This is a genomic window from Bacillus sp. LH1, from assembly GCF_057924895.1.
In genome coordinates, this window is record NZ_CM175007.1 from 3,339,847 (window position 1) to 3,397,517 (window position 57,671).

Annotated in this window: 59 protein-coding genes and 5 pseudogenes (2 of these 64 only partly in view); 16 read left to right on the plus strand and 48 right to left on the minus strand. The window is 34.3% G+C overall.

The features are described 5' to 3' along the window. On the minus strand, window positions 1-13 hold the 5' end (the start) of the coding sequence (locus ACX9TM_RS17285) for a class I adenylate-forming enzyme family protein (RefSeq protein ID WP_002195674.1). Its footprint begins 1,481 nt before the window's first position; the window shows 13 of its 1,494 coding nt (coding positions 1-13); its start codon is at window positions 11-13; the stop codon falls past the left edge of the window. 143 nt (window positions 14-156) lie between these two features. After that, window positions 157-690 (minus strand): NAD(P)H-dependent oxidoreductase, encoded by a 534-nt coding sequence (locus ACX9TM_RS17290; protein ID WP_063220861.1) that lies wholly within the window; start codon window positions 688-690, stop codon window positions 157-159. Window positions 691-814: 124 nt separating this feature from the next. On the opposite strand from ACX9TM_RS17290, the gene ACX9TM_RS17295 reads away from it, so the two are divergent. Next, window positions 815-1,138, plus strand: a complete 324-nt coding sequence (locus tag ACX9TM_RS17295; protein ID WP_001072981.1) for a winged helix-turn-helix transcriptional regulator — start codon at window positions 815-817, stop codon at window positions 1,136-1,138. Window positions 1,139-1,331: 193 nt separating this feature from the next. On the opposite strand, the gene ACX9TM_RS17300 is transcribed toward ACX9TM_RS17295, so the two are convergent. The 10 genes and pseudogenes from ACX9TM_RS17300 to ACX9TM_RS17345 form a co-directional block, all read right to left on the minus strand. After that, a complete protein-coding gene (locus tag ACX9TM_RS17300) occupies window positions 1,332-1,487 on the minus strand; it encodes a hypothetical protein (protein WP_001121202.1) in 156 nt (51 codons plus the stop codon). Window positions 1,488-1,581: 94 nt separating this feature from the next. Continuing rightward, entirely contained in the window at window positions 1,582-1,857 is a 276-nt protein-coding gene (locus ACX9TM_RS17305) for an ArsR/SmtB family transcription factor (protein ID WP_000660066.1), read from the minus strand. Window positions 1,858-2,107: 250 nt separating this feature from the next. Further along, a complete protein-coding gene (locus ACX9TM_RS17310) occupies window positions 2,108-5,455 on the minus strand; it encodes a trifunctional glycoside hydrolase family 18/polysaccharide deacetylase/glycosyltransferase family 2 protein (protein WP_065382116.1) in 3,348 nt (1,115 codons plus the stop codon). Window positions 5,456-5,659: 204 nt separating this feature from the next. Continuing rightward, a complete protein-coding gene (locus tag ACX9TM_RS17315) occupies window positions 5,660-6,997 on the minus strand; it encodes an anti-sigma factor domain-containing protein (RefSeq protein WP_072770222.1) in 1,338 nt (445 codons plus the stop codon). Continuing rightward, the gene (sigI, locus tag ACX9TM_RS17320) at window positions 6,987-7,709 is read right to left on the minus strand and encodes an RNA polymerase sigma factor SigI (RefSeq protein WP_002082432.1); all 723 of its coding nucleotides are present in this window, start codon (window positions 7,707-7,709) and stop codon (window positions 6,987-6,989) included. Before sigI ends, ACX9TM_RS17315 begins: the two co-directional genes overlap by 11 nt. Before the next feature lie 574 nt (window positions 7,710-8,283). Then, a complete protein-coding gene (locus ACX9TM_RS17325) occupies window positions 8,284-9,045 on the minus strand; it encodes a glycosyltransferase family 2 protein (RefSeq protein ID WP_065382377.1) in 762 nt (253 codons plus the stop codon). A gap of 179 nt (window positions 9,046-9,224) precedes the next feature. Beyond that, window positions 9,225-9,419 (minus strand): annotated as a pseudogene (locus ACX9TM_RS17330) (hypothetical protein); the annotation flags it as partial. A gap of 40 nt (window positions 9,420-9,459) precedes the next feature. After that, window positions 9,460-10,944 (minus strand): WD40/YVTN/BNR-like repeat-containing protein, encoded by a 1,485-nt coding sequence (locus ACX9TM_RS17335; RefSeq protein WP_072770221.1) that lies wholly within the window; start codon window positions 10,942-10,944, stop codon window positions 9,460-9,462. Between the two features lie 477 nt (window positions 10,945-11,421). Then, window positions 11,422-11,679 (minus strand): DUF3963 domain-containing protein, encoded by a 258-nt coding sequence (locus ACX9TM_RS17340; protein ID WP_001036214.1) that lies wholly within the window; start codon window positions 11,677-11,679, stop codon window positions 11,422-11,424. A gap of 146 nt (window positions 11,680-11,825) precedes the next feature. Beyond that, a complete protein-coding gene (locus ACX9TM_RS17345; protein ID WP_002195671.1) occupies window positions 11,826-12,305 on the minus strand; it encodes a GyrI-like domain-containing protein in 480 nt (159 codons plus the stop codon). Between the two features lie 109 nt (window positions 12,306-12,414). Between ACX9TM_RS17345 and ACX9TM_RS17350 the strand changes: the two genes are divergently transcribed. Next, window positions 12,415-13,377, plus strand: a complete 963-nt coding sequence (locus ACX9TM_RS17350) for a helix-turn-helix transcriptional regulator (RefSeq protein WP_065382378.1) — start codon at window positions 12,415-12,417, stop codon at window positions 13,375-13,377. 159 nt (window positions 13,378-13,536) lie between these two features. Here the strand turns inward: ACX9TM_RS17350 and ACX9TM_RS17355 are convergent, their stop codons facing one another. From ACX9TM_RS17355 to ACX9TM_RS17370, 4 genes are all read right to left on the minus strand, one after another. Next, window positions 13,537-14,286 (minus strand): ABC transporter permease, encoded by a 750-nt coding sequence (locus tag ACX9TM_RS17355; RefSeq protein ID WP_072770220.1) that lies wholly within the window; start codon window positions 14,284-14,286, stop codon window positions 13,537-13,539. Beyond that, the gene (locus ACX9TM_RS17360; protein WP_065212057.1) at window positions 14,287-15,048 is read right to left on the minus strand and encodes an ABC transporter ATP-binding protein; all 762 of its coding nucleotides are present in this window, start codon (window positions 15,046-15,048) and stop codon (window positions 14,287-14,289) included. Between the two features lie 170 nt (window positions 15,049-15,218). Beyond that, a complete protein-coding gene (locus tag ACX9TM_RS17365; protein ID WP_000891986.1) occupies window positions 15,219-15,560 on the minus strand; it encodes a DUF1048 domain-containing protein in 342 nt (113 codons plus the stop codon). Between the two features lie 75 nt (window positions 15,561-15,635). Beyond that, complete coding sequence (locus ACX9TM_RS17370; RefSeq protein ID WP_000429488.1) at window positions 15,636-15,956, minus strand: PadR family transcriptional regulator; 321 nt, start codon at window positions 15,954-15,956, stop codon at window positions 15,636-15,638. Between the two features lie 887 nt (window positions 15,957-16,843). Here ACX9TM_RS17370 and ACX9TM_RS17375 point away from each other — a divergent pair. Next, window positions 16,844-17,301, plus strand: a pseudogene (locus ACX9TM_RS17375) (transposase); the annotation flags it as partial. A gap of 118 nt (window positions 17,302-17,419) precedes the next feature. Here the strand turns inward: ACX9TM_RS17375 and ACX9TM_RS17380 are convergent. The 7 genes and pseudogenes from ACX9TM_RS17380 to ACX9TM_RS17410 all read right to left on the minus strand — a co-directional run bounded on the left by ACX9TM_RS17380 (window position 17,420) and on the right by ACX9TM_RS17410 (window position 24,234). After that, window positions 17,420-17,905 (minus strand): hypothetical protein, encoded by a 486-nt coding sequence (locus ACX9TM_RS17380; RefSeq protein WP_000548430.1) that lies wholly within the window; start codon window positions 17,903-17,905, stop codon window positions 17,420-17,422. 160 nt (window positions 17,906-18,065) lie between these two features. Continuing rightward, window positions 18,066-18,412, minus strand: a pseudogene (locus ACX9TM_RS17385) (RHS repeat-associated core domain-containing protein); the annotation flags it as partial. A gap of 202 nt (window positions 18,413-18,614) precedes the next feature. Continuing rightward, window positions 18,615-19,265, minus strand: a complete 651-nt coding sequence (locus ACX9TM_RS17390) for a hypothetical protein (RefSeq protein ID WP_072770360.1) — start codon at window positions 19,263-19,265, stop codon at window positions 18,615-18,617. Beyond that, window positions 19,249-21,039: pseudogene (locus ACX9TM_RS17395) on the minus strand (RHS repeat domain-containing protein); the annotation flags it as partial. The pseudogene ACX9TM_RS17395 and the gene ACX9TM_RS17390, both read right to left, overlap by 17 nt. Then, window positions 21,035-22,321, minus strand: a complete 1,287-nt coding sequence (hcp, locus tag ACX9TM_RS17400; RefSeq protein ID WP_002204729.1) for a hydroxylamine reductase — start codon at window positions 22,319-22,321, stop codon at window positions 21,035-21,037. The pseudogene ACX9TM_RS17395 and the gene hcp, both read right to left, overlap by 5 nt. Window positions 22,322-23,022: 701 nt before the next feature. Continuing rightward, complete coding sequence (gene bla2, locus ACX9TM_RS17405) at window positions 23,023-23,796, minus strand: BcII family subclass B1 metallo-beta-lactamase (RefSeq protein WP_000742476.1); 774 nt, start codon at window positions 23,794-23,796, stop codon at window positions 23,023-23,025. A gap of 156 nt (window positions 23,797-23,952) precedes the next feature. Then, window positions 23,953-24,234 carry a hypothetical protein gene (locus ACX9TM_RS17410; RefSeq protein ID WP_000397734.1) on the minus strand — a complete coding sequence of 94 codons (282 nt, stop codon included), beginning with the start codon at window positions 24,232-24,234 and terminating at the stop codon, window positions 23,953-23,955. Between the two features lie 135 nt (window positions 24,235-24,369). Between ACX9TM_RS17410 and ACX9TM_RS17415 the strand changes: the two genes are divergently transcribed. Continuing rightward, complete coding sequence (locus ACX9TM_RS17415; protein WP_000819660.1) at window positions 24,370-24,564, plus strand: hypothetical protein; 195 nt, start codon at window positions 24,370-24,372, stop codon at window positions 24,562-24,564. Between the two features lie 88 nt (window positions 24,565-24,652). On the opposite strand, the gene ACX9TM_RS17420 is transcribed toward ACX9TM_RS17415, so the two are convergent. From ACX9TM_RS17420 to yeiL, 4 genes are all read right to left on the minus strand, one after another. Then, complete coding sequence (locus ACX9TM_RS17420; protein WP_000666948.1) at window positions 24,653-24,901, minus strand: hypothetical protein; 249 nt, start codon at window positions 24,899-24,901, stop codon at window positions 24,653-24,655. Window positions 24,902-25,181: 280 nt separating this feature from the next. Next, entirely contained in the window at window positions 25,182-26,225 is a 1,044-nt protein-coding gene (locus tag ACX9TM_RS17425) for a flavin-containing monooxygenase (RefSeq protein WP_063220846.1), read from the minus strand. A 150-nt stretch (window positions 26,226-26,375) separates the two neighbouring features. After that, window positions 26,376-26,729: a glyoxalase superfamily protein gene (locus tag ACX9TM_RS17430; RefSeq protein WP_000632406.1), complete on the minus strand. Its 354-nt coding sequence runs from the start codon at window positions 26,727-26,729 to the stop codon at window positions 26,376-26,378. A 13-nt stretch (window positions 26,730-26,742) separates the two neighbouring features. Beyond that, window positions 26,743-27,435 (minus strand): transcriptional regulator YeiL, encoded by a 693-nt coding sequence (gene yeiL, locus ACX9TM_RS17435; protein WP_065382329.1) that lies wholly within the window; start codon window positions 27,433-27,435, stop codon window positions 26,743-26,745. A 108-nt stretch (window positions 27,436-27,543) separates the two neighbouring features. Between yeiL and ACX9TM_RS17440 the strand changes: the two genes are divergently transcribed. The 3 genes from ACX9TM_RS17440 (at window position 27,544) to ACX9TM_RS17450 (ending at window position 29,052) form a co-directional block, all read left to right on the plus strand. After that, window positions 27,544-27,990: a DMT family transporter gene (locus ACX9TM_RS17440; RefSeq protein WP_002039063.1), complete on the plus strand. Its 447-nt coding sequence runs from the start codon at window positions 27,544-27,546 to the stop codon at window positions 27,988-27,990. A gap of 13 nt (window positions 27,991-28,003) precedes the next feature. Then, window positions 28,004-28,468, plus strand: a complete 465-nt coding sequence (locus ACX9TM_RS17445; protein WP_000965811.1) for a DMT family transporter — start codon at window positions 28,004-28,006, stop codon at window positions 28,466-28,468. Between the two features lie 89 nt (window positions 28,469-28,557). Next, entirely contained in the window at window positions 28,558-29,052 is a 495-nt protein-coding gene (locus ACX9TM_RS17450) for a hypothetical protein (protein WP_000901700.1), read from the plus strand. 40 nt (window positions 29,053-29,092) lie between these two features. Here the strand turns inward: ACX9TM_RS17450 and aiiA are convergent, their stop codons facing one another. From aiiA to ACX9TM_RS17465, 3 genes are all read right to left on the minus strand, one after another. Then, window positions 29,093-29,845: a quorum-quenching N-acyl homoserine lactonase AiiA gene (aiiA, locus tag ACX9TM_RS17455; protein ID WP_000216574.1), complete on the minus strand. Its 753-nt coding sequence runs from the start codon at window positions 29,843-29,845 to the stop codon at window positions 29,093-29,095. A 401-nt stretch (window positions 29,846-30,246) separates the two neighbouring features. Then, a complete protein-coding gene (locus tag ACX9TM_RS17460; RefSeq protein ID WP_001284404.1) occupies window positions 30,247-31,638 on the minus strand; it encodes an amino acid permease in 1,392 nt (463 codons plus the stop codon). Between the two features lie 537 nt (window positions 31,639-32,175). Beyond that, a complete protein-coding gene (locus ACX9TM_RS17465; protein ID WP_063220844.1) occupies window positions 32,176-33,375 on the minus strand; it encodes a multidrug effflux MFS transporter in 1,200 nt (399 codons plus the stop codon). Between the two features lie 320 nt (window positions 33,376-33,695). Here ACX9TM_RS17465 and ACX9TM_RS17470 point away from each other — a divergent pair. Beyond that, window positions 33,696-33,851, plus strand: a pseudogene (locus ACX9TM_RS17470) (DUF5823 family protein); the annotation flags it as partial. A 43-nt stretch (window positions 33,852-33,894) separates the two neighbouring features. On the opposite strand, the gene ACX9TM_RS17475 reads toward ACX9TM_RS17470, so the two are convergent. After that, complete coding sequence (locus ACX9TM_RS17475) at window positions 33,895-34,119, minus strand: hemolysin XhlA family protein (RefSeq protein ID WP_000390461.1); 225 nt, start codon at window positions 34,117-34,119, stop codon at window positions 33,895-33,897. A 310-nt stretch (window positions 34,120-34,429) separates the two neighbouring features. Continuing rightward, window positions 34,430-34,708 carry a hypothetical protein gene (locus ACX9TM_RS17480; RefSeq protein WP_000865005.1) on the minus strand — a complete coding sequence of 93 codons (279 nt, stop codon included), beginning with the start codon at window positions 34,706-34,708 and terminating at the stop codon, window positions 34,430-34,432. Window positions 34,709-35,407: 699 nt separating this feature from the next. Between ACX9TM_RS17480 and ACX9TM_RS17485 the strand changes: the two genes are divergently transcribed. After that, window positions 35,408-36,151: an SDR family NAD(P)-dependent oxidoreductase gene (locus ACX9TM_RS17485; protein ID WP_000768018.1), complete on the plus strand. Its 744-nt coding sequence runs from the start codon at window positions 35,408-35,410 to the stop codon at window positions 36,149-36,151. 112 nt (window positions 36,152-36,263) lie between these two features. On the opposite strand, the gene bshB2 is transcribed toward ACX9TM_RS17485, so the two are convergent. Further along, window positions 36,264-36,926, minus strand: coding sequence for a bacillithiol biosynthesis deacetylase BshB2 (gene bshB2, locus ACX9TM_RS17490; RefSeq protein ID WP_000439483.1), 663 nt, complete (start codon window positions 36,924-36,926; stop codon window positions 36,264-36,266). A gap of 15 nt (window positions 36,927-36,941) precedes the next feature. Further along, window positions 36,942-37,292 (minus strand): YojF family protein, encoded by a 351-nt coding sequence (locus tag ACX9TM_RS17495; protein WP_000407045.1) that lies wholly within the window; start codon window positions 37,290-37,292, stop codon window positions 36,942-36,944. A 262-nt stretch (window positions 37,293-37,554) separates the two neighbouring features. On the opposite strand from ACX9TM_RS17495, the gene ACX9TM_RS17500 reads away from it, so the two are divergent. Further along, window positions 37,555-38,880 carry an ArsB/NhaD family transporter gene (locus ACX9TM_RS17500; protein WP_043936322.1) on the plus strand — a complete coding sequence of 442 codons (1,326 nt, stop codon included), beginning with the start codon at window positions 37,555-37,557 and terminating at the stop codon, window positions 38,878-38,880. A gap of 72 nt (window positions 38,881-38,952) precedes the next feature. Here ACX9TM_RS17500 and ACX9TM_RS17505 read toward each other — a convergent pair whose 3' ends face one another. The 5 genes from ACX9TM_RS17505 to ACX9TM_RS17525 form a co-directional block, all read right to left on the minus strand. Next, window positions 38,953-39,180 carry a coiled-coil domain-containing protein gene (locus ACX9TM_RS17505; protein ID WP_001047304.1) on the minus strand — a complete coding sequence of 76 codons (228 nt, stop codon included), beginning with the start codon at window positions 39,178-39,180 and terminating at the stop codon, window positions 38,953-38,955. A 99-nt stretch (window positions 39,181-39,279) separates the two neighbouring features. Then, window positions 39,280-39,831, minus strand: coding sequence for a GNAT family N-acetyltransferase (locus ACX9TM_RS17510; protein ID WP_000178509.1), 552 nt, complete (start codon window positions 39,829-39,831; stop codon window positions 39,280-39,282). A gap of 217 nt (window positions 39,832-40,048) precedes the next feature. Continuing rightward, entirely contained in the window at window positions 40,049-40,957 is a 909-nt protein-coding gene (locus ACX9TM_RS17515) for an iron-hydroxamate ABC transporter substrate-binding protein (RefSeq protein ID WP_000728218.1), read from the minus strand. 21 nt (window positions 40,958-40,978) lie between these two features. Then, window positions 40,979-41,995: a FecCD family ABC transporter permease gene (locus tag ACX9TM_RS17520; RefSeq protein ID WP_065382512.1), complete on the minus strand. Its 1,017-nt coding sequence runs from the start codon at window positions 41,993-41,995 to the stop codon at window positions 40,979-40,981. Continuing rightward, complete coding sequence (locus ACX9TM_RS17525) at window positions 41,996-43,030, minus strand: FecCD family ABC transporter permease (RefSeq protein WP_000902719.1); 1,035 nt, start codon at window positions 43,028-43,030, stop codon at window positions 41,996-41,998. 275 nt (window positions 43,031-43,305) lie between these two features. Between ACX9TM_RS17525 and ACX9TM_RS17530 the strand changes: the two genes are divergently transcribed. Then, entirely contained in the window at window positions 43,306-44,070 is a 765-nt protein-coding gene (locus ACX9TM_RS17530; RefSeq protein ID WP_000468400.1) for a DUF817 domain-containing protein, read from the plus strand. Window positions 44,071-44,198: 128 nt separating this feature from the next. Here ACX9TM_RS17530 and ACX9TM_RS17535 read toward each other — a convergent pair whose 3' ends face one another. Then, a complete protein-coding gene (locus ACX9TM_RS17535; RefSeq protein ID WP_002041575.1) occupies window positions 44,199-45,236 on the minus strand; it encodes a DUF4003 domain-containing protein in 1,038 nt (345 codons plus the stop codon). A gap of 158 nt (window positions 45,237-45,394) precedes the next feature. After that, complete coding sequence (locus ACX9TM_RS17540) at window positions 45,395-45,850, minus strand: DinB family protein (RefSeq protein WP_001081123.1); 456 nt, start codon at window positions 45,848-45,850, stop codon at window positions 45,395-45,397. Between the two features lie 192 nt (window positions 45,851-46,042). Here ACX9TM_RS17540 and ACX9TM_RS17545 point away from each other — a divergent pair, with 192 nt between their 5' ends. Beyond that, entirely contained in the window at window positions 46,043-46,531 is a 489-nt protein-coding gene (locus ACX9TM_RS17545; protein WP_000902408.1) for a DinB family protein, read from the plus strand. A 113-nt stretch (window positions 46,532-46,644) separates the two neighbouring features. On the opposite strand, the gene ACX9TM_RS17550 is transcribed toward ACX9TM_RS17545, so the two are convergent. The 3 genes from ACX9TM_RS17550 to ACX9TM_RS17560 all read right to left on the minus strand — a co-directional run bounded on the left by ACX9TM_RS17550 (window position 46,645) and on the right by ACX9TM_RS17560 (window position 48,836). Next, complete coding sequence (locus ACX9TM_RS17550) at window positions 46,645-47,121, minus strand: DUF2690 domain-containing protein (RefSeq protein WP_000771156.1); 477 nt, start codon at window positions 47,119-47,121, stop codon at window positions 46,645-46,647. A gap of 17 nt (window positions 47,122-47,138) precedes the next feature. Then, window positions 47,139-47,651, minus strand: a complete 513-nt coding sequence (locus ACX9TM_RS17555) for a YjfA family protein (protein WP_000473741.1) — start codon at window positions 47,649-47,651, stop codon at window positions 47,139-47,141. Window positions 47,652-47,942: 291 nt separating this feature from the next. Next, window positions 47,943-48,836: a LysR family transcriptional regulator gene (locus tag ACX9TM_RS17560; protein ID WP_065382277.1), complete on the minus strand. Its 894-nt coding sequence runs from the start codon at window positions 48,834-48,836 to the stop codon at window positions 47,943-47,945. Window positions 48,837-48,959: 123 nt separating this feature from the next. Between ACX9TM_RS17560 and ACX9TM_RS17565 the strand changes: the two genes are divergently transcribed. Next, window positions 48,960-49,925, plus strand: a complete 966-nt coding sequence (locus ACX9TM_RS17565) for a quinone oxidoreductase family protein (RefSeq protein ID WP_016124992.1) — start codon at window positions 48,960-48,962, stop codon at window positions 49,923-49,925. 65 nt (window positions 49,926-49,990) lie between these two features. On the opposite strand, the gene ACX9TM_RS17570 is transcribed toward ACX9TM_RS17565, so the two are convergent. From ACX9TM_RS17570 to ACX9TM_RS17580, 3 genes are all read right to left on the minus strand, one after another. Next, window positions 49,991-50,701: a histidine phosphatase family protein gene (locus ACX9TM_RS17570; protein WP_001042044.1), complete on the minus strand. Its 711-nt coding sequence runs from the start codon at window positions 50,699-50,701 to the stop codon at window positions 49,991-49,993. A 160-nt stretch (window positions 50,702-50,861) separates the two neighbouring features. Then, complete coding sequence (locus tag ACX9TM_RS17575; RefSeq protein ID WP_000256470.1) at window positions 50,862-51,386, minus strand: GNAT family N-acetyltransferase; 525 nt, start codon at window positions 51,384-51,386, stop codon at window positions 50,862-50,864. Window positions 51,387-51,392: 6 nt separating this feature from the next. Beyond that, window positions 51,393-53,294, minus strand: coding sequence for an endonuclease MutS2 (locus tag ACX9TM_RS17580; protein ID WP_001095187.1), 1,902 nt, complete (start codon window positions 53,292-53,294; stop codon window positions 51,393-51,395). 602 nt (window positions 53,295-53,896) lie between these two features. On the opposite strand from ACX9TM_RS17580, the gene ACX9TM_RS17585 reads away from it, so the two are divergent. After that, window positions 53,897-54,610, plus strand: coding sequence for an exosporium leader peptide-containing protein (locus ACX9TM_RS17585; RefSeq protein ID WP_065382278.1), 714 nt, complete (start codon window positions 53,897-53,899; stop codon window positions 54,608-54,610). A gap of 155 nt (window positions 54,611-54,765) precedes the next feature. On the opposite strand, the gene amyS is transcribed toward ACX9TM_RS17585, so the two are convergent. Beyond that, window positions 54,766-56,307, minus strand: coding sequence for an alpha-amylase (gene amyS, locus ACX9TM_RS17590; protein ID WP_065382279.1), 1,542 nt, complete (start codon window positions 56,305-56,307; stop codon window positions 54,766-54,768). Window positions 56,308-56,510: 203 nt separating this feature from the next. On the opposite strand from amyS, the gene ACX9TM_RS17595 reads away from it, so the two are divergent. Both ACX9TM_RS17595 and pepF read left to right on the plus strand, forming a co-directional pair. Continuing rightward, window positions 56,511-57,302, plus strand: a complete 792-nt coding sequence (locus tag ACX9TM_RS17595) for an arylamine N-acetyltransferase family protein (protein WP_000129192.1) — start codon at window positions 56,511-56,513, stop codon at window positions 57,300-57,302. A gap of 117 nt (window positions 57,303-57,419) precedes the next feature. After that, window positions 57,420-57,671: the beginning of an oligoendopeptidase F gene (gene pepF / locus ACX9TM_RS17600; protein ID WP_072770236.1), read on the plus strand. It continues 1,536 nt past the right edge of the window; only the first 252 of its 1,788 coding nucleotides appear in the window; the start codon lies at window positions 57,420-57,422; the stop codon falls past the right edge of the window.

Below are 57,671 nucleotides of genomic sequence, written 5' to 3' on the forward strand. Positions count from 1 at the left end.
ATAATTGTCGCATCGTTCTCAAGTAAAACTCCCCTTTATATATGTTAGGTTTTTTATTTTACCAGATTAATTATTAATTTACTAAAGATTACACTTAGTGAATATAAGAAGAATATAAAATAGCCATTTACTTCACAAGTAAATGGCTATTTTTCATTATATATTAGAATACTTCTTGTTCATTACATATTGCACATACTCAGGTGCACTTTTATCAATCTCTTCATCACTTAGTTTATATTCTGCACCATATAAATAAAAGGAAGGTATAAATTCCATACCTGTATATAGGCATGTAGCTTGGAATGGTTTCGTCAACTCATCCATTGTAATCCCACTATTTTCATAGTCTTTTTCTAATCCACCTATAGAAATAGCTACACCAAATTCTTTCCCCTTCACTTTATCTCCTTGTGATCCGTACGCAAATCCATATGTTAATACATCATCATACCATTTTTTTAATAATGGTGGTGTGCTGTACCAGTAAAGCGGAAATTGAAATATATATCTGTCATGTTCTACTAATAACTTTTGCTCTTGTTCAATATTAAACTCCCAATTTGGTGCCACCTTATATAATTCATGCACCGTAATTTCATCTGAATGTTTCTCAAGTTCTTCTATCCATCTTTTATTAATTTTTGATTTTTCAATATGAGGGTGTGCTACAATTACAAGTGTTCTCATCATTTTCCAGCCCCTTTATAAATTAATCAATCCTTTACGTATTAGTATGAATGAGTTACATATAATTGAAAAGTACGTACTTTCAGGTACTATAGGAACCTTGAAGTACCTTTGGAGGTGTTATATGAATCAAAATGATAATTGCCCAATTGCAACAACACTCGATGTAATCGGTGGAAAATGGAAAGTTCATATTTTATGTATTTTGTCGGATGGAAAAATGCGAACAAATGAAATTAAACGAGAAATCCCAAACATTACACAAAAGGTTCTTACACAACAACTTCGGCAACTTGAAGCTGATGGGATTATCTATCGTACCGTATATCAAGAAGTACCACCAAAGGTTGAGTACACACTAAGTGAATACGGAAAATCTTTAATGCAAATAATGGATAATCTGTTTGAATGGGGAAAAGATCATCAAATTAAAAGATTACATGACTAAAAAAGCACTATATGCTTTGTTTCATCCTCTACGTTCATATTTTTTGTTTTTATAAAGTTTATTTTCATTGTTTTTTAGCTAACTTGTTTTCTTAGATTGATGGACGTGACGCCACATCCATCAATCTAAAAAGATACAATTAGAAAAATGAGATTTCTATACAGTTTCGCATATAAACACTACTTCCGCCTCATTAAACGCTCGCTCTACTTTTTCTAATCTCAATTGTACGTAAGCTATAAAGAAGTACCCCTAAACCGAGAATTTTTTCATTATTAGACGCATTAGAACCTAAGGTAATAGTAGGTACATTTAAACCCATAAACCTTTCACTCCATTCTATAGGCATATAAAAAGATACTCCTTAAAAATAAAAAACGCTATTCTCTCTGTAAAATCATAGAAAAGAATAGCGTTTTTTATTTTGAAATAGAAGTCATTATTTAAACTAAACATGCTAATATTGATTTTGTGCGATTGTCAGTTACCTCATAATAAATTTCTAATCCTTTCCGAGTACCTGTAACCATTTTAGCAGCTTTTAGTTTAGATAAATGTTGACTAATTGTACTTTGAGGCATTTGTAAATCCCCATACATTGTTGTTACATTAGTAGGACCTTTTGCAAGCATTATTTTTACTAAAGATAGACGAACTGGATGCGCCAATACCTTTAACACCTCAGCGATTTCTTGAAACATTTCTTTTTTTTCTTTCATCTTATTTCTCCCCTTTTATATACATATTTATGTTATCCATATATATAATTCGAAGGTATATGCGTTTTTGTGTCCGTCATTTTAAAAAAATATAAAAAAACTTTAATCCGAAACTAAAGGATTAGCTTAACATACTGTCTCACTATTCATAATGAATAGGAATCTCGTTATAGAAGGAGCAGTTTTTATGCTACAACTCTACATTCAACTAACTAAAACTAATGAAAAAAAGAGCAGATAGTCCGCTCTTTTATGATGCCTCCTTATGTTCCGTGGAATGTTTAACACTCCCCAGTCTCTTTAGTTTATTCCACCCTACCGCTACTCCTCGAAGCGATGAGAATATAGATTTAATGACAACATAAGTCATAAATTGACGATAAATAAAACGTTGTAAAATTAACCATACTAATGGTTTCGGATTCTCTTCCTCTAATTTAAATGCAAATAGAGAAGCGAGAAGATCCATTAAAAAGAATACAAGATAAAATCCTAAAACTTTTAGCGGATTACTACTAAATAGTCCTATAATCATTAATATATCTGCAAAAGGAGCAATGAATTGCAGAACATATTGGAATAACCACATGTTAGGCAGTGCAATAAACCCTAATGTTTTATGTTTAGAATTACACAACGCTTTTCGATGTTTCCAAAGACATTGAAGTGTACCATATGACCAACGATATCGCTGTTTAATGAGACTTTTCACATCCTCAGGTGATTCCGTAAAAGCATGCGCTTTTTCTTCATATACAATTCTATGCCCTTGACGTAAAAATGTAATAGTAAGATCCGTATCTTCTGCTAATGTATCTTCGCTTAAATATCCAGATTCAACTACATTCTTCTTGCGCCACGCCCCAATAGCTCCTGGAACGACTGTAATACAATTTAACTCATCAAAAGCTCTACGTTCTAAATTAAACCCTGTAATATACTCAACATGTTGCCAAGTAGTTAACAAATTCCGTCTATTCCCCACTTTGACATTACCTGAAACTGCAGCTACATTCTGATCTTCAAAGTGTCTAATCATTAAAGAAATAGCGTCTTGCGCAATAATAGTATCCGCATCTAAAGTGACAATGATTTCTCCTCGCGATTGTTGAAACCCTAGGTTCATTGCCGATGATTTCCCGCCATTTTCTTTCTGAATGAAACGAACTTTAGGGTGTTTATAAAATGTTTCTTTCATTACTTTTGACGTACCATCTGTCGATCCGTCATCCACAACAATAACTTCAAATTCTCTATAATTACTATTCAAAATTGAGTGAATCGTCTTGGCTATCACCTTTTCTTCATTATATGCCGCTATGACAACACTAACAAAAGGTTGATAAGACGAATTAATATAGCGAGATAACGTTTTTCTTTTCTGCTTCCATGCAAAATAAATTAAGAATAAAAATCGAAAAATCCCTAATCCAATAGCAATATAAAAAATAGTAGTTAATATATGCTTAAAGTATCCCGCTCCTGAAAAGACAGCTTTATTGTAAAGTAAATATTGCTTCCCCTCAGAAGAAACAGGAGGCATAATTTCATCTCGTTCTTTATTCATTAAATCTGAAATTGTTACAAAACTATATCCATGCTTTTTTAGGTCTTTAATAATGATTGGGAGCGCCTCTACTGTATGTGTACGATTCCCTCCCGCATCATGGAGAAGAATAATATTTCCCTCTCCCTTATAAATGGGATTAAGAGCACGCTTTACTAATTCATTTGTTGATGGTGTTGCCCAGTCTTCGGGATCAACTTTTTCCGCTACCATTGTATAGTTCATATTTTGTGCACGTAAAATAGGCAATATTTCATTTGATGAATCCGGGTTAGCATCCGCTTCATATGGCGGTCTAAATAAAACCGTAGAATGTCCAGTTACTTCCTGAATTAAACGTTGCGTCGTATTAAGTTCTACTTTCGTTCGTAGTAAAGACGTATCAGCTATGTTAGGATGCTTGAAAGTATGATTGCCAATTTCATGCCCTTCATCGTATATTCTTTTTACAATACTAGTATTTAGTTGTGCGTTTTCACCAAGTACAAAAAAAGCAGCTTTTATTTGATTCTCTTTTAATATATCTAAAATTTCTGGCGTATATTTCGGGTCTGGTCCATCATCAAATGTTAATACTACTTGTTTCCCATTTGGTTTTCCATATCGTTGCACTTCATATGCAGATGGTAAGGATTGATATACTTCATCTGTAAGGTAACCATCTTTGCCTACTTTAAAATCTCTCAATCCATTTTTTCTTTCATTCTCAATCTGTAAAATTTCACCTTGTCCAGAATAATTTACTTCATCTAAACTATTGATTTTATGTAATACATTAGGATTTTTTTGTGCCTCAATCGGATTTTTTAAAACTTTCCATATTGTAGGGTCTTCTGCTCCTAGTCTCCATAACGCAAATCCCTTTGCATTATTGTCCATTGCGATTTTCACTTGATTATAAAGAGTTACACCGTCTAAGAACCAAGCAGTATGTTCTTTCCCTTCTGTTTTATACCTAAAATAAGGGTTTCCACTCATTTTATCCCATTGAATTTTCATATTTGAATCATGAGCCATTGCCATAACTTCTGAGAAAGTTAAAGACTTCGCAGCTTCTTTACTATTTACTTGCCAATCATATCCATAGTTACCGAAAGCAACTATAAGCTTATTAGACGGAATATTCAGTTCTTTTAATGTATGTTGGAACCATTTATTTGAAGCAATTGGTCCTGGTTCCCCGGCTCCATAGTGCTCATCGTACATCATTACAATCATTCGATCTATTATTTTTGCTAACGCACTATAATCAAAAGCCTTATCATTAGCTGGAACATCTTGTGTAACGAGCAAATCATGTTGATGAAATTCCGTAGTAAGTTCTTTCATAAAATTTGTTAAGTTTTCTCTGTCACTTTCAGGTACGGCCTCAAAGTCAATATTAATTCCTGAAAAATGATTCTTTTTAACTTGGCTTACTAAATCATTAATAAACTTTGTCTTTACATCATTTGAGGAATTCAGTAACTTATGAATTAGCCCACTATCAGGACCAGAAGCTTCCTCAGTATAGTTAGTAAGCAAAGGCATAATCTTCACTTGATTTTTTTCTGCCAACTTTACTATCTCAGGTTTGATCTCACTTCTAATCGTTAAATCTGCTTTTAAATGATACCACTCTGGTACTAACGTAGTTAAGGAATCGATATTTTCTTTTAAAGAAGCGGTACTATTTTCATCCCAATTTACATAAAAACCATACACTTCTTTAGGTTGTTTACTATCCTTCGGCGGATTCACCAAATTTTTATTATCCTTCGTTTCGGTATTTGGGTTAAATTCTTCCTTCTTTAGCTGCTGATCACTAAGTTTTTGATTAATTGGTACAAGTTTAGTATCTTGTTGTACAGCGGTATTCATATTTGGAATTTCTGGTGTTGAAAAAATACTTTGAAAGAAAAAATAAAATACAACACCTACACTAACTATTGAGATACATAGAAACGAAATAAAGGCTATGTTTCTCCTTCCTTTCGGATCATAAAAAACAGGTTTTTCTTTATCTTTCTCTTGTTGAATGTTTTTCTCCATTATATTTTTCACATACTCCTTCTTAATAGAACTATAAAATAATAAAGTGCAACTCTAATCTGCCCTCACCAATTGGGCATTTACAAGCAGCCCAACTCCCACCTAACTTCTTTGCTCCAGCCAAATTTTGAGATGGGAGTTTTACTGCCCACAATAGCGAGAGAAATCCTTTTAGCTTTGAAATGAATCTCTCACTTCCATATTCTATTGATTCTTCTTTTCATTCCCTTGCTGGTGGCCTCTATTTTCTTGTTGAGACCCCCTACCGTTGTTCCCTTGCTCGTTTCCGTCATTTTCTTTCTGGGATCCTCTTCCATTGTTCCCTTGCTGATTCCCATTATTTCCTTGTTGAGGATCTCTTCCATTGTTCCCTTGCTGATTCCCATTATTTTCTTGTTGAGACCCTCTTCCATTGTTCCCTTGTCCGTTTCCGTTATTTCCCTGTTGAGATCCTCTTCCGTTGTTCCCTTGACCATTTCCATTATTCCCTTGTTGTGATCCTCTTCCGTTGTTCCCTTGCCCATTTCCATTATTCCCTTGTTGTGATCCTCTTCCGTTGTTCCCTTGCCCATTTCCATTATTTCCTTGTTGTGATTCTCTTCCGTTGTTCCCTTGCTGATTCCCATTATTTCCTTGTTGAGATTCTCTACTGTTATTCTCCTGTTGATTCCCTCTATTTTCTTGCTGAGATCCTCTTCCATTGTTTTCTTTTATTTGCTTCGATGGCTGTCCCTCTGTTTTCTTTTGTTCTTTCTGCTCTTGCTTTTCATATTTTTTTTCTTTTACAGGAGATAAATCCATTGATGCATCAGGAGATGACTCCGGCTGTGATTGCACCTCTTCTTCATTTTCCACCGGATTAGGCGGCGTGGCAGGAGGAGTAAGCGATTTGTTTTTCTCATTCTCTTGCTTTATATAGACACCTGTGCCAATTCCAGCTTTTCTAGCATTCTCTCGTACTTGCATCGTGCTACTTTGATATTCAACTGTAATATGTTTTAACTCATATTCTTTCTTCAATTCTTTCATTGCCTTTTCTAACTGTGGTTCTAGCGCCTTGTCCTTTGCAACTGCTGTTAGCATAACTTGCTTATCATTCGTTAAATACTTATCCTCTTGACTTTGCTTTATAATAGTACGTATTACTTCTTGTAATTGTTTATTTTCCCATTGCTTCAATTCTTTTAAAATACGCCTTCCATCATCATTACAAGCCTGTAAATCTATAACACGAAAATCCTTCGTTACGCTCACCTCTAAACTTGGATTTATATCAACTGAGACGTAAGCAAATACTTTTTCTTCTGGTTGGTTGTAGAAAAACAGCACTGCAAATAGAAAACAAGCAACAAGTATTGATGCAGGTTTTAAAAAGGAAGGGATCGAAAAATGCGATGCTTTTTGTTCTTGCTCATCAAATGAGATTTCCTCCCCGATCATGCAAGAATCCCCTTTTCTTTTACACGTAATAAACTCTCCATTTGGTGTTAAAACAACTACGCTATGCTTTTTTATATCCATCACAATTCCTTTATTCATCATGCTTTTCCCCTCTTATGTAATCCAGAATATATGTATAGTTGTTTGCAAAAATAATACACATTGCAATAATGTATTTTCTATGTCGTTCCAACGTTTTACGACTTACCCTAACACGCGGTTCAATATGTTTAAGCGGTAACTTTTTCTTTCGGAACAGCTCTTCCATCATTTCCTCTTCTTTTATAATAATTTTTACAATTTCTATTAAGTGCTCACGCGTATCACGATGCTTAGGAGATTCTTTAGCAAGCTCTGAGAATGTGATTTTAAACTCAGCTAGCACACTTTGAAAATGAAGAATTTCCTCCTTACGGTTACTATTTTCCATCTCTTTCATATACTCCGTAAGCGACACTTGCATTTCTAACATTTCCTCTTGCTCATCTTCTTTTAAAAAGACAAAGTTATGTTTAGACTCCTTACGTATATAGTCAATTACATCTCTTTTTATAAGAAGATCAGCAAACGCTAAAAAGGATTTTCCTTTTGTATAGGAATACTGTTCAATTGCTTCGTTAAATGCAAACAATCCAATGCTATATTCATCATCCTGTTCTGTAATATATCGGCGGCAGACAGATGAGATTGATTTTCTAATAAAAGGCTGATACTGTACGATAAACGCTTCTTTATCTTCTTCGTTGTTTTGTATGTTACATACGATATCTTCTATTTTCGGTTTTCTTAAGATCTTCATTACTAAACTCAACACTTGTAATCTCCCAGCCTCCTTCAAATAGCAAAATGGCCACTACACAAGTGACCATTTAACCAGATTTTCTTGGTACTTTTCTTCGGTCTTGTTTTCTTGCTGTTAGTTATATTTTTAGAGTCTAACGTTTTCTTAATGATTTTTCCTTTTCTCTCGGCACTACAGTTAGGTTTGTATTTTTATCTACTTTCTTATTTTCTACCGTTCGTTTTGCTTATTCTTTTTCTATTTTATCTGCAATCCTTGAATAACTCTCCTCTATACCATTGGTAATTTCATCCTTTTATTTTGGATGCCCACCTAATCTAGTAATTTTATTAATGCTTCTATATTCTTTCATAGTCATTTTTCTTCTATTTATTTTCTTCACTATACATATTCGGAGGAATACATAGTTTTATGGGGGTCAAAAAATATTTTTATAAAAAAATACATATTTATTTCAAAAATAAAAACCACCAATTTGAAAAAGGATAATCAAATTGGTGGTTTTCTTATAATATCTATTAAATTAAGTTGGATTCTCATTATATCTAAAAAAGTACTAGCTATCCTCTTCTGATTTTCTCCATTTTTATCTTTCTTGGTTATCATAATATGTCTTATCTGCGTATTTTCTATCATTTCCTTTTAGATAAGCTAAAATTACTTTTGGATTTTTAAGTAAAGTCCAGTCTCCATATGTATCAAATCTTCTGCATGAAGTTATCATTCCATTTTTAATAGTACCGAATTTCTTATTATTTTTCTTTCCCCACTCTTTTAAACGTTTAGCGAAATCTGCATCTTCTGCCATAAGCATGTTTTCATTAAATCCGTTGATTGCCATAAAGTCTTTTCTATAGCACCAAAAAATCCCTACAGATATAGCTCCGTACTTAAAAAGTAAGGGGATTATGATTAACATTGCGGAGAGAAATATTCCTAAAGATATTCTTTCAAACTTCCCATTTACCCCACCACCAATGTATGTACCTGAAGCTAAATATTTATCTACATTAAACAACATAGACTCTGTCATCATGGTATCAGCGTCTATAGTAACGATTATTTCTCCACTGGCTATTTTAGCCCCTGCATTTCGAATTTTAGATAAGTTTTTATCGTTATTTTTCAATGTAACACAATTATAAGATTTTGCTATTCCCTCTGTTTTATCTGTACAACGATTTAAAACAACTATAACTTCCGTTTGCTCTTTATATGCCTCTGATGCCTTTGCAATTGAATCTAAACATTTTCTAATGTACTTTTCTTCATTATGCGCAGGAATTATAATAGAAAACTTCACATCTTTTTTCAAATTAACTCCTGAAGATTCGTTTGTCTCAGTCATAATATGCCCCCCCTTATTTTATAAGGTAAATATCTGTTATACATAACGTATATTAAAATTCAATAAATTATATGATAGGAACTGCAGGTAAACTATTACTTGAGTATTAAAAAATAAAAACGTTATTCTTTCTAAATAAGCAAAATTACTAGAAAGAATAACGTTTTTTATTAGTTACATTAATATTTTATTCGTTGCTTTATTTCTTCAAAACGAGCATGTATAATTTTTCTGATATCTGGATGATTCTTATATAAAGTAACAGTATACATGATGGAAGATGCAAGAATAGTAGACCATATTAACCAATCTCCAGCATGAGAAAGAACTTTAATTATTTCACTCGTAAATTCTTCCTGTCCGTCATGAAATGTATAGCTGAGTAGTTACCTTATTTTTTAAAAAACATTCTGATTATTTCTTTTTCACTTCTTCTACAAATTCCCATGTTTCTCCGTTATCTTTTGATTGATAAAGTGCACTACTATCGCCATTGTAGTCTCCATCTGCCCCTTGTCCAACTAACATATTAAAAACCCCATCTTTCTCATATGGCATACTAGGAGAATCAAAAGGACTTATTGTAGACTGTGTATGATCTAATTTCACTTCATGCGGCGGATATTCTACCTTTTTGAAAGATACTCCCCCATCATCTGTGCGATATAACTCTCCTTCATTACCAGAAGGCCTAATTGCTCCTAAAAACCCAAGTTTATCATTTATAAAAATGATTCCTGATACACTACCAATCCCCCCATTAAATGGGTCTGGATTGATAACCTCCCATGTTTTCCCTTCATCACTAGTCTTGCTTAATGAATAAAAGGCGCTCCCTAATGCTTTATCTGTCATATTTAGTTTATAACCAACTTCTTTCGATAGGAAAAACTGTTCTTTTTCATTCTTTAAATCTTGTTGTTCCTTCTCTTTAAGTATATCTTCTTTTGGAGGCGTCTTTGATTTACTCCAACTTGCGTCACTTATTAAATTATATCTAGCAGGGACTAGCTCTTTCTCTTTTCCAGGGACAAATATAGATACAGTATATCCAATGATATCAGAAGCTGCTTCTTTAACACTCTGCCTCTTACCATCCTCAGTAATATTAATAATTCCCTCTGTATTGGATCCCCAATTTCTTTTTCCATAATAAATCAACCCATACTTACTTTCATTCCATTTTTTGACCGTTTGCTTAACTGGGATCGCCTTAACCGTTTTAATTAAAGGTTCTACTAATTTATCATCATTATAATCAGGCTTTGCATATCCATCTCGTATTATAGTAATATCTTCTGATTTCTTCTTATTATAAGAGATTAAATAAGTTTCTTCTTTCCCATCAACATTTTTCCCATAAACAAATGTATCAAACGCTGTGATTGTTCCATCTGAATGAAATGTAAGATCAAAATCAGTTGCCATATACAATTTCTTTGGCAAAGGATATTTTTTATTTATATCTTCAAAAATACCTTCTACTCCAGATTTATATATATTATTATGTTTAAGTTTAACTGACCTTTCATGTTTTAACTTTTCTATAAACCATGCCAATTTGCCATTGTAATTTATTGCACTTTTATAAATCTGCATCCCATAAAATGATGTAATTGCAACAATAATGATAATAGAAATGGATCTCCATGCTATTGAATTTGTTAATTTTTTAGATTCATATTCTCTATTTTTTATCACCCGCATTGTAGTAAATGTAGTTATGGATATAAAAAGTACTATACATAATAACAAAATGTAAATATTATAATTCATTCTTCCGTACTTACAGTATAAGGCCAACTCATAACAAAAAATCCCGTATACAATTATTAGTATTGGATTTGTTACTAATGACAGAAGTATCCTTTTTGTATTTTCTCTAAATATAGAAACCACCCCTAATTACATGAATTACTGATATTAAGTATACTTTATTGTAAAGTAACAAAAAAGCTATTTAATCTTGCCGCAAAAAATACAATAGACATCTTTCTATTAAAGCCGTTTACAAATCTAGTTGTTTCATAGACAATGGATTTTTGAGTGAATACTAAAGTTGCTTCATTTATATGAATTACAAATCCAAGCATGATGCTCAATAAAAAAAATAAATCCTGCCATACGCCCCTACGTAATGGAATGAGAAATAAGATAAATCAAAATAGGCTCACCATACTAAGTGAAACAAGCGCAAAAGCTAGCAAAGTACTCAGGCTGACCGTAAACCTTCCTTCTTTATCTTACATAAAATTTCCTATTGTACATTTTATCATGATTGAGGAGAGAAAAGATTAATATAAACCGATGCAGCTAAGGAATATTATCGGATCAAATGTAGTGTAATCACATATTTCTCATTCTCTTAAGTAAGGACTAAAAATAACCTATCCATAGAGCTACTAAAACCACTACGAATAAAGCAAAGCAACATGTAATATTTCGAATCCACTTTTGTATATCACCAAAATACCTTTCTATAAATATAGCGTTGATAGTAAGCATAAGAAATAAAACAATGTAAGTAAAAGATCCCAATTTATCGTTAAATTTTTCATTAGTAAATGTACTTACATGAAGGAATAGAAAAACAAACGTTACTATGAATAGCTCAAATAATCTTTTTTTATTCAATCTGCCACCACCTTACAGGAATCCCCTTTTATTCCATTTTATCAGAACATACTGTGTAGCAGTATATGAATATTATATTCATTTCAAAAAGGCCAACAATACAAGATCGTTAGCCTCTACTTTCCATATTCGCACCTTTTATCACTTTACTTCCTAACAACCGGAATCCACATTTCACCAAATACTAAGCCATTTCTCTGTCCCATCTCAACCGTTGTATTCGGTCCACCAACATAGGCAAAATCCTTTGCTTCTGGTAAAGCTTGACCGAAGGCGATGCCAGTAAGCTTATTACTTAGCTCTTTAGCCGTTTTGTCTTCCCCTTTCACTACTAAGTATTCTCCCCTCGGAAACTGAATCACTCTAGATTCTTCTTCTATTTGTGCTTCTGTCATGACACCCGCATAATACATCATTTTGTTATTCACCGCTTCGCTCACGGAAAAAATGTATTCATTTGTAGCTAAAGCTTTTAAAGTGTCCAGCCTTCCATCTTCTTTAACAGCCGACCAAAAGTCTTCCTTTTCTTTATTTATTCCAGCAAAGTCTGTGTATTCACTCTTAATTTCAGTTCCAATACCTAACACAATAAAGCTATCTTTTTCTTCTATAGTATAATTTTTCATTTGCAAAACCTGCCTCTTGTTTTATTAATCAAACGATTTATCTTTTCATCTGATACGTTTATAATACCTTTAAACCATGTCAAAAAATGATACTGTTTAGGAGACTAAAATGAAAAAAGTTGAACGGATTAATACAATTATGCGGTATATCAACAACCGCTCCCACTTTACAATTTCTGAAATCATACAAGAATTTAACATATCACGGTCGACAGCTATTAGAGACATTAGAGAAATCGAAGCTATGGGAATGCCACTTGTCGCTGAAGTTGGGAGGACCGGGGGATATTTTGTTATGCACAACTCTATCCTGCCCGTTGTTCGCTTTACTGATAATGAAGTGAAAGCTCTTTTTATTGCCTTTATGGCTACAAGGAATCAACAACTTCCCTACCTAAAGAGTCGTCAATCTTTAGCCGAAAAACTACTAGGACTCATCTCAGAAACCCAGCAAGATGATCTCGTTCTTTTAAATCAACTCTTGCTTTTCCAAGGGACTAACCCTCATAATCCCGATCTACTTGAGCTTTCTGATCTCCCCCATCCTATGTTAGAAAAACTCATTCAAATCCTTCTTTTGGATAACCATTTATTGATTACTATGAAAGAAGATGAAGAAATCAAGTCTTATCCAATTTATCTATTGCACCTTTATCAAGAAAAAAGCCATTGGATCATTGAAGGGTTTGACTTAAAAAAAGAAAAGAAGATGATGTTTCCTGTCGATGATCTCATTAATATTGAACCATACACGACGAACAAAAGGCTAAATAAGAAAAAGATTTTAGAAAAACTAAGTAAGAAGGACGAAGCAATTAACCTTGTATTTGAACTTGGTCCGACAGCAATTGCCCAGTTCAAAAAATACCATCCTTTAAAAATTTCAATATCTTATACTAATCCTTACCAATCCACAGCCATTTTAAAAACTTTTATCAATGTTAACAATCCCGATGAAATGACGGAAATAATAAATTGGCTGCTTTTTCTAGGGAAGGATATTAAAATCAAAGAAATTCCCGATGAAGTATTAGCAGATTTACAAAAACGAGTGCGCTTATACATTCCATAAGCAGTGAGCCTCAAATATTAAGCTTTATGGACAATTATTCTATTTTTAAATACCATTTCATTTACTACAATGAGAGCATGATAAATAATAAAAGCACGGAAAATCTCCCGTGCTTTTCTAAATATATATTATTCCTGAAGGTTTCGTTTATCTCGTTTCTTACCCTAACTGACGTTTAAATGCTTTACTGGCGAAAAAGTAAGAAATAATCATTATACCTACGCACCAAGCGAGCGCAATCCAAATATCGTTACCAACAGTTCCTTCATATAAAAGAGCACGAATCGCATTCACGATTGAAGTTACAGGCTGATTCTCCGCAAACACACGAACAATTTTTGGCATCGTTTCGGTAGGTACAAAGGCCGAACTAATAAATGGAAGAAAAACTAGCGGGTACGAGTAAGCAGTCGCCCCTTCCATAGACCTCGCTTTCAATCCTGGAATGATAGCTAGCCATGTTAGCGCCAGCGTAAACATCCCTAGTATCCCAGCTACTGCAAGCCAATCTAGAATATTAGCGCTGGAACGAAAGCCCATTAAGAGTGCAACAAGAATAACCACCACGATAGTAAGTACATTAGCAACAAGAGAGGTTAAAACGTGAGCCCACAATATCGATGAGCGCTTAATAGGCATCGTAATGAAACGTGCCATCAGCCCACTCTTTACATCCGTAAAGAGTCGCACGGAAGTGTAAGCTACACCGGATGCGATAGCCATTAGCAAAATTCCCGGCAATAAATAATTGACGTAATTTTCCGTTCCTGTTTTTATTGCGCCGCCAAACACGTAGACAAATAATAGCATCATCATAATCGGTGTAATCGCTACTGTAATAATTGTATCCGGACTGCGCATAATGTTACGCATTAAACGACCTAGTAATACACCTGTTTTACTTTTCATTTACATCTCCTCCTTTTTGCCAATGATCGCAAGGAATATTTCTTCCAATGTCGGTTGCTTCTCGATATACTCCACTTTTGCTGGCGGGAACATCTCTTTTAGTTCAGCAAGAGTACCTGTCGTAATAATTTTTCCGCCATGCAAAATAGCGATACGGTCTGCCAGTTGTTCTGCTTCCTCCAAGTACTGAGTCGTAAGCAAAATAGTTGTGCCGCTACCAGCAAGTTCCTTGACTGTATCCCACACTTCGATTCGCGCTTCAGGATCAAGTCCAGTCGTTGGTTCGTCAAGAAAAATAACTGCTGGCGCCCCAATCAAACTCATCGCGATATCAAGCCGGCGCTTCATCCCGCCTGAATACTGATCTGCCCTTTGGTTTGCCGCATCAGTCAGGCTAAATCTTGCAAGTAGATTGTCAGCAACTTGAGCGGGATTGAAAACACCACGTAATTTGGCGATCATTATCAAGTTTTCCCTCCCAGTCAGCATACCGTCTAAAGCTGCAAACTGCCCTGTCAAACTGATACTTTGACGAACATGGTCTGGTTGACGCTGTACATCAAATCCGCAAATACTTACTTCACCGCTATCTTGCTTCATTAGCGTCGAAAGGATGTTAACCGTTGTCGTCTTTCCAGCTCCATTTGAGCCTAGCAGCGCGAAAATTTCTCCACGCTGCACCTCAAAATCTACCCCTTTTAAAACTTCCTTGTCTTTAAAGGATTTTTTCAAGCCTTTTACAGAAATCGCTGCATGACTCATACTTTTTTCCTCCCTATAAAAATGTTTTGCGAAGACTATTTATTTACCTCTATCTATTTAGTATCACTGATATTCTGTATTACTTAGTACCGAGTTAAAAATATAACTGAATAGCTATGATGGCAATTCATATGTGTAACCAGCTAATCAGTCGGTACTACTTATTCCATTTATTTTTTTCTCAATTTCTTCATAATACTTTCATTCAAATCTTCACGATACTTGGAGACGTAAGTTTTAGCATTTGCCACTAGTTCGTCAGCAAAGGAAGCCACGTCATCCCCAGTAATGTCAAGCACTTGTCTTCCTTCCGCTGCACCAGCTTCAAACAAATCGATTAATTCATACTGTATGTGTAACATATCCATCCCGTTACCCGCTGAAAAATTCCACATGTAGTTTTGAATTTTCTTAAATACAAATTGGTAGTCCTCTGGCAGAGCCTCAACTCGTGCCATCATCATTTTGTACTCTTTTTTATCACCAATTAACTTTTTGAACATTTCTAACATCTTATTTTCCTCCTTTTTTATAAAACCGAACAAGAAATTCTCAAAATATCGGCCGGAACATTTTATCTTATGAACCTATTTTGACTTCAAGACGTTAATTTTTGACGATACAAAATCCCATTTTTTCCAAAACAATTCAAGCTCCTGGCGGCCTTCTTCATTTAATGAATAAAACTTACGAGGCGGTCCCATATCTGATGGTTTCTTTTCAATATTCACAAGCTTTTTCTTCTCTAATCGTACGAGGATGGTATACACCGTACCTTCCACAACTTCGGTAAACCCAAGATCATTCAGGTGGCGGGTAATCTCATAGCCATACGTTTCACGGCGACTAATGATTTCCAGTACACACCCTTCCAGTGAACCTTTCAGCATTTCAGTTAAATTTTCCATGTCCTGATCCTCCTTTACCCCCTATTCTGTCTGACTTATATTCAGTATCACAGAGTACTAAGGCGAATTTTTTACTGAACAGTTTTGTGAATCCGAACTATTCAGTATCACTTATTACATCTACATTGTATGACTAAGTAGTTATGGATGTCAACTTTATTTTCAAAAAAATTAAAAATCCGCTTTACCCTAACCGGATACAGCCTACTTTTTTATGTTGAACTATCCATATAGCTAGTAAGCTAAAGAATGCTCTACAACAAAAATAAATACAATCTTTTTTGTAAGGGGCTACCCCATTTCCATCAAGCTAGCGAAACCGAGATGCCCCCAAACCGAAAAAATGGGAGTATCTCGGTTTTATATATTTGATCATATGTCCTTATTCATATACAGCTAGTTTTTGTAATGGTTGTTCTTTTATAATTAGCCATTCGCTTACAATAATACTATATACAACCCAAAGTGTAATTTAAATCACCTCTCTTCTTGGTGTTTTTATACCGATGTATCTTGTTTTCATGAAATAGATTAAGAGAATTGTGTTTTTTGTTCGTTAAATATCAACTGCCCTCTTCACTATACAGAAACATTAAAAATATCATTACTAAAGCTAAGCCAAGTTTCAATTAAATTATGCCTTAGTTTATAAAAGAAATACCCAATGTAGCATCTAATATGTAAAAAACCATTCGATATTTCGGTATTAATTTATACCTAATTTCGGATCCTTTAATAAAATACCAAAGGTCGAATGAAAGTTAGAAAATTTTTATGAGTTGTTTTCACTTTTAATAAATTCCATTTTTCCTTGATCATGCCATCAGCAATAAATTAATTCCCTCTAAAAAATCCCGAAAATTCATTTAGCTCCAAATGAAAAGTGATTTACGGATGTAACTTATTTATTATTTGGAGAGCGTACTTTGTATTTATCAACGATTATGGATGCCTTTAATCGCCAAATTATAAGTTATGTCGTCAGTAATCGGTCCTTAGCGATGAAGATAGTAAAACAAGCAATGAGAGGACGAAAAGTAAAAGATGTCATTCTTTACACAGACCAAGGAAGTGTTTATACTGCGAAGGAATTTCAATCGTATGCCAAACAAAATGGCATTATCACCAGCATATCCCGGAAAGGAAATTTCCATGATAATGCCATCATGGAAAGCTTCTTTGCGCATTTAAAAGCGGAACTTTCTACTCACAAAAGATAGCAAGAGTATTCAACACAGCTGTACGAAAGGTTGTGCTAGAATACATTCATTACTACAATTGTGTGCGAATACAAGAAAAATCAAACCACCTATCCCCTAAAGAATTTAGGGAACAGATGGTTTAGGTGTTTTGATAGGTGTTCCATTTTCAGGGTTCACTTCAGTTTTAATTGTATTACTTCATTAGTCTTCTTAATTTTCCAATCATTGATTCCGCTGAGTGCCTTTTTCTCAATTTGAACATTAAGGGTGTTCTCTCGTTTCTTTATATTCATCAATAATATATCCCGAATAGGTAGTAGCTTGCCTTTCATATCCAATTTTAGTTAAATTAATATCATTAATCCATTGGAAATAATGGGTCAGCTCATGAGCAATAGTAACCAGATAATATCCTAATGCATCATCTTTTCCATTTTTTTTTAACGTTTCATAATAATCACCTGTTGAAATACGAATATATGGCTCATCATTTCGATTAAATGGCTCGAAGAAAGTTCCATAGACTAGCTCTCCATCCATCGCTTTAATTTTACATGCAGATTTCACATATATCGGTACTCTAATAGGGAAATAATACTCTTGTCGTAACCATTTACAAAATTCTTTAATTGCTCTTCTTACCTCAGGATCAACATCTTTATCAAACTTTAATCTTAATCCTGTACGGTGGCTCTTGTCTTCTAAATTATAATATTTCTGCCAATTTGTCAGTGTCCAAATATGCATATCATCACCCTAACTACCTAATATTTTCTATGCCCCTTACCTGGTGTATGTTTTTTAGGTTTTGAAGGACCATCTCGTTTGTTTGATTGACTTTTCCAACCTTTTTTCTTTTTTTCTCTTTATTTTCTCTTCCTTGTTTCTTTTGACCAGGCCTTGCATACGGATCAGGATCTACCGATAAAAACACACCATGTTCTGGATTATAGTATCTCGCAATCAGATAATACATGCCAATTTCTTTATCATACATGTATCCCGCATATCCAAATGGATTGTCTGCTGCGATACCTTTCGTATCACTCTTTAATACGTTACCCCACGAATCATATTCATACGTTGCTACAGCTTCCCTATTTTGATCTGTCATCGCGACTACGTCACCATGAAGAAGTTGTAGTATACTGTTTGTCTTCGTGATTTCATTGCTCCACGTACACCATTTATTAAATGCATATATTGACGAAGGGCAGTCCCATTTCCATCTATCCCATATAACGGTGGAATACTACCTCTTCCTTAAGAATAATAGATTATTTAAAATAAAAAGTGCATCTCAAAAATTACCTGTTTAATTTTCGAGATGCACTGAATCTATAAAACTTTATATCCCACTCATCATTAAAAAGAATATTAGCAATGAATTAATTTTATAATCCTAGAACGACATGTATAAAATATTACTACTTTCAATACTTGCATTGCCATTCCTTTATTGCAGACCAGCATAGTTTTCAATTAAAGCTTTCCTATACCTTTTTCCTCCATCGCGAAAAATTTCTTTATGGTACTCCTCCGTTTCAATAAGAAAATCAGAAAGAGGCTGCCATATCGTTGTATCAATCATCTGATCCCTATAAATATCTTTTTCACTAATTAGCAACGCTACGTCGTCACGAACATCAATCACCAACAATACCTTTCCAGAAGAAAATAGTATATAAAGTACAAAATGATCACGCAGTGAGCATCCGAACTCTTTTCCATCCTTTTCTTCCCGCCATGTGATAATATCCCAATAGTCTTCTGATGATATATTCACATCAAACTTTGCTGCCTTTTTTACATCTTCATCAAAATATCCGCTCTTAGTCCAAAATAGAAAAGTTCGATATCGAAAAGTTTGTTTTGTACATATATATGCCGTATGCTCTCCTAAAACTTCGCCTATTTGTTTTAACGAATCAATAAATCCCTCAGCACCAAAATCATAACAACTAAATAGCAATATATATTTATCAAGGTCACCCCTGACTACATACTCTGGTAAACTTTTTTCCATATCTACCATCTCGGCAATTCTTTTATAAACAAAACTATACTCTTCCTCGGTAAGTTGAAATAAGCTATCTATTTTTCTCAACCTGTTTCCCCTTTCCCTTTAACCTAAATTTAATAACATCTTTCTTTTTTTTCTTCCCTCTTCCATAATACTCAGCAGTATTCTCACCATTACTCGATCCATTGCGAGTAGTTATTTTCCTTCCGTTTTTAGTAAAATTCCTAATTTGCAAACCATTTCGGTAAGTTATGTCTTGATTCCATCCTGCTTTTCCTAATCTATTGTGTAATTGGCGCAGACTTATATTAACCCTAAAATTTGATACAGAATTTCCAACTGTAGTATTAGTAAAATTAAGCTTTTTTCCATATTTGAATGTATTATATGCTAATTTCGCACCTTTATAAGCTGCTCCACCAACTAATCCGACACCAACAGCTACTGCAGCTGCTTTCCAACCATTCTTTTTATACGCTTGATAACCATCATAGGCCGCAAAACCTGCGTTCAATACCATCCAAGCAAAATGACCATCTGGATCGGTCAGCATGACTGGATTATTATCCGCATACGTATACCCATTCATTGTAACCGGGTCATCCTCATCGCCCGGATCAGGATCCACCGATAAGAACACACCATGCTCTGGATTATAATAACGCGCAACTAGATAATACATGCCAATCTCTTTATCATACATGTATCCCGCATATCCAAACGGATTATCTGCTGCGATACCTTTTGCGTCACTTTTTAATACGTTACCCCATGCATCATATTCGTATGTTACTACAACTTCCTTGTCTTGATTCGTCATCGCAACGACATCACCACGAGGATTATAGTGATAGTATAACGTTTGTCCTTGCGATTTCATAGCCATGCGTAAACCATTTACGGAATATACATATTGGCGGAGTACCTTTCCACTACCATCCGTCTCATATAATGGGTTGATACTATCTCCATCATAGAAATAACGTGTTACTTGACCATTTACACTCTTTTCAATACGACGGTTATTCTCATCATATTTATAAGTTGCGAATGCATTGCTCTCACCTTGTTTTGTAATCGCTACAATCTGGTCATCTTCGTTCCATGTATACTTGTACTTCCCGTCAGATGTACGATTTCCATTCGCATCATACGTTAACGATTCGTTTCCGAATTTCACAAGCTGATTTCCGTCATTAAATGTTGCCGCTATAGATTTTGTTTCTTTTCCATTCTCTACAACTTTCACACTCGTACGGTTTCCAAATCCATCATATGTGTAAGATTTACTTGTTCCGTTTGGTAGTGCTTCATTTAATAATTGGTTAATCGGGTCATATACAAAGTTTGTTTCTGTTACTTTTCCGCCCGCACCTTCATGTTTAATCTTCGTACGGTTACCCGCTTGATCATATTCATATCGTTCAGAAAGAAGAATACTGTTGGATGTACCTACTACTAGGTCTTTAATTTTGTTCGCGTGGTCATAGTTAAACGTCGAACCTGAACCATTACCAGCTGTATACGTACGAACGTTTCCTTGATCATCATAATCAAATCGATACGTTTGAGAACCGTCTGTTACACGAATGTTTTGATCTAGCGTGTTGTAGTCATACGATACTTTATTTGTGTATCCACCTTGTGTTACTGTTTGTTCTTTTAATTTCTCTGTCTTACTGTTTGCTTTGTCGTGATATGCCCAGTCAATTTTTCCGCCTCGGCTATCTGTTGCACTTGTAACGCGGTCAGCCTTATCGTATGTTTTTGTTCGTTCTACACCATTGACATGGTCTTTCACTTTCGTAACTTGTCCATTTTGATCACGTTCAAATGTAAATGAATCTTTTCCGTTACGATAACATCATAGCCATGTCTTCTGCTGCATTTGTAATTAGTTTTAAACCAAATGTTTCTTGTAATACATCAAGCACGCCAGGTGAAATAAATTCAGGAGCCTTTGGACCGATGCGAATATCTTGAATTCCAAGACTAAATAGCCCGAGTAAAATGGCAACCGCTTTTTGTTCAAACCATGATAGCACAATACTTACTGGCAATTCATTCACTTCACATTGGAAAGCATCAGCTAATGCAGCTGCTATTTTCACTGTAGAAATGGAATTATTACATTGTCCTAAGTCGATGTAGCGCGGAATCTCGGTACCAGGTACAACACCGTAATCCACATCATTAAAGCGGAATTTCCCGCAAGAAGTTGTTAAAATAACTGTTTCTGACGGAAGTGACGTTGCTAATTCACGATAATATTCTCCACCTTTTCCCGGTGCATCACAACCGGCAATAACAAAGAAACGCTTTATCTTCCCCTCTTTTACTGCATTAATAATTTCCGGAGCTAATGATAATACTGTATTATGATGAAACCCTGTTACTAACTGTTCATCCGACTCCATATGTACTTCTGAAAGTTCTAGTGCTTTTTGAATCAATGGTGTAAAATCATCATTTTCAATTTTTTGTACACCCTCTAAACCTGCAATGTCATATGAAAAGAATCGATCAGAGTATGATCCTTTAATTGGCATAACACAGTTCGTTGTAGCTAATATGGCACCAGTAAATTTTTCAAAAAGGCGTCTTTGATCATACCATGCCTTACCGATGTTTCCTTTTAAATGTTTATATTTTTTCAGTTGCGGGTATCCGTGTGCTGGTAGCATTTCAGAATGCGTATAAATATTAATGTCTTTTCCTTCTGTTTGCTTTAATAGTTCTTCTAATGCAAATAAATTATGGCCCGTAACTACAATTGCTTTACCTTCTACACGATTTTGTGTAATTTGTACAGGTTCTGGCACACCAAAATGATTCGTATGTGCCTCATCTAATAATTCCATCACCCGTAAAGCTGATTTCCCCACTTTCATAGCCATATCAATATGCTCTTGTTCGTTAAAATTAGAATTTGTTAATGTCATATATAAAGCTTCTTGTGTTGTAGCATCTACAAATCCATCCGTATACCCTAGCTGAGCAGCATGTGTGCGATAAGCTGCAATTCCTTTTAGCCCAAACACAATCGTATCTTGTAGACTCGCAATCGTTTCATTCTTGCCACAAACACCCATTACTTTACATCCGCCTGTTGGCGTTTGTTCACATTGATAACAAAACATATCATCCCACCCTCTCCCAATCATTCATTACACCTTAAGCATAATACCCATTGAAAAAAAGTGATGTGATATCAATCACAATAATATATAAAGATTTGTGACAGTTCATATTGTTGACATAATACTTTTATTGACATCCAAAAAATATACATTAGTGTGCACACATCTTTCGATACTTTTAAATAGCTAAATAATTAATTTAGAGAAATATATACAACAAAAAAATTTTTTTGAATCCCTTATACAAATAATTGCAATTCATCTCATATGAAAATAGCGTATTTTTTATTTTAAGGAACTATCATTTTTTTATTAAAGCCTTCATTGTAAACCTCTTTATTTACAATACATTTACACTATCTTAACATTACTTACATTATTTATATGATATATTTATATAGAAGCTACTTAAGAAATTTCATATACATTTTATCTTTATGATCTCTAATCTAATCAATAAAAAGATCATGTTATATTTTTATAACAGGGGTGAATTACGATGACTGAAACTTTAAAAACACTTATAATGCTTGATGCTACTTACGTTGTTATTGCAATTATGACAGTACTAGTATTTGTATACTTGGAATTAAAATCTCAGTAATATATGCTGACGTAATCGACAGATTCAGCATTTAAATATAGTTAGAAGAAAGAAAGGAGAAAATTATTTCTCCTTTCTTTTGTATTTCTACAATTTCTTATTTTAATAAATCCAATGTATGTAAAAGTAACCCCTTGTCTCCTACTTCTCCATGACCAGGTACTACCGAATTTATATTTCCATATCGCTTCAGCACATTCTCAATCGATGTAGACCATTCATTTACATACGCATCCGCAACATTTCCTAAATCTTTAGCTTCCGCAGATTTTACTAAACAGCCTCCAGCTAAAATTTGATATTGTGGCAGCCAAACAACAATATTATCTTCTGTATGTCCTTTCCCTGGATAGAACGTTTCTACTTTTGTATTGCCAAACTTCAAACTCGTAATTATTTGTAAATCTCCAAGCGGCTCTTCATATCCACTGTTCTTTGCTAGTTCTGCGGTTAATGCTGTACTATGCGCTTTAATTCCTCTTTCTTTCAACGTTTTTATTCCGCCAATTCGATCAGCGTGCGCATGTGTAATAATGACATCCGTTATGCGCTTCTGAAATTTCTTTTCTACCATTTCTATTAGTTCCTTCGTTAATTTGTTATCCCAAGAAGAATCAACAAGCACTAGTCCTTTAGCAGTATTAAGAACTAGACCGTTCGAAGGAACTGCTTCTCCATTAAAATAACCTAACTCCGTATGAACCCATACATTCTTGTTTAACTGAGATATTGAAATGGTTCCCGTCTCATTTTTTATTACTGTTTTCTCTACCTTTTGTGATGCTTGTACAGAAGAAATTGTGCTAACAAATTGAATTGTTCCTAGTAAACCTACACATAATCCTACTTTTAACAACGTATTCTTTTTCATGTTATCAACCCTTTCTTTCAAGCTAAATAGTTATTACCTATATTAGACAATTTATCTCAAATGTTTGTTCCATATAATTGGACACTTTATTATCGCCGCTTATGTAAATACACGCATGGTGCAGTGAAAAAAGATCACCCAAATGGATGATCTTTTTTATAATTTATTAACATATTGCTTCGCTTCTAGTAAGGAAAAACCAAAAGCTTCTCTTACTCTCTTAACTGCTGTAACTTTTTTGCCTTCTTCTACAAGCTGGCGTAGTTCTTTATTAATTTCAGGTTCTCTTTCTACAATTCCCATTTCTTTCGTAATTAATTGTAATCTATCTTCAATTCTCTTTAAATGCGCATCATTTTTCTTTTCAATTGTAGTTAATTTTTCAGCGATATAAATGAAACCAAAGGCTACTATCAGTATAACCGTCCAGAATTCCATGAATGTTCCCCCCTTACTAACTTTCATTTGCTTTAATTCCACTAACTTATGTAAATTTTACCCCAATACACATTTAATGTATAATATCACTATATCAAACTGTTAATAAAACCTATTATTTTAGGGGGACACTTTATGAAAAGATTTTTAAATACGTTACTTCAATTTGTAGTTCTTTCAATCGTGCTACATTTGTTATTTGATATAGTTGGTTGGCTTGTTTTCAATGCACCAATTAAAAACAAACAAATCATCATTTCTTTAATAACAATCTCATGGGTTATGTACATGTACCGAGACAAATTTTTTCAAAAGTTCACTTCAAACTAACTAAAAAAGAAAACACTTCATTGGTGAGGTTGTAAAAACGTTATCCTTATAATGAAAATAAAGAAGCTGTCCCTTCCAGCTTCTTTACCTATATAACATTTTTCGCAACAATTTTTATATGTTCTGGTGCGATAATCTCCGTTATACTTTCTTGGAAATCTTCCCGCAACATTTCTTCCAAATGTTCTAACTGCACTTCAACATGAGTGCATTCTAAATTATGTATATTTAACAGTGCATAATGATCTTTTTTCTTAATTACTAAATATTGATTTTCCTCTGTCACAAGTACAGAACCTAATCGGACTCCTAGTAAGCGTTGATCATCAAACTTCATAATTACTTCTCCTTCCCTCATATAAACAAAATTACAATGAAAATAATTACATTTATGGAAAAACACACTTATTTAGACTATATCATAATTTACTAAAATAGAAATATCTTTTTCTGTTTTAATAAAAATCCCTATTTTTTCGTATATTTCGATACAAAAAACTTTCTCAACATTAAATTTGAATTTTCAGTTTTTAATTCTATGAAAGTCTATTATAATAAAGTTAATAAATGTTTGACCTCTCCTAATTCATGTACATATGGATGATCAGTAGTTATTGCTACTGATCTATTTTTTTGATTTCAGAAAGTACATACGCTGCATCCTTTCCTACACCACAAATAAGTGCGGAACCCCTTTGAGATTGCCATGGTAAACCGATATAATACAATCCTTTTACTGGACTGATTCCCTTTATATGATTAGGAAATCCTTTCTCATTCACTGCCTGTTCAATTTCAATCCAATTATAATTTTGTACAAAACCAGTTGACCATATAACGCTTTCTGCACTATAAGTATCACCATTCTGAAACATAATGTTATTTCCTGATGCACTTACTACTTTTTCTTGCAGTTTGATTGCTCCATTACGAATAAGTTTCTTACCTTCAAAACCGAAAATAGGGTCCTTTCTCTTCTGAAACCATCTTCCCCTCTTTGTATTTATTTCAGCGTACAATAAACCCACTTTTTCTAGCAGATTAAAAATACTTTTTCCAAAAAGTTGTAATGGTAAAAACGTTAAAGAATGACTAATAGACACCGTAACTTCATGAGTCTTTGCCAGTTCTACTGCAATTTGCATTCCTGAATTCCCACCACCTACTACTAGTACTTTTCCCTTAGGAATTTGTGACGGTGATTTATATTGTGATGAATGTATTTGAAAAATATGTGATGATAGATTTGCTAAAACTGAGGGAATAAACGGCTGCTGAAAAGCACCTGTTGCGATAATAACTTTTTTCGTTTGTAAAATTTCTGTAGGAGTATGTAATTCAAATATTTCTTTTTCTTTCTTTATTTTTAGAACTTCCGTTTGTAATTGTACCGGTAATTGAAAATGTCTTGCATATTCTTCTAAATAAGTTGCAATTTCATCTTTATATGGAAATTCATTTTTTTCACCTATTAACGCCATACCCGGCAAGCTACTGTAAGACCTTGGGGTAAAAAGCTGCAAAGAATCATATCGATTTCTCCATGAATCACCAACACGTTTTCCTGCCTCAAGTAATAAAAAATTATACCCTTCTTGCTTCAAGTAATATCCCATTGTTAATCCAGCTTGACCCGCCCCAATAATAATTAGATCTTTCATTCTAATCCCTCCTCTTCTTAAACGCATGAATACTTGTTCATATATTCATACGTTTCCATAATCATAACATTTTCTTTTTATATGATTCAATATCTACTCAAAATAAAAAAGAGCAGTTCACTGCTCTATGAACTACTCTTCATTCCATTTCTACAATTTTTCCTCGTATAGTGTAATTCTATTTGAAAACGGATCAATTACAGTTAATTCAATTGTACCCCAAGGTGTTTTTTCTATATTCGGCTTCGAATAAGCATATTCTTTACTTAATACTACAGAATGATAATCCTTTACATCATCTATTTTGATCCGAATCGCACCACCTGGTGAGGCATCACCATGATGTTCTGATAAATGTATCACAGCATCCTGTAACGAAATTTGCAAATATAATGGCATATTTTCCTCATACCGATGTTCCCAATCCAGTTTAAATCCTAAAAAACCTAAGTAAAATAGTTTTGCTTTTTCAATATCAAAAATTCTAAATATAGGTGTTATCATTTATACTCTCCTCCTATTTATAAACATCTGCTGCCAATTCTCCCAAAACTTCCACGTTTACTACTTCAAAACAACCATCATTCTTCTTTATTATCTCTTTATCACAAAAAACATTTAATGTGCGCAACAAATGCCGATAGCTCGTTCCTAACAATTCCGCTGTTTCCGTTAAATTCCCACTAAATACAATTCTATTTCCGTGCTGTACTGCCCGTTCTCCTGCTGCTAACATGTAACTCGCAAGTCTATTTTCAAGCGGATACAATAAATTAATTGTACTATTTTTTGAAAGTCGATTTAACTTATGTGCTAACGATCCACAAATACATCTTAAAAATTTCGCATCATGAAATAGCTGATTTCTCACTTTTCCTAATGGTAAACCAACACAATATGAATCTGCCATTACTTGTACATTTGAAGTAATCCTTTGGGAATGAATTAACTCTACATCTCCAAGTAACTGCAAACTATCATAAAAACACAGTAATACGGATTTCCCGTTACTTAATGTGTTAAACGCTTTCGCTTTTCCTTCAACAAAGAAATATAAATAATCTATCTCTTCATTTTCTCTACAAATAAACTCATTCTTTTTAAAAAATATAAGTTCCATATATGGCTTCATATCATGACTAAAAAATGAATCAATATTATTTTTCTTCATATACTCTGCTAATTTAATAGAATTACATATTTTCTTCATAGTTCCCCACCTTTACAACTCATCCCCATTGTAATCAAAATTTTCTTCTTCCACTATGACATATGTCATAACAATACACAATTTCAGCATGATACAGTCATTACAAATATGAAATACAAAGGGGATATTACATTGTATAACTTTCTTTCTGTCTTTATTGGTGTGCTCATCGCCGTTATGCTTCCATTGAATGGAATTTTATCTGAGTTAATTGGCAAGTACACAGCAAGCGTGGTCATTCACCTTGTCGGTTTAATTGCAGTTATCTTCATTTTAATCATAAACAAAAATAAAATTCGTTTCGATAAAAGTATTCCACTTTTTTTATATAGCGCTGGAGCGATTGGAGTATTCACTGTTCTTTTTAACAATATAAGTTTTTCCGTCCTTGGTGCTTCTATTACGATCGCATTAAGTTTACTCGGTCAATCTATTGCTTCCATCGTTATTGATCATTTCGGCTTATTAGGAATGAAAGTTGCAAAGTTTGAAAAGAAAAAACTAATTGGATTATGTTTCATCTCTTCTGGAATTATAATCATGACAATTTATTAATGGGGGCAAGAAAATGTTATATATTACGATTGCTATTTTAGCTGGTGTTTCTATCGTTGTTGCTAGAATTATTAACGCGAATTTAGCAAAGGAAATTGGAAACTGGGAAGGCACGTTTTTCAATTATATTACTGGATTATTTTTCTCTATGTTATTTTTAATTTTCAGTTCAGATTCATTGTATATCCCTATTCATAAGTTGCAATCTATTCCTATCGCCGTATACTTAGGCGGATTAGTAGGAGTTATCGTTATTTCATTATCCAACTATATTACTCCTAAAATATCAGCCTTTTATTTAACATTACTCATCTTTATCGGACAATTATTTGCGGGGACTATTATTGATTTCTTCCTGACAAATGAACTCTCAATTGGTAAAGTTATCGGTGGCATTTTCGTATTAATTGGGCTCACTTACAATTTACTCATAGATCGCCCGATAAAAACTGTGAAGCATAACCAAGTTCAACTATAATACTTTACGCTTACCTATCATATATTAATAGAAAAGCTCTTCACACGAAGTAATAGAGAGGAGAAAATCCTATTAAAAAAATTATTTTATTGCTAGGTAGCGTATTAATTATTTCTGGAATTGCATGGTTTATAAACTCGGGAAAATCTATTCAAGATCTCTATACTGCAAATAAGCCGAAAAAGAAAGCTACTATTATTTCAAGCTCGCGAGATCCAAATGAGCCCCCTGTTTTTTTAGGTAAACAGGAAATAAAAGATATACATGTCGAATCAATTAAAACAAAACAGGATATCTTTCTCACAAAAACAGATGAATTAAAAACGTTTATTAACAGTATGAATACCGCAAAAAAAGGTAAATTAACATTAGATGAAGAAGGATCAGACTTAATAGATTGTGATATGTGGATTACTTTCGAGGATGGAACTTATAAAAAATATTTCATATGGGTAGTTGATCATCACAGCAGCGAAGTGATGATTGCTCAGCAAGATACTCCTGATGATGTAAAACTTACGTACTATCAGTTAAACGAAGATAGTTCAAAAAAAGTTTATAATTTATTTAAAAAAATTATTTAAACGAAAAAGTCATGAGCACGCGAACTCATGACTTTTTGCACTATATATACTCAGGGAACACTCTACAACCCTTTTCCTGCTCTATATCATGACCAAAGAAAACAATTGGTTTCTCTTTCGCCACAACTCCTTTTAAACGTTTAATTGAAGATAAAGCTAATTCTGGATCAAATCCTGCGAACGGCACTTCATCTTCAAAATTCTCTTTCGTGTACGATGCATCAATTGTTAATAAAACTGAACCGGATTGCTCCGTCTCAATGAATAACGACTGATGGCCTGGAGAATGACCTGGCGTATACAATAATTGAACACCTGGTACCACTTCATAATCCCCTTCAATAATTTTGTAGTTCAAATGCGGTAATATACATTCTTTCATATATTCTTCTCTATGAAGTGCTGCCTCATATTCCGTTCGCTGCACAATAATCGGTGTATTTGTAAAAGCACCGTTTCCTCCTGCATGATCAAAATGTAAGTGAGAACTAATAATATATAAAAGGTCGTCCGGCTCATACCCTACACGCTTTAATATATTCACGATTCTATCTTCTTCAGTCATTTTCGGTAAAATCTGTCCTTCAACAAATGTACCGTTAAAAAGCCCTTCATTATTAACTGCACTTTCTGGCATACCTGTATCTACTAAAATAGGCCCCTCTTCTGTCTCCAAAAGATAACACCATACAGGTAAGTTCAATAAATTCCCCGGCGCGAGTGTACCATTAACAGAAGAATGATCCAACATACAACGACCTGCTGGGATGAAATAAAGTTTCTTTACTGTCATTATGTATCCACCTTTACATTTAGTTTGGGATAAAGTAATACAGTAAAAAATTCTTCTTTTTAGAAATAAATTCCTTCTAGACTATCAGTACAGCTTACATAAAAATGAAACATTAACACCGATTAACGCTGAAAACTTAAAGAAAGCACATGCACTACTTGAAAGCGGGCACACCATTGGGAAAATCGTATTAGAGAGATTTTAATCATGATAGTGACAGATAGTATGTGAAACTATATTAACGATTTTTCGAATATATCTATCATAACGTACAATATATCAACGATTTTTCAAATATATCTATCATAAATCAAATTATATCAACGATTCGTCAAGGTATATCGATTTATCGACAAATAGCAACAATAAGAAAAGGCTGTTCCAGATGAACAGCCTTTTCTTTATTTACTTGAAATCTCTTTATTATTTTGAACGTCTAACGGAGCTCGCTTTCCTATTCCGAAAGCATAGAAACTAATTGTAACGATAGCTAAGAAAATAATACCTACAACTAATGAAATACGAGTATCATCGTTAAACCACATTCCGATTAATACCATAATTAAAAAGGCAATCGTTAAATAGTTTGTTACAGGAGCAAATGGCATTTTGAATGGATGATCTTTCATCTCTGCTCCCTTTTCTTTTCTAAAATTAATTTGACTAATTAAAATGACAAACCATGGTACCATACCAGGAAGTACACTCGCACTATATACATATACGAATAAGTTTTTCGGTGCGATGTAACTTAAAACAACACCAACCGCCAGACCGATAATTACGCCAACTGTACCAAATAAAGGTACACCATTTCCAGAAAGTTTCGTAAAATATTTCGGTGCTTGTCCATTTACACCTAACGTATAAAGCATACGACCAGCACTATAAATACCACTATTACAACCAGACATTGCTGCTGTAATAACAACAAAGTTAATAAGTCCAGCTGCTGCCGTAATACCAACTTTCGCAAAAGTCGCTACGAACGGGCTACCAATTGTACTTAATTGATCCCACGGATACACAGTTACAATAACGAAAATAGCACCGATGTAGAAAATTAAAATACGCCAAATTGTACTTTGAATCGCTCTTGTAAGTGTCTTCTTTGGATCCTTCGCTTCACCAGCAGTAATTCCGATTAATTCCACACCTTGATACGCCCCAACTACAAGTGATAATGCAAAGAAGAATCCTGAAAAACCACCTGTAAAGAAACCGCCATTTGACCAAAGATTAGATATGCCAATCGCTTCTCCGCCGTTACCAATTCCAAAGAAAATAAGGCCAAATCCCGCAATAATCATTAATAGAATCGTAACGATTTTAATCATCGCGAACCAAAATTCAAATTCACCAAATGACTTAACTGAAATTAAGTTAGCTGCACCAAGAATAACCATTGCGATTATACCTGGTATCCAAGCTGGTAAATCCGGGAACCAATATTGCATATATGCTCCAACCGCGATAATTTCTGACATCCCAACGATAACCCACTGGAACCAGTTACTCCACGCTGTCATATAACCAGCTAACGGGTGAATATACTTATGACCGAACGTCGCAAATGAGCCTGTACTTGGCTCCATATACAACATTTCTCCCATGGCACGCATGATGAAGAAGATAAAAATACCTGCAATGGCATAAGCAAGCATTACTGACGGACCTGTCCATTTAATTGTGCTGGCTGACCCCATAAACAAACCAACACCAATCGTTCCGCCTAAAGCAATCATTTGAATATGACGTGCTTCTAAACCTCTTTTCAATTCTTTGTTTGCCACTTCACTTCCCCCTCTTAGATGATTCATAGCCGCATTTTAACACAAGATGCTTTCCCCTAATTCCTTTCGGCCCTGAAAATGATGAAGCAAACGTCATTTTACACTAGCTTTAAAGCTATCCTAAAATCGTTTTGTGCTCCTAATAAAATTCTCAAAACCTTTCATCTTCCAATATTCTATAAATCTTAAAATTACTTACCTTATATTAATTCATTAATCTGAAAAATTCAATTATTTTTTCAATAAATTATTATACATAAGTCTGATTAATTTTTAACTAAATTAACAATAAAATACATCTATTCAATATGATTCCGGCATGTATATTATTACAATATAAATAACCGAGGAGAGTATTTCTTCCTCGGTTTCATATCTCAAATACTTCAACCTTTATAGTTGATAACGTAATTCCCCACACATTCGATTTATATACCAATGAGAAATTTAATATATTAATAAACTACTAACTTCTTTACCCCAGCCAAAATATAAAAGAGTCTCATTAAAAAATGAGACTCTTTTACAATTTCATATTTAAATCGATTTCGAAGTTTGCTTACCAAAGATAAATACCCTAGTAAACACTGCCATTATAACTACAATAACCAGAAAATAAAGTGGCATCACTAGTAACGAGCCTGTATGCAGCTGACTCATTCCCAAAATTGTCATCGTTACAATTACATAGTACCCTAAACTAAACAATGCACCTGCTGTACCAATGACATCTTGAAAATCTACTAACGCTAAACTTAAACAGTTAGGTAACGCTACTCCAATCCCTAATAACAATATAAACATTGCTATTAAAAATACAACCATATATATTACATTCGGATTTAATCCAATAAACGTAATAACAGATAAAAGGATAGCTCCCCCTGTCATTACGAGACAACCGATATATATAATTTTCTCTGGTTTATAAGTAGCAAGTAAACGTTTTGAAATTTTCGCTCCAACAATAGAAGCAGATGCAACAACAATTCCTAGAAATCCATACATACTAGGCGATAATTGAAAATATTCAATAAAGATAAACGGCGCTTCTGCATAATAGCTAAATAAAACACCATTTGCTCCTCCAATTAACAGCCCATATGTTACCACTTTCGGATTTGTAATTAACCTCTTCGAGACTGAAAATACATTTATTTTATTCGTTACTGAGATCGTTTTTGTTTCAGGGAGAGAAACAAACGTATACAGAAAAATACCGATACTCATAACTACTAAACTTAAAAATACTATTTTAAATCCAAACATTTGATCAAGAAAGCCACCAATTAACGGTCCTATCGCTGGTGTAAAAGCAATGACTGCCGAGATTTGAGCAAACATAACATGCCGCTTATGCCCTTCTACACTTTCCCGAAGAATCGTTTGTGTAACCACGGATCCTGCACTTGCTCCAAACGCTTGAATAAAACGACTTATCAATAAAACTTCAATGGAACTTGCAATATAGCATAAGAAACTCCCAGCGCCATATACGACAATTCCAAGTAACATCGCCCGGCGACGACCCATTATATCTGATAACCACCCAATAAAAAATACACCTAACGCAAAACCAGCAAAATACACACTAAGTGTTAACTGCACCTCATTATTACTTACATGTAACGCCTTTGAAATGTCTGGTAAAGACGGTGTGTAAATCGTTTCACTAATTTGCGGAAATGCGACAAGAACAATCATTAACAAAAGTGATGGTACTGAGACTTTTTTCATTTTTCATACCCTCCTATAACTTTGAAAATCTCAGAAATAAAAAGACTTTCCTTAGCTACGGAACAGGAGGGGCCATTATAGAAATCCGTTCATAAAACAACAAAGAAAACACCTCAATTACGTATGTTAATACTTATAGGAGGGTAATATTAACATCGATTTTTAAATATACTTTTTCAATTATATTACATACTACGTTTCTTTTACTAGTGCTCGGCCTTGGAGGATTGTTAAAAAGATAACTTGATGCAGTCACCTTTTTATGGAATAATTAGAAATAGTTTGAATTCTTAAGTTTAATTATTAAACGATAGACTAGCCTTTCATTCAAGTTTTTATCACCTTTAATTGAAGGTTCTTTTTCTCTTTCTAGATCTTTTATAACTACTTTAATCATTCTTGTAACTATATCAATCCCTCTATTAATTTCCTTAGAGGATAAGTATGCAGATGAAAAGGAAACGGAAAATTTATAGCTTCTCATTTACATAAAAGAAAGAGGGAGCTCCCCTCTTTCTTTTAAATCATCCCTTTTAATATCAATCCTAAAACTGACATTATTATCGCACTAATAATAATTCGCAAAATCCAAGTAGTGTTTGTACTTATTTTTTCTAATTGCTTATTGATTGTTGCTATATCTTTCTCATTAATAGTAGTACGCGTTTCTAAAGCACGAATGTCTCTCATAATTTCTTTTTGCTCCGCCTTGAGACTGTCAATTTTAGCGTAAACATCTTCCATATATTCACACCCTCTGTTCATCTTAATAGAAAAATCTATATATATTATGAGACAACCCTCTTACCTGTGAATACATTGCGTACATCCGCGTACCAAATTATTTGTACAATCTAATTGAATTATTCATATGTTTCCTATCTTCTATATAAATCAGCGTTAAGATAAATTAAAAAAGGAATCCCTTGTTTATTTAACAACAAACAAGGTGCAATCCAACATTCGGGAGCACCTACGATAATTTCTATTGTTTTCATATTTACAACTCCATATAATCAGTATGATTTTCTGAAGAAGCCACTTTTTGAACTGCTTAAAGTATACTAATATGAATACGAAATAGCTGTATTGATAAACTCTCTAGAACAATAAATATACTGGCTGAAACGGATCTATATCCAATATTTTTTCCAGTAACATGAATGGTTATTTCTGATAAATACGTTTGTATATCATTGTTTTCAAAAATTTCATCCTCAACCTTTACAATATCTGCTTCACAATCTACTTCTTTAAAAGTTTTCAATAATTTTGTTTCCAATAAACTACAATCAAAATTCTCATCTTTTATTACGGCAAATTTAACCTTCATATCGATTTCCCCATTTTTAACAAACTAAAATCATTAAATCAATATAAATATATATTATTCTATTAAATAATTCAAAATATACGCTTCTCATATACATTATTAAAAATCAGTTCTAAAGAATTAAATGCAAAAAGAAATTACATATACAAATCCCCTATTTCAACTTAACTTTGTGTAATAATGCATATTTCAAATACATTATTTCCTTTCACTCATACTTTTATCATTGAGTTTTTATTCACAAATTCGTAACACATATATATGAGTTATTATGCTAAAATTAGTTTATTCACAAGAAGAAGTTATTCTTAATAAATCAATCATTTTTAATACCCTGTTTAAAGCCTTGCCCCCCTGCAAGGCTTTTTCCTATTTAACTAGAGTAGTAGTTTTCGTTATGCATCTCTCCCCTTTGTTCCTTACCCTACAAATAATACTGAATGTTTATTTTACTTTTTCAACATCCTTACTCGCTCTGTTCGAGAGCTCTTTACCAAATATTCAATCTAATGATAAAATTGACCAAATTAATATTTTCGTCCATAACTGTATCAAAAAGTACACTAAAGAAAAAATAGCACTCTCACGATTAAGTAAACGCGAGCTTTTTTCTTCTATCTACTTACTATTTAAGGTTAATAGTTTAGTAACAAGATTTAAAAATTCGACTTAAATTCATTAATGAATGGAGAGGTTTATATGAAATTAAAAGACAAAGTAGCAATCATAACTGGTGGTGCAAGTGGAATTGGCGAATCTACTGTTCGTCTTTTTATCGAAGAAGGTGCAAAAGTAGTTATTGCTGACTTTTCTGAACGTGGAAAAGAACTATCAGATGAATTGAATGCACATGGATATAATACGTTATTTATTAAAACCGATGTAACAAAAGAGGCAGATATTAAACAGCTAATTCATGAGACAGTAAGTACATACGGTAAATTAGATATTATGTATGCCAATGCCGGCGTTGCTGATGATGCACCGGCAAACGAATTATCCTATGAAAAGTGGAAAAGAACTATTGATATTAATTTGTCTGGGGTATTCCTTTCTGATAAATATTCGATTGAACAATTTCTTAAACAAGGTACAGGTGGTGTCATCGTTAACGCTGGTTCGATTCATAGTTTTGTTTCATTACCTACACCAACAGCATACTCCTCTGCAAAAGGTGGTGTGAAACTATTAACTCAAAATTTATGTACTGCCTACGCTAAATATGGAATACGTATTAACGCGGTGTGCCCTGGTTATATTGACACCCCTTTACTAGGTAGTGTTAATCCTCAACAGAAAGAATATTTAGCTTCACTTCATCCACAAGGCAGACTTGGAACACCAGAAGAAGTCGCTAAAGCTGTCTTATTTTTAGCAAGTGATGATGCTAGTTTTGTTAACGGCACAACACTTCTTGTTGATGGAGGCTATACTGCACGTTAATTTAAAAATTTTGAAGCACCCTAAAAAATATATAGTCTTCAACAAGAAAAAGCGCCATCACAAGTGACGGCGCTTTTTCTATGTAAGAGCAACTAGAAGATATCCTTCTAGCCTACTCCCATTTATAAGTCCAAAACTGTTCAAGTTGCAGCCATTTTAATGTTGCTGCATCTTTGTTTTTTATTTTTGCATGCGTGTCTTCAAGCATTGCTTCTGTTTGTGAACGGTGCGCACCTAATGCAGTTAATTTATGATCAAATACTTCACTAATGTTATTTACAACATCCGGTTCTCCTAATACTGCTTCACGATTTTTCGTAATCGCAACAGCATGAATAACTGGGCGCTCTTCTTTTGGCATACGTGATACAGCGCGAACGACAGCGCGGCCAAATGCATTATGATCTGGATGTACACCGTGCTCTGGATAAAATGTAATAATTCGAGATGGATTTACTTCTTGAATGATTGCTTCAATTTTGTCAGCAACGAAATCAACATCTTCAAATTCTAACGTTTTATCATGGAAGCCAAGCATTCTTAAATCTTTAATACCCATCGCTTCACAAGCATCTTTCAATTCTTTCTTACGGATATGTGGAATCGTTTCACGGTTAGCGAATACGTTCTTACCCATGTTACGTCCCATTTGTCCTAGAGTACCACATGCATATGTTACAGGTACTCCTTGATCTGTTAATAAGCGAATTGTCCCTCCCGCAGCATATGCTTCATCATCCGGATGCGGAAATACAACAAGTACATGTCTCTCCATAAGTTTCCCTCCTTCTTACTTAAATGGTGTTAAGCTTAACTCAAGTGCAACTGCTAGACGACCTAAATTATCATGTCCAGCTAATAATAAACGCTCTTGATCGTCTACTTCCCAGTGCGTAATACCTTCAGCATATACCCAACCATGATCCATTTTCAGACCAACTCGGTATGGATTTGTTCCAGTTATCTTCCCGCGTTCAAAACGGATAATCGCATTTCGAATGAAAGCACCAACTGTCATCATCTTTTCATTTATGTGTGATGCATACGCTCCGTTTGTCGTTTCTAAATGAATATATACATCTTTATTTACAAAACGTTCAATTTCATTTTGAATAAGAGAACTATCTTTTACTATTTCCATCGGAATTCACCTCTTTAAACCATTTTACGCAAAAATAATGTAAATTGCTATCTCTATATTAGAGGACAACGCTCACTTTTCCTAATAATTTGCACTGTGTTTTTTATATTTTTTATATGATATGTAAAAAATACATTTTTTCCTTCACTTTGTTAAATAGTTTTCTTTCTTTTTTGAATTTGCTACAATATATTTTATCCCGTATTATTGCAGCGAGATACATTTCGACAATTGAATACATAATTTAAAGAAGGTGACATGATTGGAACAGTCAGCACATGAAGTAGCAAATTGGCAATATTATTTTGCAATTGCCGTATTTTTAATCACGTACGGATTTATTATTTCTGAGAAATTGAATCGTGCTGTAATCGCACTATTCGGTGCTGCTATTATGATTATTTTTGGAGTTGTAGATTTACATACTGCTTTCACATCACATATTCAATGGGAAACGATTACCCTTTTAATTGGGATGATGATTCTCGTACATATTACGAGTCAATCAGGCGTCTTTGAATTTGTGGCCATTAAAGCGGCAAAAGCAGCTGGCGGAAAACCGATTCGCATTTTATTATTACTATCCCTATTAACTGCTGTCGGATCAGCATTTTTGGACAATGTAACGACTGTTTTATTAATCGTTCCTGTTACATTATCCATTACACGTATTTTAAAAGTAAATCCTGTGCCTTATTTGATTTCAGAAGTGCTGTTTTCAAATATAGGCGGAACAGCAACATTAATCGGTGATCCACCTAATATTATGATTGGATCAGCAAACAAGCATTTAGACTTTAACGCCTTTTTACTTAACTTAGCTCCAATCGTAATTATTATTTCTATTGTGACACTTGGCATTATTTACTTCATGTACCGTAACAAACTAAAAACAACACCTGAACAAATCGAAAAACTAATGGCATTAAATGAAAAAGATTATATTAAGGATCAAAGCCTCCTTTTAAAATCTATTTCGATTTTAGGACTAACTATTTTAGGCTTCGTACTTCATTCGATTATTCATGTAGACGCTGCCGTTATAGCGATGACAGGCGCTACACTTCTTATGTTAATCGGCGTGAAAGAACATGATATTGAAGATGTATTTGCCCACGTTGAATGGGTAACCATTTTCTTCTTCGCCGGACTATTCGTTCTCGTTGGCGGGTTAATTGATATCGGACTTATCTCTTCACTTGCAAAAGAAGTAATCGACGTAACAAACGGTGACATCGGATTTGCAGCTATACTTATTTTATGGGTATCTGGCATCGCATCTGCAACAATCGACAACATCCCATTTGTCGCAACGATGATCCCTCTTATTCAAGACTTAGCTACAGGACTCGGACTATCTGTCGATTCTCCGCAAATCGAAGTACTATGGTGGGCGTTATCTCTTGGAGCTTGCTTAGGAGGAAACGGAACGCTAATCGGAGCATCTGCAAACGTAGTCGTTGCTGGTATTGCAAAACGTGAAGGACATGCTTTCTCTTATATGGACTTCTTAAAAATCGGTTTACCATTAACTATTGTTGCACTCTTGTTATCACATGCTTATATATATTTACGTTATTTAATGTAAAAGTTGTATTGCATGAAATTATATCGTCAAATACAAAAGGTTTGCAGCATCCGTGCTGCAAACCTTTTTTCATCACCAAAATATACCGATAATTGCTAAACCGCCTAAAATCATACCACCAATTTGTCCGACAATTGTTGGTGATAATTGAACACCTTTTCTCACTTCAACAACTGGTCTTTCGTGCCTTAGTTGCTGCACTTCGCTTTGCAGTTGATGTACACTTCCGTGTAACTCTTTAATTAGTTCCTTTAATTCAGCGACCTCTTCATTTACTGGTTTTGCTTTTTCTAAATTCATTTTACATAACTCCTTATAAATTCAATCAGTTCACTGTAAATTTTCGCCAATTATCATTATATCTCCTGCATACTACATATATAATATTGAATGTATTCGCTAATCTTGCAACCCTATCCATTCATCCCGCAATATCCCCATAATGATACGATCAAAACACTTCCCATCTCTTTGAACCGCTTCTCTCATACACCCTTCCATCTGAAAACCTATCTTTTTATACAACGCAATGGCTGCTTTATTATAAGAAATCACATCCAGACCGACGCGGTGTAAATTCAATTCATAGAAAGCATACTTTAAAATAAGATGTATTGCTTCTTTCCCATATCCTTTTCCTCTATCATTCGCATCTCCTATACCAATGGCTAATAAACCTGTTCTGTTATTCCACTCTATACCATGAATCGCCACAAAACCAATTAAGCGATCTTCTTGAACTGTCCTTACCATGAAAGAAACACTATTCGATCTTCGTCCTTTTAATAACCCATCACTTGCTATTTCATTTAAAGATTGCGGGAATGCTACATCTGTATCAACATTTCTTAAATACTCACTATCTTCTTGCCACATAGCCATTACTTCAGCATCTGTTTCTCTCATAGCTGATAATTTAATCGTTTTATTTCGAAAAAGATTCATTGTCATTTCAAACTCCCCCTTTATTAAATAACGGGGATAATTATTCCAGCCTATTTACCCCCTCGTTTCATAAACTGTTTCATAAACGGGATACTTACAATAAGCGCTGACATTGGCACATCTCCTCTACGTTAAATTAAATTCATTGTATAATTTTTCATTTATTCTAACAATAAAAAAAGACCCTCTAAATTTAGAGGATCTTCCTAACGACGAATCGATATTATTTCGTAAACATTTTCTCCGCTTCATCCATTGCCATTTTGTTTCCTAAAGCAGAATAGTCAAGCCATGGTTGATCATTGATAATGTATACATGCTTGCCTTTAACTGCTTTTAAGTCTTTCCAAATTGGTGTTTCTTGAAGTTGTTTAAATGCTGCTTTTGCTTTGTCATCTCTATTTACAACAACGAAAATCGCATCTGCATCAAAGTCAGGTAATACTTCTTGTGAAATGACTTCGAAAGGACGGTTTCCATCAATTTTCTCTACACCATTTGCAGGTTGTAACCCTAGGTCTTGGAATAAAATTGGTCCCATCGGTCTTTTCGTACTAAATACACGCAATTCTTTTGCAGTAACGCGAATTGCCATTACTTTTTCGTTATTACCTAGCTCTTTATCTATTAAACCTTTTACTCGTTTTGATTGCTCTTCGTAATCTTGAATATATTTATCTGCTTCTTTCTCACGGTTTACAAGTTTACCAACTTGTTTTAAATGCTCTCTCCACGTACCTTCATCTAAATTGAAAGAATGTGTTTTTGCAATTTTTTCGTATTTCGCTACATCTTTACCAGCATATTTTTCATCAACATAAATGTCAGTTGGCTTTAATTGAAGTAACGCTTCCATATTCGGATCTGTTACAACACCAAGCTTCTTCGTATCTTTCAACTTCTCTTTAGCGTGCGGTAAGAAATCTTTTAAATCTCCACCAATAACAGAACCTACTGGTGTAATTCCTAATGCAAGTAAATCATTCGTTAAATGAATAGACATTGAAGCAATTTTTGGGTCATTACTTTTTTCCGTTTTTTTCGTTGCCTCTTCATTAGCTTTCGTTTGACCACATGCTGCTAATACTAAAATACACATCATGCTAAATAAAATAGTAAGTTTCTTTTTCATATGTTCTCCTCTTTGAAGTATTTATTTTGTTTTTGTAAGTAAATAAAGAAAATACGGTGCTCCTAAAGTTGCCACTACTATACCAGCTGGAATAGAGTTTGGCTCAAATATAGAACGACCTATCGTATCTGCTAGCACTAAAATAATCATTCCGATAATGCCAGCTAAAGGAAGAAAGTGTTGATATGTAGTACCTACTAACTTCCTTGCGATATGCGGAGCAACTAAACCGATAAAACCAATTCCTCCTGCCATCGATACACTTGCGCAAGATAATCCAACCGCTGTAGCTAAAAGTAATAACCGTTCTTTTTGAACAGAAACACCAAGTCCTGCTGCTACACTATCACCTAGTGACAATGCATTTAACGTTTTAGATTTTAGCCATGCATAAGGGGTTAGTATGAAAATCCATGGTAATAATGCAAGGACATGAATCCAATCCCTTCCCCACACGTTACCAACTAGCCATCTAGAAGCGAATGTATACGTCTCATCATTTAACTTGAGAGAGAAAAATAGCGAAATTGCACTAAAGCCAGCTGAAACTGCAATACCAACGAGAATAAGTCTAATGGAAAGTAAACCTTTTGACTGATCACTCGCAAGTAAAATAATAAGAAATGCAGCTAATACTCCTCCGCCAAATGTAAATAACGGTATTAAAATGGATGCACCCTCATTAATAGAATGAAAGAGAGTAACAAATACGATAAGACCGAAAGATGCACCTGAATGCAACCCTAAAATACCAGGATCTGCAAGTGCATTACGTGATAACCCTTGCAAAATCGCACCGGAAATACCAAGACCAATGCCGGCTAACATCGTGATTATTATTCTTGGCATACGATAATCATATAGCACGGTTGCACTCTCAAAATCACCATAACCCAAAAGTGTTTCAATTACTCTAAGTGGTGCTATACTCAGCGTCCCTGTATTTAAACTAATTAAAATTACAGCGATACTTATACATCCGAAGATTGTAGTTACAGTAATAGCTCTCTTTTTATCCGTGTTAAAAAGATCTTTCACTTATAACTCCCTCCCAACTTTACGTGCTATATAGAGGAAGAACGGAACTCCAACAAGAGCTACCATAATCCCTATCGCAAGTTCCTTAGGAGGATTTACTGTTCTTGCCCCTAAATCAGCTACAACTAATAACATAGCTCCTAATAATGCTGACATAGGAATAATGAGTCTATAATTCACACCAACTAATTTTCTAGCAATGTGCGGGATAACTAGTCCTACAAATCCAATAGAACCAACAGCTGAAACAGAAACACCTGCCAGAATAACTACTATAATCATCCCTAGTATTCTCGTTCGGTTCGTTTTCACTCCTAAATTTGTAGCAACATCATCCCCCATTGATATGAGTGAAATAGATCTCCCTAGCATTGTCGCGAAAATAATCGTTATAAGAATAATAGGAACTAAAAATTTCAAGTGTTCCCACTTAACCCCTGCAACACCACCAGCATACCAAAATGCTAAATCTTGGCTTAAATCATAATAAATCGCAACACCTGAACTTAATGAATGTAAAAGCGCTGCCATAACTGCTCCAGCAATCGTTAATCTCATTGGTGTTAACCCGCCTGATGTTGCTGACCCAATAACAAAAATAAGTACTGTACTTAAGACTGCTCCAATAAAGGAAACAATCATTAAATAGGAATACGGCATATGCGGAAAAAAAGCAAAACTAAGTGCCACTACAAACATCGCACCTGCATTTATTCCGAGTACACCTGCATCAGCTAAAGGATTTCGTGTTATACCTTGCATAACAGCACCAGCAACCGCAAAAGCTGCCCCTACAACTCCTGCACCAATTACTCTCGGGAGCCTTAATTCATAAATAATTTGGTGCTGCGTTAATTTCGGATTGTAATTCAAAATCGCTGCCCAAACCGTTTGTAAATGAATATCTTTTGCACCAAATGAAATGGCTAAAAATATAGATCCAATTAAACATAAAATTGTTAAGCTCATGAAACATATGAACTTAATATGTATCCAGCGGTTATTACCAGCATGTACAGTAGACTTATGTAACATGTTTCATTTCATCCTTTATATTCAGTTGTTTTTTATAATTATTTTTTATTTATAATTATTATTGATAATAATTATCATTTTCATTTAGATATTATATCCCCACTTTTTTTAAATAGCAAACTATTTTTTCACTTCGCTAAATATTAAAATACTCATTACAATTCCCTTCTAAAACTTACAAATACATGCAAAATAGACTACTGGATTATTTTTTAAATTGTAGTATACTTATTAATTATTTTGATTTTTCTAATAAAAATCCCGAAGGTGACACAATGTTCCATATAAAACAACTACTACACTTCACTTACGAGCAAACATTATCTTGCTTATTCCCAGTCGTTATTTTCTTAACACTAGCCCTTTCAAAAATCGTTTCTATTCCAGGGTTATATCGCTATGATTTCATACTCATCGCATGTCTTCTTATGCAGTGGATTATGTACAAGACTGGACTTGAGACGAAAGACGAATTAAAAGTAATTACTGTCTTTCACCTCATCGGCCTTTTACTAGAAATATATAAAGTTCATTTCGGTTCATGGAGTTATCCTGAAGAGGCGTATTCAAAGATTTTTGGAGTTCCGCTTTACAGCGGCTTTATGTACGCAAGTGTCGCAAGTTACATATGCCAAGCGTGGAGAAGGTTGCATTTACAAATGCATTATTGGCCGAAAGCTATTTTTACCGTGCCATTAGGAGCAATGATTTACTTCAATTTTTTCACGCATCATTTTCTATACGATTTTAGATGGTTCTTAACGTTACTTCTATTCATCGGTTTCTTTCGGACATTTGTGGAATTTTCATTACGAGGCGTTACATATAAAATACCACTCGTTCTCTCCTTTTTCCTTATCGGTTTCTTCATTTGGATTGCAGAGAACATCGCAACATTTTTCGGAGCATGGCAATATCCAAATCAACGGGAAGCATGGAATCTCGTTCACTTAAGCAAAATTAGTTCATGGTTTTTACTCGTTGTTATTAGCATTATGATTGTCACGCAGCTCAAACATTTGAAGGAATCAAAAAGATAATGCTGATTATGTAAAAACAGTTAGCCCATCACTCATTAGAGAGTGATGAGCTAACTGTTTTTAGTAATATTTTTTAAACCATCCTTATCAAGGGAGTTATAATTTACAAGAGTATAAGCAATTACACATTATGAACTGCTACTAGCAGAAGATGTTGCTACAGATGAAGCGGCAATCGTTGCCATCATGGCTGCCTGTTGTGCTTGTATGAGGACTTCTATCATTGTTTGTAAACCTGTGTTAGTAGCTTTACTTTCCTCACCTTTCTGACTTACGAACAGTTGAATAGCAATAAGAATAGTTGTATCTGTATGCCAACGGAACAATTTATCCCCCTGCAATTTTTCAATAAATGCTCGAATAGAATGAATCTCTTTTTCTCCGTCCTCGAGTAACGCTAGTAGCCCGATAGCTGGGTAATGCATCTGTTTTACTTTTACCTTTTCTTGCTTTAACAAATTCCATATATTTGTACATTTTGCAACTAATAGTTCTTCCCTGACATCCTTCTTTAGTGAAAGAATATGACTCAAAAATTGAAGATCATTCCCTTTACGCAAACCAGCTGTCGCTAGTTTCTGATAAAGACGTTCCACTCGGTCCATAAGTGTTTCTACATGCTCTGATTGTCCTGCTAATAAAACTGCGAGCGGATAATCATTTGTACTTGTAAGAAAGAGGTGATCCTTTTTCATGCGTTTATATACTTGCATCGAACGCTGAATGTGCGCGCCATGCTGTTCATTTTCTTCTGTTAAAAGCACAGCTGCTGCGAGATAAGTAAATATACTCCGGCTAAAGCCACCAGTGACCAATTGTTCATATAAATCTAAAAACTTCCGAAAAGCTTCCTTGTAATCTGTAAAGTGAATATCTAATGTTGCGGCCACTACAAAACGATGATAAGACTTTAAGTATGAAAACATCCCTACCTGATTCTTAATATAGCTACTAATTTCTAAAAAACGTCCGAGATCAAACAATTTATCACTACCTGCATACATAGCAGCAATCATCATTCCTGTTCGAGAATCACTCGTTTTCCATTTTAGTTCTCCCTTTAACTGTACATATGTATGTTTATATTGCTCCAACTTTTGCTCTAATGTAATCATAGTATTCACCCCTATTTCTAGTTCTTCTCTATTATTATACGTATATTCCATATTTAGGAATACTACAATTAATAATCACAACATAAAAAATTATAAAATTCTCTAATCCTTCAAGAAGTTATACAAAAAAGGTAGATAATAATTTATCTACCTTTTTTGTATATATTATTTAACATTACAACTGTATTGCTTGTTATATGCAATTAAGACTAAAGAGCTTTAATAATACGTTCCATCGCCTTCATTTGCCCAATATGATCAGCTTCATGATAAAGCATCATACCGTAAAGCTCCCCTACTGTTTCCAATCCTAGGAATGGCTCTGGCAGTTTATTTTCAAATGCTTCTGCTGGAATTTCGTTAATACGTTTTGCTTGTTCTTTTAATTGAGCCGTTAACACTTCTAACGATGGTCCTTCTGTCGTCCATTTAGATGGTCTTGATCCATATCCAAACATACCTGGATATTCAGTTGGCAATTGTTTAAATTCTCTTCCGAACATGAAAGTCTCTGCTGCTGTTAACACGTGACCGATATGCCAACGAATTGTATTGTTAAAACCCTCTGGCTGCGTATCCACAGTTTTATCATCTAACGTTTCCATAAATTTAAGTAACGCCCCGCGCGTTATTTCAAATTGTTTTAAACCCACTAGTCTATTCATTTTATCGTTCCCCTTCTTGATGTACAATTTATTATGAACTAAGAATGTTCAACTTATTAAAGTTTCACCTTGTTTAATCTATCAGAAACAAATAAGAAATACATCTAATATGCTTATTAAAAATAATAAAAAGGTTCACTCCTCGTAAATATAGAATTACTTACTATGTTAATAAAAGAGGAGTGTACTTGCATGTTACATATTTTAAAACAACAATATAATCTTATTAGCTCTACAAGAGAAACTCTATTTTCGTTTTTGGAAGAAATCCCAGTAGAAAAATTACATAGCACAGTTTCTAATTTCGGAAGCGGTAGCATTATAAAGACTCATATTCATGTAGCCGATTGCTATCGATACTGGCTTGGATCATTCGCATTCAAGCAAAAAAGAGCAGATTTTTCATTTGCTAGCGATTACGAAATTGAGCATGCAGATGTGGAAAAAGTTCGCGCTAGATTTAAGTTAGTAGATGAGACTGTACAACGTTTTTTAGATGAATACAATGACCGTTGGCTCGAAAATATAGCAAATGAAGTGAAATGGCAAAAAGAACCTTGGAGCACAACTCCGCTATGGCTTTTAACTCATACGGAGACGCATGAATTTCACCATAAAGGACAAATTGTATCTATGGCTCGTCACCTTGGATATACTCCTCCTGATACAGACCTTAGTTAATACAATGGTCCATGATTACCGAAAAAATTAGAATGAATACAAAACGAGCATGTTTTGAAATCCAATCAAAACATGCTCTTAAAATATTCTATCTTACAATCTCCATATCCTCATCAATACCAAATAGTCTCCGCATAATTATAAGCATCACTATTTGGTATTGCATGTTTCCCCTGTGCTTGCGCCTTTCTTGGATCTAAATCATATACCATTGGTGTATAGCATGATGTTTGCCCTTTATTTACAACACCATTTCCTCCAGCACTTCCGCAAGTGTATGCCTTTCCATCTGTTTTTCTAACAATCCTTGCATCAGCTTCATTATTATAAACTGCCAGGCGAGTTACAGTAACTTTTGCCCACGCTGTTTTACACGTCGTGCTAAATTTTAATTCTACATAAGAATTTGAATCAATCCACTTCTTTTCTTTCGTTACTGCGGATTGATCACAGCTGTTATAGTAAGGACTTTTCCCATCATATGAATGATCTTCTGCGTATACTTTATCGCTATTAGTCGTGCTAAACATACTAGTTACAATGAGTAAAGATAGCAATAAACATGCACTCGTCTTTTTTAAAAGTTTCATATCATTTCACTCCTTTCTTAATAACGTGCTGTTTTTCCGTAACCGTTATTAAACGTAACTGCTTCAGCATCTGCTGTGTATCCGAAATCAGCAGTTAAATCAAATACCATTCCTGTATAAGTGCTCGTTTGACCTGTTTTTATTGTGCCGTTCCCCTGATTAGAAGTAACTGATTTTTGGAATACACCATTTTTGTATTTATTCACAACAGCGTACGCGTACACTCCTCCCGAAACAGCTGGTGCTGGTTGATCTAAAACAAACTTAGCCCATGCTGCATGACATTTATTACTGTAACGTAAATACACTGTCCCTACTTTTTTACTACCTTCATATACAGCTGTAGATTTTGCATTAAATCCATCTGCATCACACGTCGTACTTCCCCCGTATACTTTCGTTGTTGCTGGATTTTTCCCGTCATAATAACTGCTTAAATCAGTAGCTGCAAATGTACTTCCTTGGAAACTAAATAATACCCCTACACTCGCTGCACTTAACACACATACTTTCATTAGCTTTTTAAACATTGTAAATCTCCTCCCTCAAAATAAGTACGTTTATCTATCCCCTATGTACGCCCCTCCTTTCATGCTGCCTAGAGGCATCTTACAGAAACGAATAAAAGTTGTAAATTCCCTTACGATTATTGGAATATACAAAGAAATTTACTTATCCTTTTAAGAAAAAAAATTGAGAAATACAAATTTGAAGACATCCTTTATTTCAAACATAAAAGAACCGATACTTGTTACATGCAAGCATCAGTTCTTTATACAAAATTGCCATTTTTTCTTTTTATAAAATAAATATTTCTCCACTTAATCCGTTGTAAAGAACTCCCTCGTTACATCAATAAATTGCTGCAGTGGCACTGTCATCCATTTGTCTTTATGCCAAGCGATTTGCGTATAAATCGGAGAGATTGTATTTTCTAAATGTAACTCTTTTATCGTCCCCTCTCGTATATCTTTTTCTACTACTATTGCTGGTAAAACGGCTATGCCTAAATCTGCAATAACACATTGTTTAATTGCTTCAACACTAACAAACTCAATTTTATTTGCTGGATATACATCTTCCCAGCGAAATAGCTCTTCAAATAAAGTCCGATACGAGCAGCCTAATTCTGTTAGTAACAGTGTTTCACTCTCTAAATCTTTTATAGAAGCAGTAGTCTGTTCAAGTAAACGATGTGTAGGAGCAGCTACTACTTTTAATTCTTCTTTCATAAACGGTTCCACATGTAAAACATCTTCTGTTTTACACTCATCCAAAATAAATGCAAGATCTACTTTTCCCTCCATCAATTGTTCCTTCGCATCTTTATTGGAATGTGCTGGTTTAAATATAAGTTTTATTTTTGGGAATTGTATTTTAAACCTCTTTAATATAGAAGGCAGTCTGTATGTACATTGACTTTCTTGTGCACCAATTATTAACGTACCTGCTATTTCTTCATCATCTTTCACAGCCATTTTCGCTTCGTTACTGAGTGCAATCATCTTGTCGGCATATAGTTGAAACTTCCTACCTGCTTCAGTTAAGAAAAGACGTTTTCCTAATCTTTCAAATAAAGGTGTACCAAGCTCAGCTTCTAACGTTTTAATTTGCGCTGTCACGCTCGATTGAGCAAAGTTTAATTTCTTCGCAGTTTGTGTAAAGTTCAAAGTATGTGCCGCTACTTTAAATGTAATTAACTGTTTTATTTCCATTTATCATCCCTCTTTTCAATCGATATTTCCGATTGATTCCATCGAAATAATCCTCTTTGTCTATTGATATTTGTATTGTATGATAAAGAACATCTATAAACAATATAAATGGAGGTATTCCATATGAAAGCACTTTGTTTCGAAACATTCGGAGACGCTAATGTTCTACACTATAAAGAAATACACGATCCAATCATAAGTCCAAATGAAATTCTTGTCCGCACGAAAGCAATCGGATTAAACTTCGCTGATATTTATAGACGCCGCGGCGATTATCATCTTGCTGGCAATCCGCCTTATGTATTAGGTTATGAAGGAGCTGGAATTGTTGAAAAAGTAGGAGCTGACGTTACTACTATCAACCTAGGAGACCGTATTGCATTTGCGGACGTCCCATTTGCAAATGCAGAACTAGTTGCCGTTCCATCTGAAAAAGTAATCCCACTACCAGATTCTATTTCTTTTGAAACAGCCGCTTCTGTCTTATTACAAGGATTAACTGCACATTATTTAACGCACGATAGCTATCAACTAAAACAAGGTGATATAGCTTTAGTACACGCTGCAGCTGGTGGCGTCGGTCAACTTCTTATTCAAATGATTAAACTACAGGGCGGAACAGTAATTGGTCTTACATCATCAAAAGAAAAAGCAAAGATAGCTACATTAGCTGGTGCCGATCACGTATTTTTATATACCGAAGCATGGCATATGAAAGTACTTGAAATGACTAATGGAACTGGAGTAAATGTTGTGTATGAATCAGTAGGTTCTACATTAGGGGAAAGTTTTAACGCTACTAAAATTGGCGGTACTGTCGTATTTTACGGAATGGCTGGTGGTAATCCTGCGCCAGTTGATCCGCGTATGCTTATGGATACTTCAAAAACTTTAACTGGTGGAGACCTTTGGAACGTGCTTACCACTTATGAAGAACGTAAAAAACGATCTACTCAATTATTCGATTGGATCGCAACTGGAAAATTAAACATTTCAAATCCTACTACATTCTCTTTACAAGACGGTGCTCTTGCTCATGAATTATTAGAGAGCCGTAAAAGCACAGGGAAGATTTTATTAATCCCATAATTCACAAAATGAAAAGGAAGCTAGATTTCTCTACCTTCCTTTTCTTATTTCTATTTGAGATTTAATTATATTTCCACACTTTCTTTCCCTTTTGCAACATAACTCATATCTCCAACCGACTCGACTGTATATGTTCCATCTTGGTATACAATCTTCGTCACACTAGCATTTTCCACCCCAAGTTTTGTTTTGCTACTGTCTAACATTTCTATTAAGGTAGTAATCAAAAGCCCATGAACGACAACTAAAACGTTACCGCCACCATTTCCAGCAGCTTCTTCACTAATTTTATCTATCTCAGCTTTTATGCGAGTAGAAAATAATTCCCAATCTTCCGCCTGTTTTGTAGGATCTGCTACTCTAATAAGATTAATCACTTCTTGAATAGAAAACTTCATAAGTTCTTCTGGTGATGCAACGCCTGCAGCTTTTCCAACCACATCCCACATATTCTCAAGTTTTTCACCTTCAAAAATACCGAAATTTAATTCTCGCAAATCTTTTCTTTGCTCAAGTTTTAATTTTGATTGCTCACTATATTTTAATACTAAATTAGCAGTTTCAATTGCGCGGCCGCTATCACTACTATATGCATTCATAAAATGAATATCTTTTAATCCTGTCCCTAAATTTGTGGCAACTTCAACACCTTTTTCTACTAATGGAGAATCAGCCCAACCTTGCGCGCGATGATTCGTATTTAATATTGTTTTACCGTGTCTTGTAACATATAACGTAACTGCATTCTCATTGCTATCTGTTTCTCGCTTATTCATTTCATTCTCTCCCTTTACGTTTCTATATCAATTTTACCACCTCAATTATTCATTGAGCAAAATATACGTCAGTAGATCCGCTTAATAAAAAAAGTTATCTTTCTGTATATCCATACAAAAAGATAGCATCTTTTATGATTACATTTCTTAACCGTTACTCCTACTCAGCAAAAGCACTCGAATATTGTACAATTCCTTTTACACCTCGAAGAGAATTTTCTGTTAATTCCATTATCATAAATACCTCTTCAGGCACTTCAAACGGTGCTTTTATATTCCACTCACTTGCTTTCTTAAAACCAAATTTCGGGTAGTACTCTGGATGTCCCAATACTACAACTGATCCGTATCCAAGTTCTTTCGCTTTTTCTAATGCAGCTACAATCAGTTTTCCACCAATTCCTTTTTTCTGATGACCCCTAGCAACTGAAACTGGTGCAAGCGCTAACGATTCTACAGAAGTTCCATCTTGTTCTATTGTAATTTTCGATAACATAATGTGACCAACTATATCTTCATCTACCGCAACAATTGATAACTCTGGAACAAACGCGTCACATTCTCTAATACGTTTTACAAGTTCATGTTCTGTTTTATCACTAAATTCTTCCTTTAAAAATGCTTCTTTTACGACTTCTTCTGTTTTTCTATAATCATTTTTTTGTTCTTGTCTAATCGTTACCATTTTAACTTATCCTCTATTCTTTCTTATTTCTTTTTGAATTTTACGCAGTGCTTTTTTCGATCCGCGCTCAATATCGTGTTGCATTTTTCTTTCTTTATAATCAACAAATAGTGTATTTAAATCGTATCCTTCTGGATATAACTCCTTCGCTGCTACTTCTAAAGTAATACGTTTTACATTTACTTCAACGAATTCACCGTTATAATATACAACAACGTTATAAAAATTATCTTTTTCCTTATAGATGATACCAAAATCATCATGATCCAATAAATTAACACGATCGCCGATTTTGTACTCATAATGAGATTCTCTTTTTTCTTGTACGAATTTCGGTTTTCTAATTTTACTTTCATTCACTTTTTCTAAAGCGTACTCTTTATTTCCCATGTACTCTTTCGCCCTTTTCAGTACATGTTCTTTTACGTTCATTTTATTCGCAATCCAAAGTGCATTACTTTCTCCTGATTTTCCGATAACTAATTTATAAAGCGGCTCTAACGTTTCACTATTAAACTGCATCGCTGCATTCATAAAGTCATCATGCATTTCTGAGAATCGTTTAATTTCTCCGTAATGCGTACTCGCAACGGTAATACATCCCGCAAAGTACAACTCTTCTAAAATAGAAATTGCAAGTGCTGCACCTTCATTTGGCTCTGTACCGCTCCCTATTTCATCAAATAAAAGTAACGTATTATTATTTGACATCCTCATAATCTCAGAAAGATTTTTCATATGAGATGAAAATGTACTTAGTGCGTTTTCGATACTTTGATTATCACCAATATCTACAAATACATTTTCAAAAATAGCGATTTCTGTCCCTTTATCTCCTGCAATATGAAGACCTGACATTGTAGCTAATGTTAACAATCCAATCGTTTTTAACACAATTGTCTTTCCGCCCGCATTCGGCCCTGTAATAATTAAACTACGATACTCTTGACCAATTTTAAAATTCAAGGGTACAACTTGCCCTGTTAAAAGCGGATGCTTACAATTCACTAAATGAATGTAGCCATGATCATTTAACTTCGGTTCTATTCCATCAATCGATTTACTAAACTTCGCTTTCGCAAATACCATATCATACTGACTAATTAGCTCCATGTTAATCTTTATACTATAAATATTTTCTAATACCATCCCTGATAAAGTCGCTAAAATTTGATATTCTTCAACCGCTTCTTCTGCTTTCAAACCTGCTAGTTCTGCATTCAATTTCGTAACCGTATGCGGTTCTATAAATACAGTAGAACCTTTTGCCGAGGCTTCAATAATACTTCCGGCAACTTGGTTTTTATAGGAAGATTTAATTGGAATCGTATAACGGTCATCCTTTTTACTAATAAAGAATTCCTGAATGAATTTCTTATTTGCACTACTATTTAAAAACTTCGTTAAACGTTCTTTTATTTTCCCATCTACAGAATCGATATTATTTCGAATTCGTTTTAACTCTTTACTTGCAGCTGCATCAATACTATTTCCTTTAATTGAAAAGTTAATTTCCTCTTCAATACTTTTATATTCAGTCATTGAATTTGCATAAGAAGCTAATACTGGTGCAAAAAATTCTTTATCTAACATAAACTTTTTAATCTTTCTACATCCACGTAAAAAGTCTGAAACACTCACTAATTCTTCTGGATCTAAAATCATACCTTTTTCTAATTTTTGAATTGTACTAGCAATATTAGAAATGCCGAAGAAAGGAACATGCCCTTCTGCATCTAATATAGCTCGTGCTTCTGTCGTTTCATTCAGCCGATTTCTCACTACTTTTATACTCGTACTTGGCTCTAATTTGTTTAATAATTCCTTACCTAATCCACTTACACAATAAGATTTCACTATATCCTTTAATTCGTTATATTGTAACTTTTCAAAAGTCATCGTATTCATTTTGTTTCTCCTCACTATGATTGATTTTTATCATAAATGAAGATACCTACTCATTAGATTCCAATGAGTCATATAAAATTCCATAATTATACAATAAAAACATATACAAAAAAGCTGCGGGGATACCGCAGCTTTTACATTTACAAGGCATGTGTAATAACGTATGAGGAAATAAGCCATAAAAAATAGATGGCAGTCCCTTATTACACGCTTTATAAAGTATTGTAGGTATCTTCATAGGTTTTGAAATAAATGCATGACAAAATTAGGGGTATGATGTACATAAAAATCCCCTGGTCTTATCCGATTTATTTCATTAAATTTTTCCTATTTAATACCTACCGCACTCACAAAAAGCACCTCTCATTAATTTATATTATAGTCATTGAAATCTAATTTATTGAAATCATCATACTATATGTTACGTGAGAAGTAAAGGTGTCATACTTTAGTAGTACGTAACTATAAATTTCAATATTGCTTAAATTAGGTCTATATTCGCTGAAGAGAAATTATAAGAAGCGCCTCCGCTATTGCGAATGTCATTTACTTCCCCAAATACATTTAATAATTATGACAAGCAATGATAGGAGGTTTACTATATGAATGAAGAGTATAGTATTTTACACGGACCTGCTCTGGAACCAAATTTAATCGGTCCCACACTACCATCAATTCCACCATTTACATTCCCCACCGGACCTACTGGAATCACAGGACCTACCGGCGCGACAGGTTTTACCGGAATTGGAATAACTGGTCCTACCGGGGTTACAGGTCCTACCGGAATCGGAATAACTGGTCCTACTGGGGTTACAGGTCCTACCGGAATCGGAATAACTGGTCCTACTGGGGTTACAGGTCCTACCGGAATCGGAATAACTGGTCCTACTGGCGCAACCGGTTTAGGGATTCTTCCCATATTTGGAACAATAACTTCTGAAGTAGGAATCGGTTTTTCAGCAGTAGTTAATACAAATATTAATTTTACCATTCCAGGACCTGCTAGTGGAACTACCCTAAATCCATTAAATAATTCTATTACAATTGATACCACTGGCGTGTACTCTGTATCCTTTTCAATTGTATTTGTAATACAAGCTATATCGTCTAGTATATTAAATCTTACAATAAACGATTCCATTCAATTCGCAATTGAAACGCGAGTTGGTGGTGCTTCTGGGGTGAGAGCTACATCCGCCAGAACTGATTTACTACCTTTAAATCAAGGGGATGTTCTTCGAGTACGAATAAGAGAAGCCACGGGTGACATTATATATTCCAATGCCTCTCTTGTTGTTATAAAGGTCGACTAGCTCTTTTATTACAATAAAGATTTATGAAAAATAAAGTGAAACTTTAATAAGCCCTCACCAATCGGGCTTCCCACAAATAGCGGGATAAATATGCACAATATAAAAAGAAGAGGAAAACTTATATTTCAGTCTACCTCTTCTTTTTCATCACCAAATTATTGTTGAACATATATGGAAACTGATCCTCCACTTACTTGGAACTGCCCCCATCCGTCCTTATTAATTGTTACAGTATTTGTTTGATTACCCGTAATATCGTACCATACTTCCCCTGCGTTATTCTTTCCAACATCCATCCACTTCGCCCCTCCTGGTCCATCAGAGATTAATGTTGCTAAACCAGAATTAGCATGTACACTATCACCTTCTCTTGTCCAGCCAATCACATCCGGATGATCAAAATAATCACGCTGCGTACCATATGCAAAGTTTTTTCGTGCCGTCAAAATCGGATCAATTTTGTCCTTTAACGCTGGAATTTCATAGTTACTATTTCCTTTTGTACCATAGTAATCACCATAGAAAACAGAAGGATACCCCTCTGCACGCGTTAAAATAAATGCATATGCCAGCGGTTTGAACCAAGGGCTCACTACAGATTCCAATGACTGACCAGGCTGTGAATCATGATTTTCAACTAGAGTAACCGCAAGTGTAGGATGATTCGCAACTACCGTTCCTTTTAAAATATTTCTCATATCATAATTTCCATTTCCTGTTGAAGCATAATGAAAATTATAATGAAGTGGTGCATCGAACACAGATTGATTATAATTAACCTTCGCTAAATAATTATTTAAAGTCTGGATATCATTTTGCCAATATTCAGCTACTGTAAACATTTCTTTCCCTGTTTGCTGTCTAACATGATTTACCCAATCGCGCAAATATTCATGATCAATATGTTTAACAGCATCTAAACGAAAACCATCTAAATTTAATTCATTCGCATACCACGTTCCCCATTTTTTCATTTCATTCGCAACATCTGGATGATCAAAATCAAGATCCGCATACATCAAATAATCATAATTCCCATTCTCGCTAGACACTTCCCAGTCCCATGCTTTACTTATGCCCCTAAATTTATAAATTCGGTTTAATTTCCTTCCTTCATCCCAATCCGTTCCGTCAAAATGATACCATTTCCATTTGAAATTAGAATAAGAATCTCCACGTCCTGGAAAGTTAAATCCCGTCCACGCACTAATTTCATAATCACCTGATACTTCAACATTTCGATTGCTCGGGTCTACCTCAACTGCTGTTACAGTTTCTGTATAATCAGCCCCACCTTTATGATTCATAACTACATCACCGTATACATCGATGTTTTTCTTATGTAAAGCGTCAATTGCAGATTTCAATTGTGATTTCGTCCCATATTTCGTCCGCACTGTGCCCTTTTGATTGAATTCCCCCAGATCATATAAATCATATGCTCCATATCCTACGTCATTTTGCGTAGTTCCTTTATATGCAGGTGGTATCCAAACAGATGTAATTCCTTTTTCCGCTAAATTTTCAACATCAGTACGCAAACGATTCCAATGATTCCCATCATTCGGAGCATACCACTCAAAATATTGCATTAACGTTCCATTGTTAACTGTGTCTGCATATGCCTTACTCCCCTCATATATACTAGGTAAAAACATAACAACTGACAATCCGACTATTGTTATTCTTTTAAACATCTGTACACCATCCCCTTCCAAGAAAGCGTTTGCATAGTTTATCAGAATTATTATAATATTCGTCCCACCGTTAGTAAAGTAGCAATCTCTCACTCTCCCATATTATTTTTAATCTAATTTCAAATATTCAACGTAGTTTTCATTTCACATCCTATTCAAGATTGTTTACAATTTACCTATAAAAGCATAACGGAGGGATTTCGATGACAGACTTTCAAAAACAATTTTTCGCACGATTACATATAGAAGAAAAAGACACAGTTTCATTTGAAGATTTATCTAACATTATGTACGCAATGGCACAAACTGTTCCTTTTGAAAACTTAAATATTCTCGAAAAGAATTTTAAAGAAATATCAAAAGAAAATTTGAAAGAGAAAATTTTAGTAAATAACCGTGGCGGTCTTTGTTATGAACTCAATCCTACTATGTATTACTTCCTGAAAGATTCTGGATTCGATGTTCATCTCGTTTCAGGAACAGTTTATAACGCTGCAAACTCCATATGGGCTGTTGATTCTGGCCATATCGCAACCGTTTTAACACATCATAATGAACTTTATTTAATTGAAGTAGGATTCGGATCATACTTACCTCTTGCCCCTGTCCCTTTCTCAGGTGAAGTCATTCACTCTGCTACAGGAGATTATCGTATTCGTAAAGAAATGACCGAAAAGGGAAACTACATTTTAGAGATGCGGAAAAACAATGAGTTCTTGGATCAATCTGCTGCTGATGATTGGACGTTAGGCTATGCATTTTATATAGAAGAAGTGGATGAAGAAAAAGCAAATACAGCACAAAAAATTATCGTTGAACATGAAGGATCACCCTTTAACAAAGTACCTCTTATTGTAAAACTAACTGAAGATGGGCATGCCTCTTTAACGAAAGATAGCCTTACAGTAGCGAAAAATGGTAAAAAAACGAAAGAAACCGTTACAGACATGCAATATACAAACCTTTTACATTCAAAATTCGGAATTACACTATAAGTATGTAAGCCTTGTTATTTTAGCAAGGCTTTTCAATTTTCAGCAGGGATTTTTTGCAATTTGTTGTATTTCATAGTTATATAGAAATATAACTACATGTTTAGAAAGGAAATGATTATGACAGAACTTAAAGATCGATTACAAGTAGCTGATATAGAAAAATGGGATTTAACAGACATTTACCATACAATTGAAGATTGGGAAAGTGATTTTCATAAAATTGAAGTATTAACGAAGGAATTACACGAGTTTAATGGCAATATTCACGATGGCAATAGTTTATTAGCTTATTTAACGAAGAGTGAAGAAATTTCTAGCATAATATCTTTAATGTTCGCTTATGCACGATTACAATCTGACCTTGATACA

Bases quoted from the DNA above. Each gene is read 5' to 3' on its own strand.
- ACX9TM_RS17290 (WP_063220861.1), bottom strand. From the start codon at position 690: ATGAGAACACTTGTAATTGTAGCACACCCTCATATTGAAAAATCAAAA.
- ACX9TM_RS17295 (WP_001072981.1), top strand. From the start codon at position 815: ATGAATCAAAATGATAATTGCCCAATTGCAACAACACTCGATGTAATC.
- ACX9TM_RS17300 (WP_001121202.1), bottom strand. From the start codon at position 1,487: ATGCCTATAGAATGGAGTGAAAGGTTTATGGGTTTAAATGTACCTACT.
- ACX9TM_RS17305 (WP_000660066.1), bottom strand. From the start codon at position 1,857: ATGAAAGAAAAAAAAGAAATGTTTCAAGAAATCGCTGAGGTGTTAAAG.
- ACX9TM_RS17310 (WP_065382116.1), bottom strand. From the start codon at position 5,455: ATGGAGAAAAACATTCAACAAGAGAAAGATAAAGAAAAACCTGTTTTT.
- ACX9TM_RS17315 (WP_072770222.1), bottom strand. From the start codon at position 6,997: ATGATGAATAAAGGAATTGTGATGGATATAAAAAAGCATAGCGTAGTT.
- ACX9TM_RS17325 (WP_065382377.1), bottom strand. From the start codon at position 9,045: ATGACTGAGACAAACGAATCTTCAGGAGTTAATTTGAAAAAAGATGTG.
- ACX9TM_RS17345 (WP_002195671.1), bottom strand. From the start codon at position 12,305: ATGAAAAATTATACTATAGAAGAAAAAGATAGCTTTATTGTGTTAGGT.
- ACX9TM_RS17350 (WP_065382378.1), top strand. From the start codon at position 12,415: ATGAAAAAAGTTGAACGGATTAATACAATTATGCGGTATATCAACAAC.
- ACX9TM_RS17355 (WP_072770220.1), bottom strand. From the start codon at position 14,286: ATGAAAAGTAAAACAGGTGTATTACTAGGTCGTTTAATGCGTAACATT.
- ACX9TM_RS17360 (WP_065212057.1), bottom strand. From the start codon at position 15,048: ATGAGTCATGCAGCGATTTCTGTAAAAGGCTTGAAAAAATCCTTTAAA.
- ACX9TM_RS17365 (WP_000891986.1), bottom strand. From the start codon at position 15,560: ATGTTAGAAATGTTCAAAAAGTTAATTGGTGATAAAAAAGAGTACAAA.
- ACX9TM_RS17370 (WP_000429488.1), bottom strand. From the start codon at position 15,956: ATGGAAAATTTAACTGAAATGCTGAAAGGTTCACTGGAAGGGTGTGTA.
- ACX9TM_RS17380 (WP_000548430.1), bottom strand. From the start codon at position 17,905: ATGCATATTTGGACACTGACAAATTGGCAGAAATATTATAATTTAGAA.
- hcp (WP_002204729.1), bottom strand. From the start codon at position 22,321: ATGTTTTGTTATCAATGTGAACAAACGCCAACAGGCGGATGTAAAGTA.
- bla2 (WP_000742476.1), bottom strand. From the start codon at position 23,796: ATGAAAAAGAATACGTTGTTAAAAGTAGGATTATGTGTAGGTTTACTA.
- ACX9TM_RS17410 (WP_000397734.1), bottom strand. From the start codon at position 24,234: ATGGAATTCTGGACGGTTATACTGATAGTAGCCTTTGGTTTCATTTAT.
- ACX9TM_RS17415 (WP_000819660.1), top strand. From the start codon at position 24,370: ATGAAAAGATTTTTAAATACGTTACTTCAATTTGTAGTTCTTTCAATC.
- ACX9TM_RS17420 (WP_000666948.1), bottom strand. From the start codon at position 24,901: ATGAAGTTTGATGATCAACGCTTACTAGGAGTCCGATTAGGTTCTGTA.
- ACX9TM_RS17425 (WP_063220846.1), bottom strand. From the start codon at position 26,225: ATGAAAGATCTAATTATTATTGGGGCGGGTCAAGCTGGATTAACAATG.
- ACX9TM_RS17430 (WP_000632406.1), bottom strand. From the start codon at position 26,729: ATGATAACACCTATATTTAGAATTTTTGATATTGAAAAAGCAAAACTA.
- yeiL (WP_065382329.1), bottom strand. From the start codon at position 27,435: ATGAAGAAAATATGTAATTCTATTAAATTAGCAGAGTATATGAAGAAA.
- ACX9TM_RS17440 (WP_002039063.1), top strand. From the start codon at position 27,544: ATGAAATACAAAGGGGATATTACATTGTATAACTTTCTTTCTGTCTTT.
- ACX9TM_RS17445 (WP_000965811.1), top strand. From the start codon at position 28,004: ATGTTATATATTACGATTGCTATTTTAGCTGGTGTTTCTATCGTTGTT.
- aiiA (WP_000216574.1), bottom strand. From the start codon at position 29,845: ATGACAGTAAAGAAACTTTATTTCATCCCAGCAGGTCGTTGTATGTTG.
- ACX9TM_RS17465 (WP_063220844.1), bottom strand. From the start codon at position 33,375: ATGAAAAAAGTCTCAGTACCATCACTTTTGTTAATGATTGTTCTTGTC.
- ACX9TM_RS17475 (WP_000390461.1), bottom strand. From the start codon at position 34,119: ATGGAAGATGTTTACGCTAAAATTGACAGTCTCAAGGCGGAGCAAAAA.
- ACX9TM_RS17480 (WP_000865005.1), bottom strand. From the start codon at position 34,708: ATGAAGGTTAAATTTGCCGTAATAAAAGATGAGAATTTTGATTGTAGT.
- ACX9TM_RS17485 (WP_000768018.1), top strand. From the start codon at position 35,408: ATGAAATTAAAAGACAAAGTAGCAATCATAACTGGTGGTGCAAGTGGA.
- bshB2 (WP_000439483.1), bottom strand. From the start codon at position 36,926: ATGGAGAGACATGTACTTGTTGTATTTCCGCATCCGGATGATGAAGCA.
- ACX9TM_RS17495 (WP_000407045.1), bottom strand. From the start codon at position 37,292: ATGGAAATAGTAAAAGATAGTTCTCTTATTCAAAATGAAATTGAACGT.
- ACX9TM_RS17505 (WP_001047304.1), bottom strand. From the start codon at position 39,180: ATGAATTTAGAAAAAGCAAAACCAGTAAATGAAGAGGTCGCTGAATTA.
- ACX9TM_RS17510 (WP_000178509.1), bottom strand. From the start codon at position 39,831: ATGACAATGAATCTTTTTCGAAATAAAACGATTAAATTATCAGCTATG.
- ACX9TM_RS17515 (WP_000728218.1), bottom strand. From the start codon at position 40,957: ATGAAAAAGAAACTTACTATTTTATTTAGCATGATGTGTATTTTAGTA.
- ACX9TM_RS17525 (WP_000902719.1), bottom strand. From the start codon at position 43,030: ATGTTACATAAGTCTACTGTACATGCTGGTAATAACCGCTGGATACAT.
- ACX9TM_RS17530 (WP_000468400.1), top strand. From the start codon at position 43,306: ATGTTCCATATAAAACAACTACTACACTTCACTTACGAGCAAACATTA.
- ACX9TM_RS17535 (WP_002041575.1), bottom strand. From the start codon at position 45,236: ATGGAATATACGTATAATAATAGAGAAGAACTAGAAATAGGGGTGAAT.
- ACX9TM_RS17540 (WP_001081123.1), bottom strand. From the start codon at position 45,850: ATGAATAGACTAGTGGGTTTAAAACAATTTGAAATAACGCGCGGGGCG.
- ACX9TM_RS17545 (WP_000902408.1), top strand. From the start codon at position 46,043: ATGTTACATATTTTAAAACAACAATATAATCTTATTAGCTCTACAAGA.
- ACX9TM_RS17550 (WP_000771156.1), bottom strand. From the start codon at position 47,121: ATGAAACTTTTAAAAAAGACGAGTGCATGTTTATTGCTATCTTTACTC.
- ACX9TM_RS17555 (WP_000473741.1), bottom strand. From the start codon at position 47,651: ATGTTTAAAAAGCTAATGAAAGTATGTGTGTTAAGTGCAGCGAGTGTA.
- ACX9TM_RS17560 (WP_065382277.1), bottom strand. From the start codon at position 48,836: ATGGAAATAAAACAGTTAATTACATTTAAAGTAGCGGCACATACTTTG.
- ACX9TM_RS17565 (WP_016124992.1), top strand. From the start codon at position 48,960: ATGAAAGCACTTTGTTTCGAAACATTCGGAGACGCTAATGTTCTACAC.
- ACX9TM_RS17570 (WP_001042044.1), bottom strand. From the start codon at position 50,701: ATGAATAAGCGAGAAACAGATAGCAATGAGAATGCAGTTACGTTATAT.
- ACX9TM_RS17575 (WP_000256470.1), bottom strand. From the start codon at position 51,386: ATGGTAACGATTAGACAAGAACAAAAAAATGATTATAGAAAAACAGAA.
- ACX9TM_RS17580 (WP_001095187.1), bottom strand. From the start codon at position 53,294: ATGAATACGATGACTTTTGAAAAGTTACAATATAACGAATTAAAGGAT.
- ACX9TM_RS17585 (WP_065382278.1), top strand. From the start codon at position 53,897: ATGAATGAAGAGTATAGTATTTTACACGGACCTGCTCTGGAACCAAAT.
- amyS (WP_065382279.1), bottom strand. From the start codon at position 56,307: ATGTTTAAAAGAATAACAATAGTCGGATTGTCAGTTGTTATGTTTTTA.
- ACX9TM_RS17595 (WP_000129192.1), top strand. From the start codon at position 56,511: ATGACAGACTTTCAAAAACAATTTTTCGCACGATTACATATAGAAGAA.